Annotated in this window: 38 protein-coding genes and 2 pseudogenes (1 of these 40 running past the window's edge); 20 read left to right on the top strand and 20 right to left on the bottom strand. The window is 63.4% G+C overall.

The window, feature by feature from the left end:
* From F3J20_RS18055 to F3J20_RS18070, 4 genes are all read left to right on the top strand, one after another.
* Positions 1–723 carry the 3' portion of a GntP family permease gene (locus F3J20_RS18055; RefSeq protein ID WP_167284103.1) on the top strand. The gene continues 678 nt to the left of window position 1, outside the view, so 723 of the gene's 1,401 nt are visible here — the last part of the coding sequence; its start codon lies off the left edge, out of view; it ends in the stop codon at positions 721–723.
* A gap of 643 nt (positions 724–1,366) precedes the next feature.
* On the top strand, positions 1,367–1,618 hold the full coding sequence (locus tag F3J20_RS18060; RefSeq protein WP_008921056.1) for a hypothetical protein: 252 nt from the start codon (positions 1,367–1,369) through the stop codon (positions 1,616–1,618).
* Positions 1,619–1,973: 355 nt separating this feature from the next.
* Positions 1,974–2,966 (top strand): DedA family protein/thiosulfate sulfurtransferase GlpE, encoded by a 993-nt coding sequence (locus tag F3J20_RS18065; protein WP_167284104.1) that lies wholly within the window; start codon positions 1,974–1,976, stop codon positions 2,964–2,966.
* An 84-nt stretch (positions 2,967–3,050) separates the two neighbouring features.
* Positions 3,051–4,781 carry a cyclic nucleotide-binding domain-containing thioredoxin-disulfide reductase gene (locus tag F3J20_RS18070; protein WP_167284105.1) on the top strand — a complete coding sequence of 577 codons (1,731 nt, stop codon included), beginning with the start codon at positions 3,051–3,053 and terminating at the stop codon, positions 4,779–4,781.
* Positions 4,782–5,007: 226 nt separating this feature from the next.
* On the opposite strand, the gene F3J20_RS18075 is transcribed toward F3J20_RS18070, so the two are convergent.
* Positions 5,008–6,159 carry a branched-chain amino acid ABC transporter substrate-binding protein gene (locus F3J20_RS18075; RefSeq protein WP_205299330.1) on the bottom strand — a complete coding sequence of 384 codons (1,152 nt, stop codon included), beginning with the start codon at positions 6,157–6,159 and terminating at the stop codon, positions 5,008–5,010.
* A 419-nt stretch (positions 6,160–6,578) separates the two neighbouring features.
* Between F3J20_RS18075 and F3J20_RS18080 the strand changes: the two genes are divergently transcribed.
* Entirely contained in the window at positions 6,579–7,238 is a 660-nt protein-coding gene (locus F3J20_RS18080) for a GntR family transcriptional regulator (protein WP_167284107.1), read from the top strand.
* Positions 7,239–7,421: 183 nt separating this feature from the next.
* Here F3J20_RS18080 and F3J20_RS18085 read toward each other — a convergent pair whose 3' ends face one another.
* Together F3J20_RS18085 and F3J20_RS18090 are read right to left on the bottom strand one after the other, a co-directional pair.
* On the bottom strand, positions 7,422–7,679 hold the full coding sequence (locus F3J20_RS18085) for a hypothetical protein (RefSeq protein WP_167038975.1): 258 nt from the start codon (positions 7,677–7,679) through the stop codon (positions 7,422–7,424).
* Between the two features lie 212 nt (positions 7,680–7,891).
* Positions 7,892–8,794 carry an EamA family transporter gene (locus tag F3J20_RS18090; protein WP_167284108.1) on the bottom strand — a complete coding sequence of 301 codons (903 nt, stop codon included), beginning with the start codon at positions 8,792–8,794 and terminating at the stop codon, positions 7,892–7,894.
* Positions 8,795–9,006: 212 nt separating this feature from the next.
* Here F3J20_RS18090 and F3J20_RS18095 point away from each other — a divergent pair, with 212 nt between their 5' ends.
* Positions 9,007–9,924: an AraC family transcriptional regulator gene (locus F3J20_RS18095; protein WP_345889899.1), complete on the top strand. Its 918-nt coding sequence runs from the start codon at positions 9,007–9,009 to the stop codon at positions 9,922–9,924.
* 439 nt (positions 9,925–10,363) lie between these two features.
* Here the strand turns inward: F3J20_RS18095 and F3J20_RS18100 are convergent, their stop codons facing one another.
* From F3J20_RS18100 to F3J20_RS18115, 4 genes are all read right to left on the bottom strand, one after another.
* Entirely contained in the window at positions 10,364–11,701 is a 1,338-nt protein-coding gene (locus F3J20_RS18100; protein ID WP_167284110.1) for an MFS transporter, read from the bottom strand.
* An 80-nt stretch (positions 11,702–11,781) separates the two neighbouring features.
* A complete protein-coding gene (locus tag F3J20_RS18105; RefSeq protein WP_167284111.1) occupies positions 11,782–12,747 on the bottom strand; it encodes a hydroxymethylglutaryl-CoA lyase in 966 nt (321 codons plus the stop codon).
* Positions 12,744–13,937, bottom strand: coding sequence for a CaiB/BaiF CoA-transferase family protein (locus F3J20_RS18110; protein ID WP_167038965.1), 1,194 nt, complete (start codon positions 13,935–13,937; stop codon positions 12,744–12,746). The genes F3J20_RS18105 and F3J20_RS18110 overlap by 4 nt, the downstream gene beginning before the upstream one ends.
* Before the next feature lie 104 nt (positions 13,938–14,041).
* The gene (locus tag F3J20_RS18115) at positions 14,042–15,049 is read right to left on the bottom strand and encodes a LysR family transcriptional regulator (protein WP_240162829.1); all 1,008 of its coding nucleotides are present in this window, start codon (positions 15,047–15,049) and stop codon (positions 14,042–14,044) included.
* Between the two features lie 276 nt (positions 15,050–15,325).
* Between F3J20_RS18115 and F3J20_RS18120 the strand changes: the two genes are divergently transcribed.
* The 4 genes from F3J20_RS18120 to F3J20_RS18135 all read left to right on the top strand — a co-directional run bounded on the left by F3J20_RS18120 (position 15,326) and on the right by F3J20_RS18135 (position 21,018).
* The gene (locus tag F3J20_RS18120) at positions 15,326–16,288 is read left to right on the top strand and encodes a GlxA family transcriptional regulator (RefSeq protein WP_167284112.1); all 963 of its coding nucleotides are present in this window, start codon (positions 15,326–15,328) and stop codon (positions 16,286–16,288) included.
* Between the two features lie 53 nt (positions 16,289–16,341).
* Complete coding sequence (locus tag F3J20_RS18125; RefSeq protein WP_167038959.1) at positions 16,342–17,100, top strand: SDR family oxidoreductase; 759 nt, start codon at positions 16,342–16,344, stop codon at positions 17,098–17,100.
* 817 nt (positions 17,101–17,917) lie between these two features.
* Positions 17,918–18,286, top strand: coding sequence for a BON domain-containing protein (locus tag F3J20_RS18130; RefSeq protein ID WP_345889898.1), 369 nt, complete (start codon positions 17,918–17,920; stop codon positions 18,284–18,286).
* A 1,091-nt stretch (positions 18,287–19,377) separates the two neighbouring features.
* Positions 19,378–21,018: an NRAMP family divalent metal transporter gene (locus F3J20_RS18135; RefSeq protein WP_167284113.1), complete on the top strand. Its 1,641-nt coding sequence runs from the start codon at positions 19,378–19,380 to the stop codon at positions 21,016–21,018.
* Between the two features lie 95 nt (positions 21,019–21,113).
* Here F3J20_RS18135 and F3J20_RS18140 read toward each other — a convergent pair whose 3' ends face one another.
* Complete coding sequence (locus tag F3J20_RS18140) at positions 21,114–22,760, bottom strand: acyl-CoA dehydrogenase family protein (RefSeq protein ID WP_167284114.1); 1,647 nt, start codon at positions 22,758–22,760, stop codon at positions 21,114–21,116.
* A gap of 138 nt (positions 22,761–22,898) precedes the next feature.
* On the opposite strand from F3J20_RS18140, the gene F3J20_RS18145 reads away from it, so the two are divergent.
* Both F3J20_RS18145 and F3J20_RS18150 read left to right on the top strand, forming a co-directional pair.
* Positions 22,899–23,558 (top strand): TetR/AcrR family transcriptional regulator, encoded by a 660-nt coding sequence (locus tag F3J20_RS18145; RefSeq protein WP_167038949.1) that lies wholly within the window; start codon positions 22,899–22,901, stop codon positions 23,556–23,558.
* 702 nt (positions 23,559–24,260) lie between these two features.
* Positions 24,261–25,460, top strand: a complete 1,200-nt coding sequence (locus F3J20_RS18150; protein ID WP_167284115.1) for a succinylglutamate desuccinylase/aspartoacylase family protein — start codon at positions 24,261–24,263, stop codon at positions 25,458–25,460.
* A 310-nt stretch (positions 25,461–25,770) separates the two neighbouring features.
* Here the strand turns inward: F3J20_RS18150 and F3J20_RS18155 are convergent, their stop codons facing one another.
* From F3J20_RS18155 to F3J20_RS18165, 3 genes are all read right to left on the bottom strand, one after another.
* A complete protein-coding gene (locus F3J20_RS18155) occupies positions 25,771–26,289 on the bottom strand; it encodes a hypothetical protein (RefSeq protein ID WP_167038945.1) in 519 nt (172 codons plus the stop codon).
* A 244-nt stretch (positions 26,290–26,533) separates the two neighbouring features.
* Positions 26,534–27,013, bottom strand: coding sequence for a nuclear transport factor 2 family protein (locus F3J20_RS18160; RefSeq protein ID WP_167038943.1), 480 nt, complete (start codon positions 27,011–27,013; stop codon positions 26,534–26,536).
* Positions 27,014–27,026: 13 nt separating this feature from the next.
* A complete protein-coding gene (locus F3J20_RS18165; protein ID WP_167284116.1) occupies positions 27,027–27,761 on the bottom strand; it encodes a TetR/AcrR family transcriptional regulator in 735 nt (244 codons plus the stop codon).
* Positions 27,762–27,890: 129 nt separating this feature from the next.
* On the opposite strand from F3J20_RS18165, the gene F3J20_RS18170 reads away from it, so the two are divergent.
* A complete protein-coding gene (locus tag F3J20_RS18170; protein WP_167038939.1) occupies positions 27,891–28,541 on the top strand; it encodes a YceI family protein in 651 nt (216 codons plus the stop codon).
* A 40-nt stretch (positions 28,542–28,581) separates the two neighbouring features.
* Here the strand turns inward: F3J20_RS18170 and tdh are convergent, their stop codons facing one another.
* Positions 28,582–29,613: an L-threonine 3-dehydrogenase gene (gene tdh / locus F3J20_RS18175; RefSeq protein WP_167038937.1), complete on the bottom strand. Its 1,032-nt coding sequence runs from the start codon at positions 29,611–29,613 to the stop codon at positions 28,582–28,584.
* A 28-nt stretch (positions 29,614–29,641) separates the two neighbouring features.
* Positions 29,642–30,856: a glycine C-acetyltransferase gene (locus F3J20_RS18180; protein ID WP_167038935.1), complete on the bottom strand. Its 1,215-nt coding sequence runs from the start codon at positions 30,854–30,856 to the stop codon at positions 29,642–29,644.
* 201 nt (positions 30,857–31,057) lie between these two features.
* Here F3J20_RS18180 and F3J20_RS18185 point away from each other — a divergent pair, with 201 nt between their 5' ends.
* The 3 genes from F3J20_RS18185 (at position 31,058) to F3J20_RS18195 (ending at position 33,466) form a co-directional block, all read left to right on the top strand.
* Positions 31,058–31,708 (top strand): XRE family transcriptional regulator, encoded by a 651-nt coding sequence (locus F3J20_RS18185; RefSeq protein WP_205989001.1) that lies wholly within the window; start codon positions 31,058–31,060, stop codon positions 31,706–31,708.
* A gap of 142 nt (positions 31,709–31,850) precedes the next feature.
* The gene (locus F3J20_RS18190) at positions 31,851–32,264 is read left to right on the top strand and encodes a DUF2471 family protein (RefSeq protein ID WP_167038931.1); all 414 of its coding nucleotides are present in this window, start codon (positions 31,851–31,853) and stop codon (positions 32,262–32,264) included.
* Between the two features lie 119 nt (positions 32,265–32,383).
* Entirely contained in the window at positions 32,384–33,466 is a 1,083-nt protein-coding gene (locus tag F3J20_RS18195) for a tyrosine-type recombinase/integrase (protein WP_167284118.1), read from the top strand.
* A gap of 51 nt (positions 33,467–33,517) precedes the next feature.
* Here the strand turns inward: F3J20_RS18195 and F3J20_RS18200 are convergent, their stop codons facing one another.
* Positions 33,518–34,744 (bottom strand): DNA-binding protein, encoded by a 1,227-nt coding sequence (locus F3J20_RS18200; RefSeq protein ID WP_167284119.1) that lies wholly within the window; start codon positions 34,742–34,744, stop codon positions 33,518–33,520.
* A gap of 1,954 nt (positions 34,745–36,698) precedes the next feature.
* Between F3J20_RS18200 and F3J20_RS18205 the strand changes: the two genes are divergently transcribed.
* Positions 36,699–38,048 (top strand): replication initiation protein, encoded by a 1,350-nt coding sequence (locus tag F3J20_RS18205; protein WP_167038924.1) that lies wholly within the window; start codon positions 36,699–36,701, stop codon positions 38,046–38,048.
* Between the two features lie 76 nt (positions 38,049–38,124).
* Here the strand turns inward: F3J20_RS18205 and F3J20_RS18210 are convergent, their stop codons facing one another.
* Together F3J20_RS18210 and parA are read right to left on the bottom strand one after the other, a co-directional pair.
* Positions 38,125–39,180: a ParB/RepB/Spo0J family partition protein gene (locus F3J20_RS18210; protein ID WP_167038921.1), complete on the bottom strand. Its 1,056-nt coding sequence runs from the start codon at positions 39,178–39,180 to the stop codon at positions 38,125–38,127.
* A 24-nt stretch (positions 39,181–39,204) separates the two neighbouring features.
* A complete protein-coding gene (parA, locus tag F3J20_RS18215) occupies positions 39,205–39,867 on the bottom strand; it encodes a ParA family partition ATPase (protein ID WP_167038919.1) in 663 nt (220 codons plus the stop codon).
* Between the two features lie 759 nt (positions 39,868–40,626).
* Between parA and arsC the strand changes: the two genes are divergently transcribed.
* The gene (gene arsC / locus F3J20_RS18220) at positions 40,627–40,986 is read left to right on the top strand and encodes an arsenate reductase (glutaredoxin) (RefSeq protein ID WP_167039323.1); all 360 of its coding nucleotides are present in this window, start codon (positions 40,627–40,629) and stop codon (positions 40,984–40,986) included.
* Positions 40,987–41,043: 57 nt separating this feature from the next.
* Here the strand turns inward: arsC and F3J20_RS18225 are convergent, their stop codons facing one another.
* Positions 41,044–42,027 (bottom strand): sulfonate ABC transporter substrate-binding protein, encoded by a 984-nt coding sequence (locus F3J20_RS18225; RefSeq protein ID WP_167038917.1) that lies wholly within the window; start codon positions 42,025–42,027, stop codon positions 41,044–41,046.
* Positions 42,028–42,322: 295 nt separating this feature from the next.
* Between F3J20_RS18225 and F3J20_RS18230 the strand changes: the two genes are divergently transcribed.
* Both F3J20_RS18230 and F3J20_RS18235 read left to right on the top strand, forming a co-directional pair.
* Positions 42,323–43,699 carry a gluconate:H+ symporter gene (locus tag F3J20_RS18230; protein WP_167284120.1) on the top strand — a complete coding sequence of 459 codons (1,377 nt, stop codon included), beginning with the start codon at positions 42,323–42,325 and terminating at the stop codon, positions 43,697–43,699.
* Positions 43,700–43,881: 182 nt separating this feature from the next.
* Positions 43,882–44,164 (top strand): annotated as a pseudogene (locus F3J20_RS18235) (DUF1272 domain-containing protein).
* Positions 44,165–44,304: 140 nt separating this feature from the next.
* On the opposite strand, the gene F3J20_RS18240 reads toward F3J20_RS18235, so the two are convergent.
* From F3J20_RS18240 to F3J20_RS18250, 3 genes and pseudogenes are all read right to left on the bottom strand, one after another.
* Positions 44,305–44,511 (bottom strand): zf-HC2 domain-containing protein, encoded by a 207-nt coding sequence (locus F3J20_RS18240; RefSeq protein ID WP_167284121.1) that lies wholly within the window; start codon positions 44,509–44,511, stop codon positions 44,305–44,307.
* On the bottom strand, positions 44,498–45,106 hold the full coding sequence (locus F3J20_RS18245; RefSeq protein ID WP_167284122.1) for an RNA polymerase factor sigma-70: 609 nt from the start codon (positions 45,104–45,106) through the stop codon (positions 44,498–44,500). The genes F3J20_RS18240 and F3J20_RS18245 overlap by 14 nt, the downstream gene beginning before the upstream one ends.
* Positions 45,107–45,258: 152 nt before the next feature.
* A pseudogene (locus F3J20_RS18250) lies at positions 45,259–45,376 on the bottom strand (IS5/IS1182 family transposase); the annotation flags it as partial.

Below are 45,376 nucleotides of genomic sequence, written 5' to 3' on the forward strand. Positions count from 1 at the left end.
CAGCTGCCGCATCCGCTGCTCGCGGTTGCGCCGCTCGTCGTGGTCGGCGTCGCGAACTTCCTGCTGACGCGCTGGATTCCGACCTGGTACGGCCCGACCTACACGATCACGCCGGACATCCTGCCCGGCCTGCATGCGCCGGTCGAAACGACGGTCAAGGCCGTGGTCGCGATCTGGGCCGTGCAGGGCGCGCTGCTGCTCGGCATCGTGATGGTCGTCGTGACCGCGTTCGGCCGCGTGAGCCAGCGCTTCGCGGTCGGCACCAAGGCGGCGGTCGCGGGCGCGCTGCTCGCGTCGCTGAACACGGCGTCGGAATACGGCTTCGGCGGCGTGATCGCGGCGCTGCCGGGCTTCCTCGTGGTCGGCGATGCGCTGAAGAGCATCCCCAATCCGCTCGTCAATGCGGCCGTGTCGGTCAGCACGCTCGCGGGCATCACGGGCTCGGCGTCGGGCGGCATGAGCATCGCGCTCGCGGCGATGTCGGACGTGTTCATCAAGGGCGCCGAAGCCGCGCACATTCCGCTCGAAGTGCTGCATCGCGTGGTCGCGATGGCGAGCGGCGGCATGGACACGCTGCCGCACAACGGCGCGGTCATCACGCTGCTCGCGGTGACGGGGCTCACGCATCGCCAGTCGTATCGCGACATCTTCGCGGTCACGGTCATCAAGACGTTGGCCGTGTTCTTCGTCATCACCGTGTATTACGCAACGGGCCTGGTTTAACCCCGACCTAACTGCAGTTCAACCGCATCGGTTCGCACGGGGCGCGGGCGTTTTTACCGGCCCCGCCGCATTGATCTGATAGATCGGCATTACTCCCACCTCGACAAGCCGCCACTGAAGCAAGAGGATGGGAGTGTCAGCGCCCAATCGTTGCAAGGGCAGCCTGACCCGAGTAACAACGGCGTTTAACGGCCTGTCCGCTTATCCGGACGGGCCATTTTTTCATGGTCTTGCTGATCGTGGCGCAGGTGGACGAAATACGAGGCGTTGCGAGCCGCAGGACGAACAGCCAACGGTGAGTCAATACGGGAGCCGCCGCTACGCTGTCCTGACGATCCGTAAGCTCTCCTGCGCGCTGCACCCGTACCGCGATGCATTGCCTCATCTACCTTGCCCGCACGTCACCCGCATGACAACCGCGCACACATCGCGCGCCGCCGAGGAGCATGAAAAATGCAGTCGTCATAGCGGGGAGTCGCGTTAAACTGATTGAAACGCACCGGGGTCACCATACAGGCGGCGCCACACTCAAGCACAACCCGGGCGTGACAGAGAAGGACATGCACGGCGGGCAGGCGCGGCAGACGGTACGCGCGCCTGCCCGTACAATGATTCGATCAACAACGGAAGAAGGACAACTTCGATGCGCATCACCGGGTCCTCCGGGTCAATGGCCCTGCTCACCGAATACGACGACGCAACGGCGCGCGAACTCCGCTCGCTGCGCCTCGAATCGACCGAAGACGGCAAAGGCATCCTGCTGATCGAAGTCGATGAGCGCAAACCGGGCATACATCGCGAAGTGCGCTACGAAATCACGCCCGCCGAACTGATTGCCGCGATCCGCGCGCACGGCGCCGAGTTGCCGGGCGAGCAACACAATCATCGTCAGTAAAACCGGCATGCGGCACACGAGCGCCGCATGCGTTGCCCGCATCGCGCGCCCGCGGCCGATGCGGGTAGGCGGCATTGTTCGCGCCTGCCCTGTCCGCGAGCGCCAAACCGCGCATCGTTGTTCCGCCGCGGCGGCTAATAGAAGACACTTTTCCGCATGCCTGCGCGCGCGCGTTTTTACGATCGTTTCCGCACGCGAGCGCCAAGCCCCCGGCGCGCCATGACCGCGTTTCGACCTGTGCATGACGGGCACGCGTCCGGGTCGTTTGCACGCCTCGAAAATGCGTCCATAATCCTTGCATTCCCCTTTGCTCTCCTCACCGTGACGCGCCCGCAAGGGCCACGGACGTAAACCGATGCTACATGACCTCGTCGAGCAATACGGCCCCGCGCTCGTATTCGTCAACGTGCTGGCCGCCGCACTCGGGCTGCCGGTGCCGGCCATGCCGTCACTCGTGCTGTTCGGCGCGATGGCGGCGATGCACCCCGGCTCCGTCGGCACGCAACTGATGCCCGTTCTCGTGCTGTCGATCTTCGCCACCCTGATCGGCGACAGCGCGTGGTATCTCGCCGGCCGCATCTACGGCGGCAATACGCTGAAAACGATCTGCCGGCTGTCGCTTTCGCGGGACACCTGCGTGAAGAAAACCGAGCGCTTCTTCGGCCGCTGGGGCGTGCGCGTGCTGGCCATCGCGAAGTTCGTCCCGGGCCTGTCGATCGTGTCGATTCCGATGGCGGGCGCCATGGGCACGCGCTACCGCACCTTCCTCAGCTACGACGGCATCGGCGCGGCGCTGTGGTCGGGCACCGGGCTCATCATCGGTGCGCTGTTCTCGCGGCAGATCGACATGCTGTTCGCGGTCGCCGGCCGGCTCGGCCGCACCGCGGCGCTCATCGTCGTGGCGCTGCTGCTGTTGTACGCGGCATACCGGTGGATCCGGCGCCGCCAGTTGCTCGCGACGCTCGAGTCGGGACGCATCGAGGTCAACGAACTCGGCAAGCTGTTCGCGGCCGGCAACGCGCCGGTCGTGTTCGACATCCGTTCGGACGAGAAACGCAAGCTCGATCCGTTCGTGATTCCCGGCGCGCAATTCGCCGACGAGCGGCATCTCGAGAACATCGTCGCCAATTATCCGCACGACCAGAAGCTGGTGATCTACTGTTCCTGCCCGAACGAGATTTCCGCGGCGTGGATGGCGAAGCAACTGAGCGCGGCCGGTTTCTCCGACGTGCTGCCGCTGCGCGGCGGCATGGAAGCGTGGCGCGACTCGGGCGAGCCGGTGGATGCGTTGCCCGACGCGCCGAAGACGGAAGTCGCGGTCGAGGACATCGCGCCCAAAGCCGTCTAGCACGGCGCGCGCGGCTCTCGCGCGTGCCCGCGCGCCGCTTCGCCTTCCGTTCAATCGTTCAATGAACACCGAAGGAGCGGTTCAATGCTTTCGACTCAGGACGTTTCGACTCAAGAGGTGGGAGGACAGCAGGGAGTCGTCGCCGACGCGCCGTTTTCGTCGCTGTCGACACGCATGCACCAGATGTTCCCCGCGCTCACCTGCGCGGAAATCGACCGGCTGCGCCGCTTCGGCGAGACCGGTCACTGGCAGGCCGGCGAACTGCTGTTCGAGACCGGTCAGCCCGGCCCCGGCATGTTCGTGCTGCTCGAAGGGAGCGTGAAGCTGTATCAGCGCGACGGCATCGGCCGCGAGGTCGTGATCGGCGAGCATGGCGTGGGACATTTTCTGGCCGAAGTCGGACAACTGTCGGGCAAGCCGGCGCTCGTCAACGGCATGGCGCTCGGTTCGGTGCAGGCGCTGCTGATCCCGCCCGAGCGTCTGCGCGCGCTGCTCGTCGCCGAGGCGGAACTCGGCGAGCGCATCATGCGTGCGCTGATCCTGCGGCGCGTCTCGCTGATCGAAAAAGGCGCGGGCGGGCCGATCCTGATCGGCAACAGCAACGACGCGCGGCTCGTGATGCTGCAAGGCTTCCTGTCGCGCAACGGCCATCCGCATTCGGTGATCGACGAGCGCGACGAAGACGCGTTGCGTCTGATCGGGCAATTCGCCGCGCAGCGCGAGGACCTGCCGCTCGTGATCTGCCCGGACGGCTCGGTGCTGCGTCATCCGAGCATGCCGGAACTCGCGACCTGCCTCGGTCTCCTGCCCGATCTCGACGACTCGCACGTGTACGACGTGGCAATCGTCGGCGCCGGGCCGGCGGGCCTCGCCGCCGCGGTGTACGCGGCTTCCGAAGGGCTTTCGGTGATCGTGCTCGACAGCCGCGCGCCGGGCGGCCAGGCGGGCGCCAGCTCACGGATCGAAAACTACCTCGGCTTTCCGACCGGCATCTCGGGCCAGGCGCTCGCGGGCCGCGCCTTCGTGCAGGCGCAGAAGTTCGGCGCGCACGTCGCGATTCCGGTCAACGTGAAGGCACTCCAGTGCGGCCAGTCGCCGTACCGGCTCGAACTGAAGTGCGGCGGCCATATCAGCGCGCGGGCGATCGTGATCGCGAGCGGCGCGGTGTACCGGCGGCCCGCGCTCGAAGGGCTCGAACGCTTCGACGGACGCGGCGTTTATTACTGGGCCTCGCCGGTCGAGGCGAAGCTCTGCAAGCGCCAGGAAGTCGTGCTCGTGGGCGGCGGCAATTCGGCCGGCCAGGCGATCGTCTATCTGGCGACGCACGCGGCCAAGGTCCACGTGCTGATTCGCCGCAGCGGTTTCGAGGCGACGATGTCGCGCTACCTGATCGACCGTATCCGCTCGCTGCCGAACGTGTTCGTGCATCCGAATTCGGAAATCGGCCGGCTCGACGGCGATGAGGACGGACTCGTGTCGGTCGCGCTGAAAAGGCCGCTACCCGATGGCGTGAGCCGCCTCGACACGCGGCATCTGTTCCTCTTCACGGGCGCGGACCCGAACACCGAATGGCTGCGCACCTGCGGCGTGCAGCTCGACGAAAAGGGCTTCGTGCTGACCGGCGTCGGCACGGATGGCTCGGCCGCCGCCTGCGATCTCGCCACCACGGTCAAGGGCGTGTACGCGATCGGCGACGCGCGCGCGGGGTCGACGAAACGGGTGGCGGCGGCGGTGGGGGAAGGCGCGGCGGTGGTCGCGCAGATTCATCAACTGCTGGCGGCGGTCGGCGAGGAAGCGGTGGCGTTGGGCGCGTGAGATTTATCGCACGCGCTTCGCGCGCTGGGGTCTGGAGTCGACGCCGCGCCGCATGCGGGGCCATGCGGCACGGGTCGCGAACCGGTGGACGATCCTCAGGAAACCTTAAGCTTCCTTGCGCCGCGATTTTCACCGCCCAAGTCTCACCGCCGGATTCGACCGCCTCGTTACCGCCAACGCCGCGATACAGCGCCAGCGACACGATTAACGGATCGTTCCGCAGCGGTTATTTCGTGCCGACCGTTTGCAGCGCCGCCCATGCGCCGTTGTTCACCTTGTAGACGGTCACGCCGCCGTACTTCAGATCGCCGTGATCGTCATAGGCGAGTTCGTTGGTCGTCACGCCCTTCATCTGCGTTGCCTTCAGCACCGGCAGATACTTGTGCGGATCGACCGAGTCGGCCTTCTTCATCGCGTTGAGCACGGCCATCGTGCCGTCGTACGCGTACGGCGAATACAGCTGGACCTCGGTGCCGAAGCGTTTCTTGTAGCGGTCGACGTACGACTTGCCGCCCGGCATCTGGTCCAGCGGACTGCCGCCCGACGACGCCAGCACGCCTTCAGCCGCAGGACCGGCAATCTTGAGCAGTTCATCGGAGTGAATCATGTCTGGGCCGATCAGCGTGCTCCTGATCGCCAGCGAACGCATCTGCTTGAGGAGCGGCGCGGCTTGCGTGTCCGCGCCGCCGTAGAAAATCGCGTCCGCGTCCGCCTGCTTGATGTGGGTCAGGATGGCGCGAAAATCGACGGCTTTGTCGTTGGTAAACTCCTGCGCGACGATGGTGCCGCCCGCCGCCTTGACCGCCTTGGCGAATTCTTCCGCCACGCCCTGGCCGTACGCGGTACGATCGTCGACGATCGCGAAACGCTTGAACTTCAGGTCTTCCACCGCGTATTTGCCGAGCACGCCGCCTTGCTGCGCATCGGACGTGACGAGGCGGAAGGTGGTCGGCAGCCCTTGCGCGGTGTAAGCCGGCGCGGTGGCGGTCGCGAGTTCCGGAATGCCGGCCTTCGCGTAGATCGGCGCCGCCGGAATGCTGGTGCCGGAATTGAAGTGGCCGATCACGGCGGCAACGCCGTCGTCCACGAGCTTTTGTGCGACGGTCGTGCCGGTGCGCGGGTCGGCCTGGTCGTCGGCCGCATCGAGCACGAAGTGCACCGGCTTGCCGCCGATCACCGGCTTGGTGGCATTGAAGTCTTCGAGCGCCAGCGTCACGCCGCTGCGGAAATCCTCGCCGTAGTGCGCCTGCCCGCCGGTCAACGGCGCGGCGAAACCGATCTTCACGTCCTGCGCCTGCTGCGCAAACGCGCTCGCTCCGGTCAAACAGAGCACGCTGGCGGCCACGCCGGATGCGATGTGTTTCATGCTAATGCTCATCTGATGCTCCTCTTCGTCTTCGTTATGTCTTCGTTATGAAATGGCACGAGAAGGCTCACCGCGCGTAATCCGCGCGGCGCCCGTCAGCCGTTGGGCACTGCTTTGGGCTCATCTGAAACGCGGCGGCGTGAATAGCGCCGCGGACGTCGCCGGTTTTTCCGGCTCACAGAGGAAGGCGTCGTGCTCGGCGAGCACGCGGACAAGGCCCGCGCGCCCCGACGAGCCGGGTGAATACGCTAAGATGGGTTGCTTGTCTCCGGGTGCGTCGGGCATGGTTTTCCAAGCTTTGTAGTGACGACATATTGGATTCACATCTTGGTGATATTTATCCATAGATGCGCCGATTGGATACAATCATAGCAACCCACAATTTTGACGACAACTTTTTTCGTCGGTCGGCGCACGACCGGCTTTTACCCATGACGACAGTGCAGGCCAAGGCAGAGCAACGATCGCTGCCGCAGTCCATCCGGGATCAACTGCGCGATGAAATCCTGCGGGGACAGTTGCCGCCCGGTACGCAACTGCGCCAGGAAAATCTGGCGGAGCGCTTCGGCGCGAGCCGGATTCCGGTGCGGGAAGCGTTGCGGCAACTCGAAGCGGAAGGGTTGGTCAGTTATCAGCTGAATCGCGGCGCGGTGGTGATCGCGATGTCGACGAGCGAGATTTGCGAGCTGCTCGACATTCGCGCCGCGCTCGAAAGTTATGCGGCGAAGCTCGCGGTGCCCAACATGGTGTCCGCCGACATCGAGCTGATGAAGCGCATCCTCGCCTCGTACGACATCGCCACGACCCCGGCCGAATGGGCGGAGTGCAACCGGCAATTCCATCTGGCGCTGTGCGCGCCGTCGAATAACGAGCGGCTCAAGAAGATGATCGAGGAGTATTGCCTGAGCACGACGAATCGCTATCCGCATCTGCGGATGTCGCTGGATACGCAAAAGGACGACGTGCAGCACGACCACTACCGCATTCTCGACGCGTGCAAGCGGCGCGCCGTCGACGAGGTCGTGACGCTGCTCGAACAGCACATTCTCGAAACCAAGCGCGAAGTGCTGGCGGCCGCCCGCCTCGGGTAACGGGTCAGGCTACCCGGCGGTCAGGCCGCTGAGCAGACATGAAAAAAAGCGCACGGTGAATGACACCGTGCGCTTTTTTATCGTGGACAGCGCTCGTGAGGCGCCAAGGCAGATGGACGCTTCAACGATCCGCTTCAAAGGCCCGCTTCAAGGCCTCATCAACGGCCCATCCGGCAATCCGCCTTAGTGCTCGAGCTTCGCGCGCAACTCGCGCGCGGCTTCCAGCAGTCCTTCGTAACCCGAGCGAGCATGCTCCGGCAGATCGGGATCGCCGACCAGCGCGCCGAGCGTTTCGATCAGGCTATACACAATGCCCTTCGCCGCACCCGACGCGATGTTGCCCGACGATACCTGTTGATCGACATGGCTGAGCGCCGCGTCGAGCTGCTCCATCCCGGGACGATCGTCGGAAGGCGGCTTGGGAGAAACGTCTTGCGTCATGATGAAACATCGCTCCTGTTGATGCATCGGTGAACGAACCTGTCACGTTGTTATATACCGATCGTGCGCCGCCGTCCATTCGTGTCCCCGGCATTCGTCCGTTATCGGAGCCGGTAAAACCGGCTCCCGGAAACACTCACCTGGTGTCGATGCAGAGACTTTTTCCGTTCCCGAACATCCTCACCTTAAGCGGTGACGGTGAAGCCCCCCGCTCACGACCCCGTCACCGTACGCCGCACGAAAATGCGCCGCGTCAGATCGAATGCGACGAGGTTGCCGGCCACCACGAGCAGCAGTCCGACCACGGCGAGCGCGGACCAGCGATAGCCCTCGAAAATCGTCGACGCCGCCAGCGCGACAATCGGAAACAGCACCGTGCAGTACGCGGCGCGCTCCGGTCCCATGCGGCCGACCAGCATCAGGTAGGCCGTGAAGCCGATCACCGAGCCGAACACCGCGAGGTAGGCGAGCGCGCCGAGATAGCGCGGCGACAGATCGGGCGCGAACGAGTAGCCGGCGAATACGCTGCCGATCGTCAGGATGCCGGCGCCGATCAGCATCGCCCAGCTATTGGTCGCGAACGGATGCAGGCCCATCGATTGCATGCGGCTCGACAACAGGTTGCCGGCCGAGAAGCACAGCGTGCCGAGCAAGGCGACGCCGAGCCCGAGCCACGCGGTGTGGTCGCCGAGGTGCCCGGCCATCTGCTGCACGAACAGACAGACGATGCCGACGAGCCCGAGCAGCGCGCCCGCGATCGCCGTCGGCTGCAGCGGACGGCCCATGAACAGCCGGCCGTTGATCGAGTTCAGCAGCGGCGCGGTGGAAAACACGACTGCGACAAGACCGCTCGGCACGATCTGCTCGGCATAGTAGAAGCACAGGAAATTGAGGCAGAACAGCGCGAGGCCCTGCGCGACGAGATAGCGCCACGCGGCGCGCGGCGGCCAGATCGGCCGGCGCATGACGCGCAGCAGCGCGAACAGCAGCAGCGCCGCGATCCAGAAGCGCCACGCAATCGACACGGGCGGCGGCACCTCGCCGAGTTGCCATTTGATCGCGATCCAGGTGGTGCCCCAGATCAGCACGGTCGAAACATAGAGCAGCAGATTCATGATGGAGCCCGGGTCGGCAATCCGTGGTCGGCCATGGCACGCGGCAAGCCACGGTAAGCCGCGATGACGGAAACCCGACTATGCCGCCGCGCCGCCATCCGGACTTGTCTAGGATTGCGCACATTTTCGCGGCGCTGGGCGGCCTCGCGAGGCTCGCCGTATACTGGCCGCTCAGCCATCCACTACTCGCCGCCCATCGTCCGCTCGCCGCCGTGAACGCCAGCCCGTCCATCCCCGAGATCTCCGCTGCCGGCACGCCGTTCGGTCTGCAGTCGGTCTGTCATACGCTCGCCAGCGCCAACGCGAATCTGGACCGCTTCGCATGGCTCGGCGACGGACTCGCGATCGCGCTCTGGACACGCAACACAAAAGAGGCCGAAACCGTCTACGAGCGGCCGGGCCATCACACGCTGTCGTGCTATCTCGACGGCGGCTACCGCACCGAGCGCCAGAAAATGCCGGGCCACTACGGCGCGCCGTCGCGGCTGTGCGCGCTGCCCGGCGATCACGAATCGCGCTGGTGGGTGCGCGGCCACATGCATTTCATGCACCTGTACTTCCTGCCCGAGCACTTCACGCGGCGCGCGGTGCAGGAACTCGACCGCGAGCCGCGCGAACTGACGCTCGCCGATCGCACCTATTTCGAGGACCCGCATCTCTCGACGCTGTGCCAGTCGCTCGTCAACGAGGACTGGTCAAGCCCCGACGGCCTGCTGCGCACCAACGAAGCCGCGCATGAGGCGCTGAGCCTGCTGTTGCGCGGACAAGGCGTGCGGCGCACCGGCGTCTCGCCGAAGGGCGGGCTGTCGGTCGCGACGCGCCGGCGGCTGCGCGACTATATCGACAGCCATCTGGCGCAGCCGCTTACGCTCGGCGAGCTATCGGAAGTCGCAGCGCTCTCGGAATTCCACCTGGCGCGCATGTTCCGCGAGTCGTTCGGTCTGCCGCCCGCCGCGTGGATCGCGCAGCAGCGGCTCGAACGCGCGCGCACGCTATTGCACACGACCGCGCTGCCGCTCGCGCGAATCGCCGAGCAGTGCGGCTATGCGAACGCGAGCCACTTCAGCCATCGCTTCCGCGAGAGCGCGGGGGTGACGCCGAGCGTGTATCGGCAGGTGATGGGCGGGTAATTGAAGGATGAGCCCGGGCGGCGGCGGGAATTGAGGTGGGAAACGCGAAGCCCATACCCGATATTGAGGATCGCTGAGCTAAAGCCGATGTGGAAACTTGTCCACGTAAAATGTTGGCAAGGCTGTGGACAACCTTCTCATAGGCCATCCAAGTCATTGACGCAGCGGCATTATCCGCTTGCGGTTCACGCGTAGGCAGCCTGCGCCGCCGCCCGGCAAACCGCACGGCCCGACCGCTTTGCCAGGGACACCATACAACGCCCATCGTCCTCGACATGGAGTTGTCCACATATTTTGGGAACAAGCTTGTGGACAACCTGCGCATAGTCCTGCCAAGTGATTGACGCAGCAGGCGTATCTCTCTCAGGTTCGGCAGCAGGCAACGGGGCGGCGGGCCGGGGCGCATCGTCCGACGCAGCCCACCGTCCCGTCCGCGCCATCATCCCTGCGCGGTTTCGGTTTCCCGGCGCCGCAGCGACTCCGGCAGGCCATACTGCACGATCAGCGCGCACACGACGCTCAGCACACCGATCACGTACAAGGCCGGCGTCGTGCTGCCGGTCAGATCCTTCACGCGGCCGACCATCACCGGGCTCACGATCCCGCCCAACTGGCCGAGCGTGTTGATCAGCGCGATCCCGCCGGCGGCGCCGGCTCCCGCGAGCAGCTTCGGCGGCAGCGCCCAGAACGCCGGGATCGACGCCACCACGCCCGCGCCCATCACCGCGAGCGCGACGACCAGCAACGCGGTCTGCTTGTCGAAGTAGCCCGCCGCAAAGAAGCCGATTGCCGACATCAGCAGCAGCCCGAACACGAACTTGCGCCGCTCGCCGCTCGCATCGGACAGACGCCCCACCACGACCATGCAGATCGCACCGCACACATACGGCACCGCCGTCAGCAGGCCGACCACGGTCGGGTTCTTCGTGCCCGCCACGTGAATCAGGTGCGGCGCCCAGAAATTCAATCCGTACGAGGCGATCTGGATCAGGAAGTACACGAGCCCGAGCGTCAGAAAGCCCGGCGTTTTGAGCGCGCCCATCAGCGAATGGCCGCTTGCCGGATGACGGCTCTGCTGCGCGATCTGCGCGGAGAGCACGGTCTTTTCCGTGGCCGACAGCCAGCCCGCGTCCTCGATGCGATCCTTCAGCAGCAGCAGCACCAGCACGCCGAGCACGATGCACGGCATGCCGCCGAGCAGGAACAGCCAGTGCCAGCCCGGCATGCCGAGCGCGCCGTCCAGATGGCCGATCACGAGCCCCGCGAGCGGCGCGCCGACGAGCCCCGAAAACGCCGAGGCGAGAAACAGCATCGACGTGATGCGGCCGCGATAGGCGGTCGGAAACCACAGCGTCAGGTAGTACAGCACGCCGGGCGCGAAGCCCGCTTCCATCGCGCCGATCACGAAGCGCAATCCGTAGAACTGCCATTCGTTGTTGACGAACACCATCGCGGCGGTCGCGAGACCCCACGAAATCATGATCCGCGCGATCCAGCGCCGCGCGCCGACCTTGTAGAGGAACAGGTTGCTCGGGACTTCGAACAACACATAGCCGATCACGAACAGACTCGCGCCGAGGCCGTATGCGGTGTCGGACAGACCGAGATCGCTCTGCAACTGGAACTTCGCGAAGCTGATGTTGATGCGGTCGAAGAACGCGAACAGGTAGCAGATCATGATGAGCGGCATCAGCCGCCACGCGACTTTACGGATGATGGCCGCGAGATCGTCGCTGCCTGTGCGGCTACTGTCCGCCGCTACGCCCAGGTCACTCATGCTTGTCTCCAATGCCGGATTCGGCGCCGCCGTCCGGTCGCTTGATGGTTGATGGTCGATGATGGTTGCCGTGTGGCCGGTCAGATCTGCCGCACGTATTCGGGCACCGGATGCAGGTCGCAATTGCGGCCCGCCTTGGCGAGTTGCCCCGGCACGTCGTGGCCGAGCAGCGCCGGCAAGCCGCGCGACAGCACCAGCAGCTTCTCCAGATCGATCCCGGTCGGAATCCCCACTTCGTCGCACAGGTTGACGAGGTCTTCCGTGCAGATGTTGCCGGACGCGCCCGGCGCGAACGGACAGCCGCCGAGGCCGCCGAGCGCGGCGTCGAAACGGCGCGCGCCGGCTTCGTAGGCGGCCAGCACGTTGGTGAGGCCCAAGCCGCGCGTGTTGTGAAAATGCAGCGTGAGCGCCGAGGCCGGCACGCGTTCGAGCACGCGCGCGACGAGCCGCGCGACCTGGCGCGGATTCGCCATGCCGGTCGTGTCGGCGAGCGTGATGCCTTCGATGCCCATCTCGCGATACGTATCGACGATGCCGACCACGCGGTCTTCGTCGATGCGGCCTTCGAACGGACAGCCGAACGCGGTCGCCACCGTCGCGTTGAGCAGCACGCCCAAGCCCTTGACGTGGCGCACGATGTCGCCGAACGCGGCGAGCGACGACTCGCAGCTCATGCGCATGTTCGCGCGGTTGTGGGTCTGACTCGCCGACATGACGAGGTTCAGCTCGTCGGCGCGCGCGGACAGCGCGCGCTCGGCGCCCTTCAGGTTCGGAATCAGCGCGACGTAGATCACGCCGGGCTGTCGCTCGATCTGCTGGAATACGGCCTCGCCGTCGCGCAGCGCCGGAATCGCTTTCGGCGAGACGAACGAGCCTCCCTCAATGCGCGTGAAGCCGCATGTGGACAGCGCATTGATCAGCGCGATCTTGTCCGGCGTGTCGACCCAGGTGGGCTCGATCTGCAGACCGTCGCGCGGCGCGACTTCCTGCACGATCAGTTTGTCGAGCGAGGCAGTGTCGGCGGTGGAGTAGATGGCGGCGCTCATTGCACGGCTCCTTCGCGGCGCAGCCGCTCGATGTCGTCGTTTTCAAAGCCGAGGTCGCTCAGCACGCTGCCGGTATGCTCGCCGAGCGCGGGACCTTGCCAGCGCACTTCGCCCGGAGTGTCCGAGAGCTTCGGCACGATGCCCGGCATCTTTACCGACGCGCCGCCCGGCAATTGCGCCTGCAGCAGCATCTCGCGCGCCTGGTAGTGCGGATCGGCCACGATGTCGGCCACCGAATAGATGCGCCCCGACGGCACTTCGGCACGTTCGAGCGCGGCCAGCACGTCTTCGGTCGTGTGCTGCGAGGTCCATGCGGTAATCGCCTGATCGAGCATCGCGGCCTGCTTCGCGCGGCCGTCGTTGTAGGCGAGCGCGGGATCGTCGGCGAGATCGGCGCGGCCGATCAGATGCATGAGGCGCTTGAAGATCGGATCGCTGTTGCCCGCGATCACGACATAGCCGTCGTCTTGCGTGCGATACGTGTTCGACGGCGCGATGCCCGGCAGCGCGCCGCCGCTGCGCTCGCGCACGTGGCCGAGCAGGTCGTATTCGGGCACGAGGCTTTCCATCAGATTGAACACGCTCTCGACGAGCGACACGTCGACCACCTGGCCTTCGCCCTGTCCCGTCTTCACGCGCAGCAGCGACATCAGCGCGCCGATCACGCCGTGCAGCGACGCGAGCGAGTCGCCGAGACTCACGCCGACGCGCGCCGGCGCGCCGTCCACTTCGCCGGTCGTGTAGCGGATGCCGCCCATCGCCTCGCCGATCGCGCCGAAGCCCGGCCGGTCGCGATACGGGCCGGACTGGCCGTAGCCGGAGATGCGCACCATCGTCAGTTTCGGATTGAGCGCGTGCAGCACGTCCCAGCCGAGGCCGAGCTTTTCGAGCGCGCCGGGGCGCAGGTTTTCGATTACGACGTCGGCATCGGCGGCGAGGCGCTTGACGACCTCGATGCCATCGGCCGATTTCAGATTCACGCAGACGGATTTCTTGTTGCGCGACTGCAGATACCACCAGAGCGAGGTGCCTTCATGGAGCTTGCGCCATTTGCGAAGGGGATCGCCGGTTTGGGGCGCTTCGATCTTGATGACTTCGGCGCCGAACTCGGCCATGAGGCGCGCGGCAAACGGCGCGGCAATGAGCGTTCCGATCTCGACGACGCGAATACCCTGAAGGGGTCCAGCCATGGTGCAGTCTCCGGAGTTGGTTTGGTGTTGGGAGACAGCTTAGAAGCGGTGCGGCGGTGGGTCCAACCGCAATTCGCCAAGGACCGTTCGCGAACGACGAACGCTCAGCGGCGGTGTTTGGCGGGCGGGGTGGTGACGGTGGCGGCAGGCGTCGCGGATGCGCCCGATGCGCCGGCGGTCGCGGAATCGCCCGCCTCTTCCAACGCCTCGACTGTGCGCAGATGATCGAACAGCAGCCGGCCCACCGGCGAAAGCGCCTCGAGGTCGCGCGCCACGATCACGAGGCTGCGCTCGGCCCAGTCGTCTTCAAGCGGCACGCCGACGAGGCCGAGCGGCCGGCCCATCAGCTGACACACCTTGCGCGGCAGCACGCCGACGCCCATGCCGGCCTGCACCATCCGGCACACCGCGTCGAAACCCGGCACGTGGATGCGTAGCCGCAGCGGCTTGCCGGCCTGGTGCGCGGCGAGGTGCGTGCGCGCGTTGATCGAACTCGCGGAATGCAGACCGACGTGATCGCCGTCGAGCGTTTCGGCGAAGCCGATGCTCGCGCGCGAGGCGAGCGAATGATCGTCGCGCATCACGATCACGAGCGAATCGCGCCGGTAGTGCTCGACGTGCAGCTCGCGCGTGTCGGCGTCGCCGGAACAGATGCCGAGATCGGCGAGGCTGTCGTCGACGGCCTTGACGACGCCGCCGCTCGGCCGCTCCTCGAGATCGAGCTTGACGCGCTCGTGCTGCAACTGGAACGCGCGCAGATCCTCGGGCAGAAATTCGACGATCGCCGACAGGTTCGCCATCATCCGCACGTAGCCGCGCACGCCGCTCGCATGGCCGGCCAGTTCGATGCCGATGTTCTCGATGTCGCGCATCACGCGGCGCGCGTGATGCAGCAGCGTTTCGCCGGCCGGCGTCAACGTCATGCCGCGCGCGTTGCGCTGAAACAGCGTCGCGCCGACCGCCTGTTCGAGTTCGAGCAGACGCTTGCTCGCGGCCGACACGGCAATCGCCTCGCGCTCGGCGGCTCGCGTGAGCGTGCCTTCCTCGAAGACGGCAAGGAACAGCTGAAGCGTGGTGAGATCGAGCTTGCGGAGAAGGTTTTTGATGACCATGGCGCGGCGCGGGGAATGCGATTCGTCCCGCTCGAAGATGACGCCGTACAGTCTATCGAACTTTATCGCACTGCCGCGTTTGCGCCGTCCGCTTCGAAGCGCTCGTGCTCGCGACCACAGGGCAAGACGAGCTCCATGTCGTGCAACCTCGCGCCGATCGCCGACGGACGGCAGGAATGGGAATCAACGCGGCGCGCGGTGCAGCGTCAAGGCGCGTTTGCTATGCTGGCCTGCCGCCGCGCGCGGATTCCGCTCATCCACCCAGGAAGTCTTTCGATGCCCACCGTCGCGATCGCGATCTTCCCCGGCGTGCAGGCGCTCGACGTCGCCGGCCCCGTCGACGTGTTTTCCGAAGCGAACCGCTTCATCGCGCCACGCGAGCACTACGAAGTGAAGCTGCTGGCCGCCGATGCCGCGCCGCTGCGCGCGTCGAACGGCATGACGCTGAGCGCCGATGCAACGTTCGATGAGGCGCGCGAGCCGTTCGATCTCGCGCTGGTCGCGGGCGGTCCCGCGCTGCCCGACAACGACGTGGCCGACGCGCGGCTGCTCGACTGGCTCGCGAACGTCGCGACACGCTGCGGGCACTACGGCTCGATCTGCACCGGTGCCTTCGCGCTCGGTCACGCCGGGCTGCTCGACGCGCGCAACGTCACGACGCACTGGCAGCATGCGGCGCAACTGGCCGCGCGGTTTCCGCGCGCGCATGTCGACTTCGATCGCATCTATCTGCGCGACGGACCGCTCGTGACGTCGGCGGGCGTGACGGCCGGCATCGACCTGTCGCTCGCGCTGGTGGCCGAGGATCACGGTCCGCACACGGCGCTCGCGGTCGCCAAGCGGCTCGTCGTATTCGCGCAGCGCCAGGGCGGCCAGTCGCAATTCAGCCCCTACCTGACCGCGCCCGCCGACGACACCTCGCCCGCCGCGAAAGTCCAGGCGCACGTGATGGCGCGCATCCGCGAGAGCTTTACGGTCAGGCAGCTCGCCGACGTCGCCGGCATGAGCGCGCGCAACTTCGCGCGCGTGTTCGTGCAGGAAACCGGCGTGACGCCGCATGAATTCGTCGAACGCGCGCGCGTCGATGCCGCGCGCAAACTGCTCGAAAGCAGCGGCGCGGCACTCAAGGCGATCGCCTACGATTGCGGCTTCGGCACCGCCGACCGCATGCGCATCGTGTTTGCGAAGCGGCTTGGCGTAACCCCGATGCAGTATCGCGAGCGTTTCCGTTCGTCGTGAAGGCGACGTGAGAAAATCGGCGACTCTGCAAGCCAACGATCACAAGGAACGACATGACTTCCTCTTCTCCGATTCGCGCGATCGTCACCGGCCATACGCGCGGCCTCGGCGCGGCGCTCGCCGAACAACTGCTCGCGCGCGGCGTCGCGGTGCTGGGTCTGTCGCGCTCGCGGCACGCCGCGCTGAAAGCGCGATTCGCCGCGCAGCTCGAAGAGATCGAACTGCCGCTGGCCGACCCCGCGCGCGTCGCGCAATGGCTCGCCACCGACGCATTGCGCCGCTTCGCGAGCGGCGCGCAAACGGTGCTGCTCATCAATAACGCGGGCATGGTGCAGCCGATCGGTCCGATCGAAGGACAGGACCCGGCCAGCATTGCGGACGCGGTGAACCTCAACATCGCCACGCCGCTGATGCTCGCGAGCGCGCTCGCCGCCGCGGCCGTCGAGGCGAGCGACCGGCGCATCGTGCATATTTCGAGCGGCGCGGCGCGCAATGCGTATCCGGGCTGGAGCATCTACTGCGCGACGAAGGCCGCGCTCGATCATCACGCGCGCGCCGTTGCACTCGACGCGAATCGCGCGCTGCGCATCTGCAGTCTCGCGCCGGGCGTGATCGATACGGACATGCAGGCGCAGATTCGCGGCAGCGGCGAAGAACAGTTCCCGATGCGCGCGCGTTTCGAAGACCTTAAACGCAACGGCCAACTGTCGACGCCCGAGCAATGCGCGACGCAGTTGATCGACTACGCGCTCAGCGATGCATTCGGTCAAACGCCGGTCGCGGATATTCGCGAGATCGTGAAGCAGGCGTAGTCGGTGCAGCGGTTGCCATGGCCGCACTCGGCAGTAACGGGCAGCAATCGGCAGCATCGACGCTCCCGAAAATTCTCACCTTTAGCACGGAGCAGCAGCGGATCGACGCAAATAGTCCCCGCCGTTGCTCCCGAAAACGCTCACCTTGAGGGCCGTAGCGGGATAAATGCAGGCTCACGGCCAGTGCGCCACGCACGGCATACGCCATTCCCGAAAACCCTCACCTTTGATAAAGGCCGAGGCAATATCGCCTGGACATTCAACGGGTTACGTGACGCACGCGCCTTAGCACAGGCTGTTTTTCCCGAGCGGATTACGCATTTGCAAGGCATGCATAGCCGCTTCGTATCACTCGGCTCCTGAATATCCTCACCTTTGAGCGTGACAGCCGCGATACGTGTGCTGCCGGAATCATCTTGCCGTGCGGTTTATTCGTGTATTCGGCGGGTTCGAGCGCTGGCCGGGAACCATGCGCGGACGTTCCCCGAAAACCCTCACCTTCAGATTTGCAGTGCGCGTACAGGTGCGCCGATTCTCACCGCGCCAGCTCCCGAATCTTCTCACCTGTCGGTCATGCAGCGCGGATCGCGCCGCGAGCAGGGCAACCGGCACGGCCGCATAACCCCCCCGTCGATGCCTTATTCGCACAGTCGTCGCGGCATATAATCGGACGAGACGGTCGAACACTCGTCTCGAGGCGGCAGCGCGTGGCGCCGCCTCTTCCCCATTGACAGCATGCGGCTCGAACAGCAGTTCCTGACAAACCGGCAAAGGAGGAAGAATGAAAACAAACGGTGCGAGCAGAATACTCGGCGCGATGTTCGCGATGGCCTTCGCGACTTGCGTGACCTATGCGAACGCGCAAACGCCCGGCGGCACACCGGGCGACATGTCGGCGCAAAACATGCCGATGCAAAGCCGGCCGGGGGTGGCGGCTCCAGCTCCACGTCGAAACAGATCGGATACCCAGTTGGTCCGCGACGTTCGCCGCGCCTTCACGCGCACACCGGGATTGAATTCAGCGAGCATTCACGTCGAGTCGCGTCATGCCTTCGTGACATTGACCGGCTCGGTGCCGCAGCGCTCGCAGATCGAACGGGCCGGTAGCGCCGCAAGATCGGTTCAAGGCGTGAGAGCGGTGTCGAACCGACTGACCGTGCGAACGAGGCGCGGCTCGGGTCATTGAGTCGAACGAGACGGCATCGGTCGGATGAAACCGATGCCGCCTTCGTGAGCGCCGAATGTCTCCGCTTTACTTCCTCTGCCTGACTCCCTCTGCTTTGTCCCTTCCGCGTCAATCGCGCAGCCGCCTTCCTTCGCACCGGTCAACGCGGGCACGATCCGCTTCGCTGAAATCCTCCGGTTCTCATCCGGTCTTTCAATCCGAAAGCACTGCGTTGCTCGCAGCACACTTTTTTCTGCTCTGCTTAAGAAACCGATTGACCTTGCCCAAATACGCCCCCTAGAATTCAAGAATATTCACTAGTGAGGCTCGTGCCTTGGACACCTGCAGTAGTCGACTTTCGAACAGATTCGCTGCCTGAACGGCAGGACGTCCGCGCTTCCTTTCCTAGCCGCCGTCTTGCCAGCAGGCAGACGGTGCGCGTCGCAGCAACTCCCCGTGCACCCTGGTTAATGTTATATCCGCGCCATACGGATCGACGCGTCTGATCGCGTCCATACGCTGACGCGGCTTTGTATCGCGAGCATCAGGCTCGCGTGCGTGTTCGCACGCGTTTCGTCAGTTCGACGGAACGCGCACGGACGCGAGAATAAACACGCCTGTCGCGGGCGCGCGTCCCGAATGCGCGCCGCGATGGCAGAGAGAAACCAGCCAGCAAGGAGCCGCCATGACAGACAGTGACAGTTATCCCTTATGCCGCTTACCGCTTCTTTTAACTGAGGAAAGCGAGTAGACCGCCACCGCCGCGTCGATACGCGCGGCCTCCGTGTCTGCTGGCTTTCCGCCCAGCGCGTTGCATGCAACGCACGGAGAAATATCATGCAATTCGGCCTCCTTCTCTCGCGGCTCCCGCACGTACAGGAGTCGCGCGTCCATTACGACAGCCTGCTCATGCTGCACGTCCGCGAAACACATGCTTTCGTGCCATTCTGGCGCCGTCTGAAAGCACGCGTTCTTCATCTTTCGTAGCGTTTCGCGATTCTTCCGTCATACGCAAGCGGCTCAGCCAGCACTCGACTCGCACGCTGCCCATGTCCTTGCGTATGCCGGAGCACGCATGTCGCCGTCTATAAACACAACCAGGGAAGAACGTCATGTCCACGCCCACCAACCTTTCCTCCGCCCGCAGCGCCGTGCTCGATTCGGCGCACGTCGGCGACATCAAGGGCGCGCTCGGCACGATCGCGCATCATGACGTCGCGCCACGCACCAACTGGTGGGCGCGCGTGCGCACGCTGCTCGCGATCCTCGGTCCGGGGCTCATCGTGATGGTCGGCGACAACGATGCCGGCGCCTTCGGCACCTATACCCAGGCAGGTCAGAACTACGGCACGACGCTGCTGTGGACCATGCTGCTGCTCGTACCCGTGCTCTACGTCAATCAGGAGATGGTGCTACGCCTCGGCGCGGTCACCGGCGTCGGCCATGCGCGCCTCATCTTCGAGCGCTTCGGCAAGTTCTGGGGGGCGTTCAGCGTCGTCGATCTGTTCATTCTCAACGCGCTGACCATCGTGACCGAGTTTATCGGCATCACGTTCGTGCTCGACTTCTTCGGCGTCTCGAAGATCGCGGGCGTGTGCATCGCCGCGGCCCTCACGATGGCCGCCGTCAGCACGGGCGACTTCCGCCGCTTCGAACGCTTCGCGGTCGTGCTGTGCGTGTTGAGCCTGCTGCTCGTGCCGGTGCTCGTGTCGATTCATCCGCCCGTCAGCCAGATGGCGCGTGACTTCTTCATTCCGAACTGGCCCGCCCACTCGAAGCTCTCCGACGTGATGCTGCTCGTGATCGGCATCGTCGGCACGACGGTCGCGCCGTGGCAATTGTTCTTCCAGCAGAGTTACGTGATCGACAAACGCATCACGCCGCGCTTCATGAACTACGAAAAGGCCGACCTGTGGATCGGTATCGTGTTCGTGCTGATCGGCGCGGTGGCGATGATTTCGTTCAGCGCGGCGCTGTTCGACGGCCGGCCCGAATTCGGCAACTTCACCGACGCGGGCGGCGTCATCGCGGGACTCGAAAAATACGCGGGACGCACCTCGGCGGTGCTGTTTGCGATCGCGTTGTTCGACGCATGCGTGATCGGCGCGGCGGCCGTGTCGCTATCCACCGCCTATGCGATCGGCGACGTGTTCAAGATCCGTCACTCGCTGCATCGCAGCGTCTCGGACGCGAAGGGCTTCTATCTCGTGTACTTCGTTATCGTCGCGGCGGCCGCGGCGCTCGTGCTGATTCCGGGCAGCCCGCTCGGTCTTCTGACTGAAGCGGTGCAAACGCTGGCCGGCGTGCTGCTGCCGAGCGCGACCGTGTTCCTGCTGCTGCTTTGCAACGACCGCGCGGTGCTCGGTCCGTGGGCCAATTCGAAAAAGCTGAATCTGTTTACGGGCGCTGTCGTCTGGGTACTCGTGATGCTGTCGATCATCCTGACCGCGTCGGTGATCTATCCGGACATGGCCGGCAAAACGATTATCGAAATGCTCGTGGGCGGCACGCTGCTCGCCGTGACCGGTTATGGCGCGGCGCTCGGCATCCGCAAGCTGCGCGGCGAGCCCGTGGCCGAACCGTCGCCGGTCTATTCGAAAGAGGCGCGCAACGCCTGGCGCATGCCCGCGCTCGACGAATTGCCGCCGCCGAATCTGACGCTGGCGAAGCGCATGTGGATGGGCGTGCTGCGCGCTTATCTGCTGCTCGCGATCGGCCTCGTCATCGTGAAGGTCGTGCAGATGGCATTGTGAAGCCGCGCGAATGGTGAGTAGTTCCAGGAGATGCGCTAACGGTGAGGATTTACGGGAGCCGCGTTGCGCATCATCGCCAGCCTGTGGAAACGCAGTCACACAGGCCATGCCCGCTCGACGATCCGCGCCTGTTGCCCATGTTCCGGCAACGTGCCGAACACGCGGCCCCACTGCGCGTCGAAGCGGCTTGCGATGAACGCGTCCGCGACGTAGGTCGGCGCGTGCTCGCGCAGCAGGCACGCCTGCACGAGCAGAATCAGGCGCTGCGCTTCGCGGCGCGCGGCCGCTTCGTGCATCGCGGTCCCCGCACCGGCTGCGCCGGCCAGCGCCTCGATATGCGGGCGCAGGCGCGCCTCGCCGTGGCAGATCGGCCGGATATCGTCGATCAACGCGGCTAGCGCGGCGGGATCGCGGCTGATCGCGCGCAGCATGTCGAGCGCCATCACGCTGCCCGATCCTTCCCAGATCGAGATCACGGGCGCCTCGCGATAAAGCCGGCCCATCGGGCTTTCGTCCATGTAGCCGTTGCCGCCGAACACTTCCATCGCTTCGGCCGACAGTTCGATGCTGCGTTTGGCCACCCAGAATTTCGCGGCGGGCGTCACGATCCGTTCATAGGCGTGCTGCAGCGGATCATGGTCCGCGAGCGCAAACGCCTGCGTGAGGCGCATCATCAGCTGCGTCGCGGCTTCGCTTTCGAGCGCCATGTCGGCCAGCACGTTGCGCATCAGCGGCTGTTCCGCGAGGCGCTTGCCGAACGCGTGACGCTCGCGCGCATGGTGAATCGCCTGCACCACGGCCTGGCGGATCGTGCCCGCGCTGCCCATCACGCAGTTCAACCGCGTATAGGACGCCATTTCGATAATGGTCGGAATACCGCGCCCTTCCTCGCCGATCATGCGCCCCCACGCGCCGAGGAATTCCACTTCGCTGCTCGAATTGGAGCGGTTGCCGACCTTGTCCTTCAGACGCTGGATCTGCACGGCGTTCTTGCTGCCGTCCGGCCGGTAGCGCGGCACGAAGAAGCACGACAGGCCGTTTTCGGTGCGCGCGGTCACGAGATGCGCATCGCACATCGGCGCGGACATGAACCATTTATGACCGACGATCTCGTATTCGCCGCCTCGCCCCTCGCCACGCACCGGCACGGCGTGCGTAGTATTCGCGCGCACGTCGGAGCCACCCTGCTTCTCGGTCATGCCCATGCCGACCAGCATCGACGTCTTCTGTTCGAGTGGCAGATCGCGCGCGTCGTAGCTGCGCGAATAGAGTTTCGGCATCAACTGCTCGAACAACCCGGGCTCCTGGCGCAACACGGGGATGCTCGCGAAGGTCATCGAGGTCGGGCACTGCGAGCCGGCCTCGATCTGTCCGTGCATCGAAAAACCGGCCGCGTACGCAGCCCATGCGCCGGGCCGCGTATCGGAGAACGGTTGCGAGACGAGATTCTGTTCGCGCAGCATCTTCATCAGGCCATGCCACGCGGGATGAAACTCGACGCGATCGATGCGGTGTCCCTGGCGATCGAAGGTGTGAAGTTCGGGTTTGAAGTGATTCGCGTCCTCGGCCATGCGCAGCGTTTGCGCGCTGCCGAGCCGCTCGCCGTAGTCGCTCAGTTCGGATTCGTGCGCCTGCGCACCCGCGCGTTGCACCGCTTCGCGCAGCGCGAGGTCCGTGGTGTAGAGGTTATAATCGGCCAACTCCGGCACGACATTCGTCACCTCATGGGTGTTCCAGTTCATGAGCGGCTCCTTTTCAAGGTGCCCCGATCGGTCCAAGGTCGATCCGTCATCGACAAACCTGTACGCTTGCCGCGCGGGCTTTTTTCTGGTTACCCAGTATAGGGACGCGCTTCGGCGCGAGTGTTCGGATTCGCCGACATGAAGGAACCGCTCCCCGTCAAAACCACGCGCCGCAAGCCCGCGCAATCACGCGCGCTCGCCACGGCCGAGGCGATTCAGCAGGCCTTTGTTCAGCTTCTGGTCGAGCACGGCTACGACAAGGTATCGATCCGCCAGGTGACGACGGCGGCCGGCGTCGGTATCGGCAGCTTCTATGAATATTTCGCCAGCAAGGAAGCACTCGCGGCGGTGTGCATTCATCTGCGCATCAAGCGGATCGCCATCGAAATGAGCGAATGCATTCCGGCCACGCGCGACGAAGCATTGCCCGCGCGAGCCGATGCCCTGCTAAACGCGCAGATTCGCGCGCCGCTCGCGGAACCCGAACAGTGGTCGACGCTCTTTCAGCTCGAACGCCGGGTTTCCGGCATCGATGCCTACCGCAAGCTTTACGCGGAGTTCGTGCGGCTATGGGCCGGCCTGCTTGCCTCGGCACCCGACTGGCCCGCCGATGCGCCGACGGAAGATGCCGCGTTCGCGGTACACGCGACAATCTACGGTCTCGTCTCGCAGGCGCTGATGACGCGCCCGGCTCCTCACGACGTGGCAGCGCTGCGTCGTTTGCTGCGCACCGCCGTGCATGGGTATCTTTCGCTGATCGCGCCGCGCGCCTATCGGCTTTATCGCTTCGAGTTCTGACGGCTCCGCCCTGGCGTGCGCATCAATGCATCAGCGCCTGTCGCGTTCGTGCGCGAACTGCCGCACCCGTCTTCGAAACAGGATAGAACGCGCTGCGCCGCCGACGTCAAAGGACGATCGCCGTGCACCACCGTCGATACGGTCGTGTCGGGAAACGACTCCACGAGGCGCAATGTCGCAATCTTGTGACGCGCCATGTCGAGCCGGAAGGTCGGATCGACTTTCACTGGACTCCTGATCAATCGCGTACAAAACCACAAGACACTCGTGTACGTGACGTCGATCGACACCTGCGTGCTGCTGCCGCTGGCATTTCACACAATTCACAAATTTCCGTCGACCTAACTGATCACCAGTATCGTCGCATTGCTGGTCGGATTAATGACGCTCTCCAGTCCCGCCGCATTTGTTCTTATTTTGAGGGCCTTCAGCCCCGACGTACGTGCAACATCGCTCGGGGTCATCTATGCTATGGACGTGACGCTCTTCGGTGGTTTCGCATAACTCATCGTGCTCGGTCTATGGCGCTGATCGGGCAGCTTCTATGCGCCCGCATGGTACGTGATGGGCTGCAGCGCGATCAGTGTCGCCGGCGTCATGATCTTCCGCGAACACGAGGAAAAGAACGGCCAGCATCAGCGCGGTTGAATTCGTTGCGATCAGAACAGGCCACGCCTGCACACAGCATAAGGATCCTTCGCCATGCAGAACGAATCAAAAGACGGTGTCGATCGACGCAACTTCATGAAGACGGCCATTGCGCTGGTCGGCGCATCGTCCGCGCTCGTCGCGCAGGCCGGCACCGCGTACGCGCAGAACGCGAATGCGCCGGCCGCCGGGACGGGCGCGCACCGGGGCACGGTCTACACCGGCGACGTGATAGACGGCAAGAAGGTCATCAGTTCGCTCGACGTCAACGACCTGCCGAGCGGCGCGAAGCATATGTTCTATTTTCAGGGCGTGCAGATGCCGACGGGCCAGCACTGGTACGTGTCGGTAATCGTCGTGCGTGGTGCGAAACCGGGCAAGCGCGTGGTGCTCGTGAGCGGCGTGCATGGCGATGAGATCAGCCCCGTGCATACGATACAAAGCGTCGTGAGCCAGCTCGATCCGGCCCAGATGTCGGGCACGGTGCTCGCGGTGCTGGACGTGTCGCGCCCCGCGCTCGAAGCGATGGAACGCAGATGGCCGAACTCGGGGCGCGGTCTCGACCTCATCGACATCAACCGCGAATGGCCGGGCAACGAGAATGGCGCGAGTGCGCCGAGCCGGCACGCGGGACTGCTATTCAATCGGCTACTGCGGCCGAACGCCGACTACGCGATCGACTTTCACACCGGCACGACCGGCATGGACCTGACCTCGTTCAACCTCGCGCGGATGGAGTTGCCGGAAGCGCGCGCGATGGCCGAGCTGTTTCCGATCACGCAGATCTTCGACAACCCCGCGTATCCCACGCTGCTTGCGAACGCGCTGATCGACGTGGGCATTCCCGCGATCACGCCGGAGATCGGCGCCGCGCGCATCATCGACCTCAACATGATTCCGCAGTTTGTCGAAGGCACGATGAACGTGCTCAAGCGCTATGGCGTCGTGCCGGGCCCGATCGGGAAGACCGGCCGCGACGTCGGCATCTTCGTCGGCAATAGCGCGCACACGGTCCTCACGACGCACGGCGGCTTCGTCGAACTGCTGGTCAAGCTGAACGAGAAGGTCACGGCCGGGCAGAAGGTGGCGATCCAGCGCAACACGTTCGGCGAAGTGGTCGCGGAGTATACGAGCGGGGTCGCCGGCGAAGTGACGGGGTATCGTATGGATGCGACGGCGGAACCCGGCATTCCTCTCGTGATGGTGCTCTATCAGAGTGCGGGGCGGGAGAATCCCGAGGATTATTCCGAGTAACGCGAGTCGAAGTGGACCGGCGCGCCTGAGTCGCGAATGGTGAGGATTTCCAGGGGATGGGTGAACTCGCCGCTCAAGGTGAGTTCTTCCAGGATGGTGAGGAATTCCAGGAGATGGCGATACCAAACCGAGCACATTTTTCAGAATGGTGAGGATTTCCAGGAGTTGCATCCACACCGGAAAGCAGGTTGTCGGGCCATTGACCCCTTGGCTCGCCGTCCAGCTTACGTCACGCTCCCGAAAAACCTCACCTTTGCCAATGGCTGGCTGCGCCCGCGGATAACCGGAACACGTTCCGGTTATCTCCCGCTCAAAACTTGAACTTCACCTGAAATCCAATCGTAAACGGTAGATGGTCCGAAGGGATCGGCGGCACCACGATGAAGTTCGCGCCGACGCGCTTGTATTCGACCATCACGATCGGCGCGACCACCGGCCCGATCGTGTGATTGCGGCCGAGCCCCCAGTTGCCGTAGTTGTAGCCCGAGATGATCCCGCCGATCGCCGCGAGCCGCACGATGCCCCAGTGCGCGAACTCGGGCGCCCAGACGCCGCCGCCATAGTAGGACGGCCGGCGCAGCGAGTTGCGAAAGCCGCCTATCGTCAGCGCCCACTGGTTGTTCAGCCAGCATTCGACGCCGAGGCCGGGGTTGAACTGTTCGAAATCGGTGCCGGGATCGGGATCGATGTGATACGAGCCGAGCATCGCGTCGGCCCATATGCCCCCCTCGCACCAGCTGCTCGCATGCGCGGCGGTGGCCGCCGCCAGGCTCGTCACGAGTGCCACGGCGATACGCCGGATATTTTTGTTCATCTGCCGAAAGTGCATGTCTTCTCCGCCACCGGTCGAGCGCCGGGGTCATCGATGTTCCGACGGTCTGTTTGCCGCCCGTCGCGCACTGTACCTCAACCCGCGCGGGCGATGTTGAGGACCTGTTTGAGGACCTGCTCGACTGCCGGGCACAGCACGCGCCCGCAGCCAAAACCGCAACGATAACGGAGAACCGATGGCAAAGCGGTGAATCCGCGGCGCGTGGCGAACGCGCCGTCGGCGATGAACGCTGGCGAGACGCTTACAGACCGAGGTCCGACAGGCCCGGATGATCGTCGGGACGGCGCCCGAGCGGCCAGCGATACAGGCGATCGGCCTCGCGAATCGGCAGATCGTTGATGCTCGCATGGCGACGCGCCATCAGGCCATGCTCGTTGAACGCCCAGTTCTCGTTGCCGTACGAGCGAAACCAGTTGTTCGAATCGTCGTGCCATTCATACGCGAAGCGCACCGCAATGCGATTGTCGGTGAACGCCCACAGCTCCTTGATCAGGCGATAGTCGAGTTCGCGCTCCCACTTGCGGCGCAGAAAGCCGACGATCTCCGCGCGCCCATGAACGAATTCGGCGCGATTGCGCCAGATGCTATCCGTCGTATAGGCCAGCGAGACGCGTTCGGGCTCGCGGGTGTTCCAGGCATCTTCCGCGGCGCGCACTTTCTGGATCGCGGTGTCGCGCGTGAACGGCGGCAGCGGCGGGCGGGTTTCGGTCGTATCGGCCATGAGGGTTCCTCATTCAGGTAGCGGTGCGCCGGGATGGCGGTCGTTGGGTTGGGGGAGCGTGTGCTGATTTCGCGGCCGGCTTTGCTGGCGGCTTTGCTTCCGATTTCACTGCTGTGTTCGCCGCCGGCTTCGCGGCAAAACCCGCTTGCGCATCGAGCAAGGTTTTCGCGGCCGTCTGCGCATCGAGCGCGGCGTCTGCCTCGCCGCTCACGAGCGCGACCGCGATCGCGCCGTCGAGCAGAACGAGCCACTGCCTCGCGAGACGCGCAACGCGGCGCGTATCCATAGCCGATTCCGCCGAGAACGACGCGCACTCGGTCCGCACGAAATCGAGCAGACGCTCCTTGTGTTGGCGCGCGACGATCCGGATCGGGTCGTCGGCGGAAGCGATCTCGCCGGCCGCGTTCAGAAACGCGCAGCCATGAAAATCTGCCGAAGCAAACCATTCGCGCAGCACGTCGAACATGCCGAGCAGGCGTTTGCGCGCAGTCTTGCCGCGCCGCTGCGTGCCGGCGATAAACCAGTTCATCCAGCGTTCGTCGCGCCGTTCGAGCGCAGCCGCCACGAGCGCATCTTTCGATTCGAAATGCGTGTAGAAGCTTTTGCGCGCGGTGCCGGATTGCCGCACGATCGCGTCGACGCCGGTTGCGTGGATGCCGCCGGCGTAAATCAGCGCTTCGGCCGCATCGAGCAGACGCTCGCGCGCCTGGCCGGTCGGTGTCGGGTCGCTAAGGGTTTCGCGTGTCATGGACGAAAGGTAGAACGATCATTCTCCTTCGTCAAGTTTTTCCGACCCTGTGTGATCGTTATGGAGTTTCCGCGCGCAGGCTGCGCTTGCTGCTATCGTGACGAAGATCGCTCAACCGGAACGGCTTCGATGAACTCCTCTTCTGTTCGCACCGCATGGATGCGGGCGCTGCTCGGCGTCACGCTGCTCACTGCGATGGCCTGCACGCCGGTGCAGGTGCTCACGCATTCGGTCAGCCGGAACGAAGCGCGCGTGCCGGTCGGCCGCTACGACATCGACCCGGATCACACGAGCATCACGTTCGACGTCGATCACTTCAAATACTCGCGCTTTACGATGCGCTTCGATCGCAAGCAGGGGCAACTCGACTGGAACGAGGGCGGCCTCGAACGCAGCACGGCATCGGTCACGATCGACGCCGCGAGCATCGACACGAACGTGCCGCTGCTCGACAGGATGGTGAAGAGCGACAGCATGCTCGACGTATCGCGCTATCCGGAGATTCGCTTCGCGAGCACGCGTTTCGAGCGCACAGGGGACGCGCGCGGCACGCTGAGCGGCAATCTGACGATACGCGGCGTCACGCAGCCGGTAACGCTCGACGTCACGTTCAACGGCTTCGCACCCGATCCGCTGACGAAGAAAGACACGCTCGGCTTTTCCGCCGACGGCCATTTCAGCCGCGCGAAGTTCGGTTTGGCGACGTGGTATCCGGCCGTCGGCGACGACATTCACGTGCGCATTCAGGCCGAATTCGTGAAAACGCCCGCAGGCGCGTAAGCGCCGCGGGCGTCGGTCAATCGAACTGCGCCGTGCTCGCTCAGGCGGCGGTCCAGTCGAGAATCACCTTGCCGCTCTCGCCGGAGAGCATCGTCGCGAAGGCCTGCTGATAATCGTCGACCTTGAAATGGTGCGTGAGGATCGGCGACAGATCGAGGCCGCTTTGCAGCATCGCGACCATCTTGTACCAGGTCTCGAACATCTCGCGCCCATAAATGCCCTTGATTTCGAGGCCCTTGAAGATCACCTGGGTCCAGTCGATCGCAGTTTGCGCGGGCGGAATGCCGAGCAACGCGATCTTGCCGCCGTGGTTCATCGCTTCGAGCATGCCCGTGAAGGCGCTCGGCACGCCCGACATTTCGAGGCCGACGTCGAAGCCTTCTGTCATATGCAGATCGTGCATCACGTCGCGCAGCGATTCGCGCGACACGTTCACCGCGCGCGTCGCTCCCATCTTGCGCGCAAGTTCGAGGCGATAGTCGTTGACGTCGGTAATCACGACGTTGCGCGCGCCGACGTGCCTCGCAATCGCGACCGCCATGATGCCGATCGGCCCCGCGCCGGTAATCAGCACGTCTTCGCCGACGAGATTGAACGACAGCGCCGTGTGCGTCGCATTGCCGAACGGATCGAAGATCGCGGCGAGATCGTCGGAAATTTCCGGCGGAATCTTGAATGCGTTGAAGGCCGGAATCACCAGATACTCGGCGAACGCGCCCTCACGATTCACGCCGACACCGACCGTATTGCGGCACAAGTGACGGCGCCCCGCGCGACAGTTGCGGCAGAAGCCGCACGTAATGTGCCCTTCTCCCGACACGCGATCGCCGATCGCAAAGCCGCGCACTTCCTGCCCCATCTCGACGATTTCGCCCACGTACTCATGGCCGACGTGCATCGGCACGGGAATCGTCTTTTGCGCCCAGTCGTCCCACTTCCAGATATGAATGTCGGTGCCGCAAATCGCGGTGCGCGTGATGCGAATCATCACGTCGTTATGGCCGACTTCCGGCTTCTTCACGTCCGTGAGCGTGAGGCCCGGTGCGCGTTCGAGTTTTGCCAATGCTTTCATTTGCGTCTCCGTTCGAATCGCGCGGCGACTAGGCCGGGATCACGCCAAGTTCGCGGCCGACGCGCGCGAACGCCTCGACGGCGCGATCGATCTGTTCGGGCGTATGCGCGGCGCTCATCTGCGTGCGAATGCGCGCGCGGCCGCGCGGCACGACCGGAAACGAAAAGCCGATCACGTAGACGCCTTCCTTCAGCAGCGCGTCGGCCATCTTCCCCGCGAGTTGCGCGTCGCCGAGCATCACCGGAATGATCGGATGTTCGCCCGGTACGAGCGTGAAGCCGAGCGCGCTCATCTTGCCGCGGAAATGCGCGCCGTTTTCGCGCACGCGTGCGCGCAATCGCGCGCCTTCGTCGCTCGCGAGCAGTTCGAGCACTTTCAGCGAAGCGGCAGCGATGCTCGGCGTTAGCGTGTTCGAGAACAGGTAGGGACGCGAGCGCTGCCGCAGCAATTCGACGATCTCCTTGCGCGCGGCGACGTAGCCGCCCGATGCGCCGCCGAGCGCCTTGCCGAGTGTGCCGGTGATGATGTCGACGCGCGCCATCACTCCGCCATGCTCGGGCGTGCCGCGCCCGTGTTCGCCAATGAAGCCGACCGCGTGCGAGTCGTCGACCATCACGAGCGCGCCGTATTGGTCCGCGAGATCGCAGATGCCCGCGAGATTCGCGATGATGCCGTCCATCGAGAACACGCCGTCGGTCGCGATCAGCTTGAAGCGCGCGCCAGCGGCGTCGGCTTCCTTCAGGCGCGCTTCGAGATCGGCGAGATCGTTGTTCCTGTAGCGAAAGCGCTTCGCCTTCGACAGCCGCACGCCGTCGATGATGCTCGCGTGATTCAGCTCGTCGCTGATGATCGCGTCGTTTTCGTCGAGCAGCGTTTCGAACAGGCCGCCGTTCGCGTCGAAACAGCTCGAATAGAGAATGCAGTCGTCGGTTTGCAGGAACGCGGCGAGCGCTTCCTCGAGTTGCTTGTGCACGGTCTGCGTGCCGCAGATGAAACGCACCGACGCCATGCCAAAGCCGTCCTTGTCGAGCCCTGCTTTCGCGGCGTCGATGAGCCGCGCGTCGCCGGCGAGGCCGAGGTAATTGTTCGCGCAAAAATTCAGCACGTCCGTGCCATCGGCAAGACGCACGTCGGCCGATTGCGGACTCGCGATCACGCGTTCGCTCTTGTAAAAGCCATCGGCGCGGATCTGCGCGAGGGTGCCGCGCAGATGGGCAAGGTACTGGTCACATTGGTCACGCATGAACGAGACTCCGGAGAGATGAAGGAGACGACCTGACTCGCTGCGCTGAGTCGCTGCACTGAGCGTCAGCGCTTGACATCAGCATAGTCCGCATCGACGGCGTGTGCAGCAGCGAGGCGGCCTGTTATAGTCGGCTGTCAGCTTTATCGGATATTTTCGTTTTTTCGAACTAAAATCCGGTATATCGAACAACTCTAAACGATAGGTCAGGAAATGGCAAGTTCGGGTATCCGCCGCACCGCGCGCAAGGCAACGGCCCAAACAGCGTCCGCCGCGGGCACGACGGCGGCGCCGGTCAATGCTGCACCGCCGCGCGTCGGCGAGCAGATTCAGCGGCTGCGCGCCGAGCGGCGCATGACGCTCGACGATCTGTCGCGCGCGGCGGGCGTGTCGAAATCGATGCTGTCGGAAATCGAGCGCGACAAGGCCAATCCGACGATCGCGGTCGCGTGGCGGCTCACCAATGCGCTTGGCGTGAACCTCGATTCATTGTTTGCGCCGCCGAAGGCACCGGAAGCGATCGCGGTCTCCGGCGCGCACGACATTCCGACCTTGAGCGGCCATGACGCGAAATATCAATTGCGGGTGTGGGGGCCGATCGAGCTGGCCGGCAAGTTCGAGTGGTACGAGTTGACGCTACAGCCGGGCGGAGCGCTCGTGTCGAACGCCCACGAACCCGGCACGCGCGAGCATCTGACCGTGCTGAACGGATCGATCGAAGTCGAGGCGGCCGGTACGACGAAGCGGCTCAAGGCAGCGGACACCGCGCGCTATGTCGCGGACGAACCGCATGCGATTCGCAATGCCGGCAAGGGTGAGGCGAAAGCGTTGCTGGTCGTGATTCACGGTTGAGCGGCGGGGCGCGCCCGGTGCGCGGCAGATCGGGCGACCGGTGACAAGCGGATGACGGGCCGTTGGTGAAATAGGCCATTCGGCCGAGGTTGCGCTCAATACTGTATGTTTGTACAGTATTACCTGTCGACTGGAGCCGATAATGAACAACCTGAAAGCGAACCCTACCGATCAAGCTCTGGCCGCGCTGCGTTATCAAACCGCCGCGCGCGATCTCGAACATATCGTGCGCAATATCGCGGCCCGCTACATCGTCAAACAGGTGCCGCTCACGTGGCGTCTGCTGCATGCCATCGAAGCCGAGGCGTTGGCCGATCTCGGCTTCGCAAGCCGGCACGATGCCGTGATGCTGGGCCTGTTCGAGCGGCCATCCGATCTGCCCTATCCCGAAACCGATGACACCGTGGATTTCGGCTCGTCCAATGCGCTGCCCGCAGTGTTTGCGTTTGCCGTTAACGCCTACGAAGACGCGGCGCGGGAAGCAGCACGTCTCGCCGCCACGCAACCGGTGCCGCGCGATATGACACTGAAACGCGCGCATGCCTGGGGCGGGTGATACGGCAGCAAGTTGATTTTCTTCGGCTTTTCGCTCCGGTTTTTGTTTTGCGTTCCGATCCGGTGTCCATTGCCGCCTACAATAGGCACAGCAAAAGACGCAACTAACGGAAAAAACCGATGTCACCTCCTCATCTGTCCGACCCTGTCCCACGTCCCGCGCCTTCGACCGATCTCTTCGATCAGCAGCGCGAAGACTGGCGTCGCGATCCTCAGATCGCTTTCGACGCATGGCTAGCGAAGCAGCATTTCAGACGTTCTTCCGCGTTGGTCTATCAGGCGCAGTGGGGACAGTTTCTCGACTGGCTCGGTACGCAGCAAAAAAGCCTGGCCACGGTCGACTCGCACGCGATCGCCGAATTTGTCGCTGGACTCGAAATACGGAAAACGCAACGAGTCCGCTATTTAAGGCTGATCGAGCGCGTACTCGATCACGTTCGCGAGATCGAATCCGCCTCGACCAACCCGGCTCGCTTTATTGCTCAGGACGGCGAAGCTGCGTGGCGCAATGCACGCGATAACGACCCGACCGGCTTTCTCACACATGCCGAGCGAACCGCCTTGATCGCGCAACTGTTTGCACCATTGCCGGATTTATCGGCGGCGCAACGCTGGAGAGAACGGCGTGATCGTGCCTTGATTGCCGTGTTTCTCGGCGGAGGACTGAAGACCGGCGAGGCAGCGTCCCTCACGGTTAGTTGCGTCAATGCGGGTTCGCCGTGGGTCACGATCGAGTCGGCCAATCCAATGCTGACGCGACGTACACGGCTTGCGCCATTCGCAACGGCCATTCTCGACGCGTGGCTCGCCGAACGACGTCTGACGGAACTGGCCGGCAATCTCGTGTTTCCCGCAGCGCCGTCCGGGCGGCCGATGCACAAAGCCACGATGCTGCGCGCCGTCGATGCGCTGGTCGATGCTGCGGGAATCGCCGGATCGAGAACGTCGCGCGCGAGTCCACAGACTTTGCGCAACACATTTGCGGCGGACCTGTTCGAAAGCGGGGTCGAGGCCGAACAGGTCGGTCAGTGGCTCGGCTTCGTGCAGGCGGTGTCCGCCAACCGGCTGTATCGCGCGTGGCAAACGTGGATGGATCAGCAGGATTCGCCGGCCGCCAATGTGCCGGATCCAGCAGCGGCGCCTTTGTCGACACCTCGGCGTGACGGGCGTTTGACGAATACAACGGGAGAAAACCCGCCCTGAAAGTCCTCACCTCTTGACTCCCGGATTTCCTCACCTTTAGCGCTTTATCCGCTATCGCACGATATCGACAGCTCGCGTGGACTGTGCGGCCGCAGCGTCTGACAGAAACTGGCTAACCGCCGCCAGCCTTGATTCGCCGAGGCCCGAGGAATGCTCACACTCTGGGCAAAGCAGCTCGAAACGGTGATCGACCTGCGACAACTCCGGCTCACCTTCCTCGCATTTCGGGCAGCGCGCAGGCAACGTCACGTAACCGTCCGCCGCAGTGCCGATCATGCTCAACTCTTCGTTCGTGAGCCGGCCGGCGTTGACCAGCGAGCAAAGCAGGGCGGCGATCGCCGGGTCGATACCTTGCTGGCCGCGCAGCATCGCGACTTCCCTGGTCAACGTGTCCACCTCATCCGACTGTTCGCGCAATTGCGCGTCGAGCCGGTCCCCACGAGCCTTGGCCGCGGCAATCTGCTGAATGAACTCGAATTCTTTGCGGCTCGCGTCGCGCACACCGGATTGATAGGTCGCGGCCATGCTGCGCAGCGAATCGAGCTCGACCAGCATCGGCTTGACGCGTCGCTCGGCCTCGGCAACCGCGTCCTTGATCTGCTGCGCATAGTGTTCGGTGCTTTGCCGCAATTCGACGTGTAGTGCGTCGATCCGGTCGCGCAGCGTTGCGTTCGTCGCTTGCTCGGTTTCGAGACGCTGGCGGAGCGTCTCGTTTTCCTGGTCGAGTCGCCGCGTGGTCGCTTGCAATCCCTCGAGATGGATATTGCCGTGCGTGGTCGCGCTCGATAGCTCGGTTTCTAGCACCCGGACACGTTCCCAAGCGGCTTCGGCTCGCATTTCGCTGCGTTTGACGGCCTCATCGGCTGCGTCACGGCGAATTTCCGCGTCGCGGGTACGCAGATCGGCAGCGCCGATTTGCGCATGGATTTCTTCGCGTTCGCTATCGAGTGCCGCTTTTGCCTCGGCCACGGCTTCTTCAAACAGCACGCCGAGCAGTTCGCCGGCACGTTCTTCGAGCGCTTTCGGGATCGCACCGGCGCCGACCTTGACGCGCGAGACATTGCGGATGCGTTCCCAGAAGTGATCGATGTCTTTTGGAATGTCGCTAGCGCTGCCGGTTTGTGTCAGATCGCGAACCGCAGCCATCGACGGGCGAATGCCCAGATCGAAAAAGAGCCGCTTGCAGGCGTGCAGTGAAAGATCCTGCCGGCGCATGCCTTGGGCACGCATGGCTTCAAGCTCGTCCCGAATGGTTTGCCGTTCCTGATCCAGATTCATATCAACCTCGATGTTGCTCGAATTGGATGAATCATAACAATTTACGTAGCGTTTGCTACCAATTTATCCGTGACGAGGGGATTGAGGTAAACAGATGTGCTTTTGAGGGAGCAAAGCACTGCTGAACCTGCGTGACAGTTTTATTTCCGTGAAACAAAACGAAGAATAGCTAATAAGCTCTTGTAAAGAAAGAGTTTTTATTGATTTTTCAATGATCGAGCACTGTTTCACGAGCGTTGGCGGATTGAGAGGGTTGAGGACGTGGTGTTTCGGAAGCTCGCGGGGTGGAAAAGCTTGAGAGTAATAAAAGTAAACACCTTTGAACCCTTGTTAAAAACGTTAACGCCTCGGCAAACCCTTATCTGGCGGGGGTTTCAAGCCGACAAGGTGAAGCTTTGCGGGAGACGTGGTGAGATTCTGCGGGAACCTCGAGTGATGGGGTTCGGGGAGCCTGGTGAGAAGGTCCGGGACAGAACGTGAGCGAGTTCAGGAAACGCCGTATACGGGCGGTTTGGCGAAAGGTGAGGTTTTGCGGGAGCCTGGCGCCGTGAATCGCCCGGCCACACGCGAAAAGCTTTTCCTGGGCCGGCAGGCCCAACGGTGAGTGCTTTCGGGAGTCTTGCGAGCACTGATTTTCTGGGTTGTTTTTGGGCTGTTAACCCCATTGGTGAGATGAGTCGGGAGAAAATGCAGATTGAAGGTGAGGTTTTACGGGGCCAGCAGGTCGTTTTTGCCTCAATTTTGAGCATTCGGAGCCCTAAGGTGAGCTTTTACAGGACAGGAGCGGATTTTGTGATCCAGATTTGTCCGCGGCGTTGACTGGCTGGTGGCCACGAGGATCGGAAAGGTGAGCGGATTCGGGACGTGAGCGTTTGGCTCGATCTGCGAGGCTGCTCAGGCGGACAATTTCGCTAAAGGTGAGGCTTTTCGGGAAGTGCTACGAGGGTTTTCGGACGTTAAGGTGAGGAAATACGGGAGAAAAATCGGGTTCATCGGCTGGAGATGCCCGTCTGATGGACGTTACGATCCACCGGCTCCATGGGAGACTGGATTTCACGGGTGAGGTTTTTCAGGAGGATTGGAGCCGATAAGCGGGGAGACCTTCGGGGTCCCAAAGTGATTTGAGGTGAGAATTTTCGGGAGATCGAGACGATTGGTAACGTTTGTGGATTACTCTAACCTACTGAAATCATTGATAATTATTTGGACCGTCGGCAAAGGTGAGGTTTTTCGGGACTTTCCGTGGCAACCTCGCGTCGCTCTCGGGAATACCTAAAGGTGAGACTTTTCGGGAGAGTTTTTCGGCGCAGGTCGGTGCTGGCGCGGCTTGAGCGTGCATCACCTCACGTGATTCAGTGGCGTCGAGGTGAGCTTTTTCGGGGATATCGCGGGAGAGAGGCTGAGTTAACGGCAGGAAACCTACGGTTGACGATGGACTTTGGCCATTGTTTTGAGCCGTTTGGGTGAAAGGAGAAGTTGCGAGCGCAACGCCGAACAAACGGGAAGCGACTGCTTGAGCAGAGCATTGGAGAGGGGGCTGAGCGCATTTCTTTGCATCGGTGCCATTGAAGCGTCGGGTCTGCGCCGCTGGACGCGATCCTGCCGGTGACAAAGCTGCGGAGGGGCGACTTCGCCACCCGGTCGTTACGCCACCGAGTCCCTCTTGTTTACGCGCAGCCTCAAAAAAATCCGCAATTTTTTGAGGTGAGGAAGTTCGGGATCAAAAACTCCCCGTTCCCGTGGACTGCGAATCTGTCCGGATCGGCAAACGCCGCGACCTGCAAGGACACCCCGAACCTGGCGGCAGACGGCTGAGGTGAGGGTTTTCGGGAGTGGTTCGAGGTGAGCCGCGCTTCGTAAACTCACTTCACCGGCAATGGTGAGAGGGACGCTATAGACGCGTATCACCCCAGCCGGTATGCTCACGCGAAATTCCCCCTTCTCACCCCGACGCATGGCCACGAAGCGCGCGAAAAAGACCGATGTAGTCAGCCCGAGTTCGGCTGAGTTGCGCAAAGCCGTCGAGGCGATCGCGATCCAGCCCAAGAGCGGCAAGATCACGCTGCTGACCCGCAAGCTCTTCAACGTGCTGCTCGCGGTGGCCCAGCAGGCCGACGAGTCGGGCGACACGTACCGCGCGCTGCTGTCGGACATCGTCGCGAATTCGGCATTCGATTCGAACGATACGGCGCTCGTCAAGGAACACTTGCGCCGCATGGTGTCGGTGCAGGTCGAATGGAGCACCGGCACGTCCAGTCAGAAGCCTGGCCGTAAATGGGGTATTTCGACGCTGATCGCGGACGCGGAAATTCTCGAAGATCCGACCACCCGACGTGTCTGGGTCGAGTTTTCGTTCGCGCCGAAGATCAAGAAGAAGCTGCTCGATCCGGTTCAGTACGCGCGTCTGAGCCTGCAATTCCAGAGCCAGTTGCGCAGTAGCGCCGGCCTCGCGCTGTACGAGATCTGCGTGCGCTATCTGACCAACCCGAGTCATCTGACGATGCGCGAGACGTGGGAATGGTGGCGTCCGATTCTGTCGGGCACACCGGACACGGAAGCCGGCGACGAAGCGAAGCGCGAGTACAAGTATTTCAAGCGCGATTATCTGCGCCCGGCCATCGCCGAGGTCAATGCGGTCACGAACATCTTCGTCGAGCTGATCGAGCATCGCGAGGGACGGCGCGTCGCCGAAATCCAGTTTCGCGTGACCGAGCGCAAGCAGCCGATGCTCGCGCTCGACGAACATCCGAACGTGTTTGATAGCACGCTCGTCGATCGCATGGTGAAGATCGGCATTCCACTCAAGGAAGCGCAGACGCTCTATGCGGACAGCGAGGAAAATCGTATCCGCGCGGCTTTGCAGATGACCGAGCAGCGCATGCGCAGTACTTCGCTGCCGCCGGTGCGCAGCGCGCCCGCGCTGTTCAAGGATGCGTTGAAAAAAGGCTATGCACCGCCTGTCGAGGCGCTGCCGACCGCTGTCGGCGTGGGTAAAGCCGTCGCGACGCCGGCCGACGACCTCAAGGCGCGTCTGCTGGGCGAATATTCGGCGTATCGCCGCAAGCAGGCCTACGAGCTATACAACGAACAGGGTGACGCGGAACGGGATATGGCGCGGCAGTCGTTCGAGGAGGAGGAACTGCCGGGGCTCGGTTCGCACCTGCGCGACGATTGGCGCCGCCGTGGGCTGGATTCGAAGATCGTCGAAACGGCGTTCTTCGACTGGCTTTCGCGCAAAACCTGGGGCGAGCCGACCGATGGCGATCTGCTTGCCTTTACGCTGAGCCAGTCGCGCGCGGCCTGAGCGGGGTCTGCCGCGCGATAACCGGCCGTCGAGAATGGCGGGTGGCGCTGCGCATTTGCGTGGCCACCTCGTCCGCTTACTTCAGCATCTTTTCAATCTGCCGCAGAATGTCGTCGCGTTTCTCGCGCGTGAGGCCTTTCAGGCGCAGCTCGAGCCGGTCGTCCCCGTAGGACTTGAGATCGCCGACCGATACCCCTTCCAGTTTGATTTCCAGACGTTGCGCGTAGCGCTGCCGACCGGCGGGCTTGGCGCTTTCCTGCGCGGTCGCCCTGCCCTGGACGATGTCGGCGACCTGGCGCGTGCTCAGGTCGTCGGCAAGGATTCGGTTGATCAAGCGCAGTGTGGCTTCCGCGCCGCGCGCCGTGTGATAGCGGCCCACCTGGTAAGCCATGTTCGAGCCGAAGCGGTCGGGGCGCGCGACCATCTCGTGCATCACGGCTTCCGGCAACTTGGCGACGGACAGCGCGACCGCGACCGTCGATTCATCGAGCCCAAGGTGTTCGGCAAGCTCCTTCTGGCTCTGGAAATGCCGTTCATCGAGAAATCGCTTCCAGACGACCGCATTGTCGAACACGGTCTGCGAGTCGCGCTGGACATTGAGGTCGTAGCCGAGCTTGTAGCTCTGCAGGCCGATCGGCAGATCGATGACGATCGCCTTCACCGATTCCTTGTTCGCTTCCTTCAAGGCGCGTACGCGCCGGCCGCCGTCGCTGACGAAGTAGGTGCCGGGATTGTCGTAGTCGGGAATGACGTGAATGGCTTGCTGCTGCCCTTGCTTAGCCAGATTGACGGCGAGCTCGGCGATCGACGACTTCAGATAGAAGTGCCTTGGATTGAACGGGCTCGGCTTGATCGTCTTGAGCGCAAGCTCGATGACCTGGCCCGGACGATAGCCGTGCTCGAGCCGCCATGCACGATACGCCGCCGATTCGTTGGCGGTGTCGACGGCATCGATTTCCTGCATGCCTGGCGGTACGACGGCAGGTATCGCGCGTCCGGCTGCTGCGGGATTTTGCGGCGCGTTTTTGACCAGACCGTCGATCGCGTTCAGACGGTCGAGCGCGGTGCGCTTTTCGCTGCTGGTCGTGTCAGGACGTGCTTGAAAGCCTTTGGCGAATTGGGACGGTTTCATTCAGGCTCCTTTATGCGCATAAATTCAGGGGAGCAGGGCGGCGATCTCATTCGCGCACGCCCTGACTTCGATAGCGGCGAGCTTGGCGCCGCGGTCGGTCATCTGCAGCACCGTCTGCCCTAGCGCCATGGCCTGTTTGTAGGCTTCGCGCGTTGGAATCTGGGTCTTCAACAAAGGGAAGCCGAGTTCTTCGAGCGCGCGTTTCAGTTCGCGCGTCAGCATCCGCTTCTCTTCCGTCTTGTTGAGCAGGAAGACGGCGCGCAGGTCTTCGTTCATGACTTGGGCTTGCTGAACCAGCTTGACGAGGCCGATGCTCGACCAGTAATCGGCGGGCGATGACGACGTCGGGATGACTGCCACGCTCGCCGCAAGCAGTACGACGCCGGAGACTTTTTCGGTGATGGAAGGCGGGCAGTCGACGACGATGATGTCGTAGTCAGCCACGAATTTCTTGATCTCGCGGTGGATCTGACTGCCCGCCTCAGAGAGATTGACGACAGGGAATGGGATGCCGACGTCGCCGTCAGAGGAAGCGCTGGCCCAGTGGATCAGCGTGTTTTGGCCATCTGCGTCGACGACGAGAACGCGTTTACCTTTCTCGTGAAACGCAGCGCCGAGATGCATCGCGATTGTGCTTTTCCCGACGCCACCCTTCTGCTGTGTTACCGCGATGATTTCTGCAGCCAAATTTCACCTCCTCTTTTTAGACGCAGTTGGATTTTACCTGGTTGATTTCCTATTTCAAATGACTTGAGTAAATAGAAATGAAAATTAGCCGTTCGGCAGACGTTTATGCGCATAAAGATGACAGGAGCGCTCGCGAGAGGTGATGCGATGACCGGCTCGCAGTGATGGAGAGAAGGCGCGAGAGGTTTTCTCGTCGTGGGCGCAATCGGGGAATGAAGTATCGAGAGAGGCGAGCTGCTTTGAGTGTGTGGTCTTGGGACAAAGAGGTTTGGCTTTGCGTCGGCAGCTACTGAGACATGTGCCGTTGATTTCCGCCAGCGGCGTGCGACGCGCCTGCGGGACTTTATGCGCATAAAGTCCGGGTCATCCCGGCAAGGGATTGATGTCTATCGAAGAGGGCAACGCTACGAGGCTCGATGGCGCATCAGGCGGCGGGGCAAACGGCTTTGGGGTTTGGCGGAAGGTTGCCTACGTCGATCTTCGCGAGAGCCCTTTACCTGAATCACTAGCCCCGCGTGAATTTCTCCAGGGCAACCAGAATTCAATTCTCGACCTCGCCGCTAGCCGAAGCGAGGGCCGGTTTATGCGCATAAACTCGGGAGCCGATAAACCACGTGCCCCGCAGCCGTCATCCAACCACGGCTCAACAGGCGACCCCGCCAAGCTCAACACCCAACCGCCCCCCACCCGCTAAAATCCCTTTTACTCCCTCGTCGCCAGACCCTGGAACGCAAACCCAAACCGAACCGCTCAATCTCAATGATCACCATCTACCACAACCCCCGTTGCTCCAAATCGCGCGCCACCTGTGAACTGATCACGAGTACCTACAACAGCGCGAACGAAGCAACCGAGATCGTCGAATACTTGAAACAACCGCGTACCGTTGCCGAACTCAAACAGATCAATGCACAACTCGGCTGTCCGGTCCGCGAAATGATCCGTGACACCGAAGCCGAATACAAAGAACTCAATCTCGCCGATCCGTCGCTGAGCGACGCGCAGTTGTATGACGCATTGGCGCAGCATCCGATCCTGCTGCAACGTCCGATCGTCGTGCGAAACGGGCGTGCCGTGATCGGCCGCCCGCCTGAAAACGTCGCCGCACTCTTCGCCTGAGCAAATGGGCGAGTACTGACGTCAAGGATGCGCGTGGCGCAAGCTCACGCGCCGACGCTAGGCGTTGCTTGCCAGCGCTGCGTCTCTGGTGACGATCTTCGTCGGGATCAGGCGCAGTTCGCTGAACGTATCTGCAATACGTTGTTGTTCCGCAAGCACGTTGGGATCGACAGGTTTGTAGATATGCGCGTAGTGGCGCAGGCCTGATTCGATCACGCTCGCGTCGAGCCCCTGAATCGGCGCGAGTTGCGCCGCGGCCTTGCTATAGTGCCCTCGCACCCACTCCCCTTCCTTGCCGACTTCGTCCATCGCGATGGCGAGCACGTCGCCGTTCTGTTGCGCAAACGGCCGAGCGCTCAAGAAAAACTGATGGTGGCTCACGATGCCTTCGGCATCCGCGAGCAGGCGCGCATTCGACTGTCGCTTCGCGGCTTCGAGGAACGGGTCCCAGATCGCCCATGCATCCACCGCGCCACGTTCGAAGGCCGCGCGCGCATCAGCGGGTGGCAGATAGACGGGCTGAATCTCGTTGAATTTCACGCCGTTCTTCTGCAATGCGGCCACCAGGAACCAGTGCACATCGGAGCCTTTGTTCAGCGCGATTTTCTTTCCCTTCAGGTCGGCCAATGTTTTGATCGGCGCATCGGGATGCACGAGGATGCCTTCGGCGTGCGGCGTTGGAATTTCATACGCGGTGTAGACGAAGTTCGCGCCCGCTGCCTGCGCGAAGATGGGCGGTGCCTCGCCCACGTAGCCGAAGTCGATCGCGCCGACATTGAGTCCTTCGAGCAACTGCGGGCCGGCCGGAAACTCGGTCCATTTGACGCCGATGCCGAGCGGCGCAAGCCGTTTTTCGAGCGTACCGTGCGCCTTGAGCAGCACGAGGGTGCTCGCTGCTTTCTGATAGCCGATGCGAAATTCCTTTACGTGCGCATCGGCGGCAAACACGGACGTGGAGACGATAGGCAACGCGGCGGCGGCCAGTGAAGCCCCTACGCTGGTCAGAAACGCGCGGCGCGTGAGCGGCGAATGACGGGACATGAACATGCTCGTAAAAAAGACGGACGCAAAATGGCCCGATTGGCTCCGACGATAATTCGTCTGTCCGCCTGGACGAACCGATAAATTCGCATAAGCAAATCACGCGGTCGCAGCGAAGCATTGCCATGTGTACCCGTCACATCGCACGACGCAAGCCCAAGCCCACCACACTGCAGCCTGTCGTTCCCCGCCGCTACAATCGACCAGTCGCAAACGTCTGAAAGCGTGAACCCCCAACGCCGCCGGGCAATCACGCAAAACCACGTCCGCATCAACCAATCGAAAAAGGACCTCCGTGCATCCGATAACAACACTCACCCCGTGGGCTGCCCACGATACGCAGCTCATCCTGTCGTGCGTGCTCGGGCTCGCATTGATCATCGTCTTCATCAGCGTGCTCAAGCTCGCGCCGTTCCTGTCGATCCTCGTCGGCACGTTCGCGGCGGGCTTTGCGGCCGGTCTGCCGCTCGAAGCGGTGGCGAGCGCCTTCAGCAAAGGCGCGGGTGCGTTGCTCGGCGACGTCGGCATCATCATCGCGCTCGGGGCGATGCTCGGCGCGCTGATGGCCGAATCGGGCGCGGCCGACCGACTCGTGTCGACCATCCTCAAACATTCGACGCCACGCACGCTTCCGTGGATGATGGCCGTCGTCGCATTGCTGATCGGCTTGCCGCTCTTCTTCGAAGTCGGCCTCGTGATGATGGTGCCGATCATCTTCGTGATGGCGCGCCGCTCGCAGCAGCCGATCCTGCGCATCGCGATTCCCGCGCTCGCCGGCATGACGACGCTGCACGCGTTGCTGCCGCCGCATCCGGGTCCGCTGATCGCGGTGAGCGCGCTGCACGCCGACCTCGGCCTCACGCTCGGGCTTGGTTTGATCGTCGCGATTCCGGCCGTGATTCTCGCGGGGCCGCTCTATGGCGTCTGGTTATCCAAGCGGATACAGGTCGGCGAGCCTGAAGAAATGGGCAAGCTCTTCACGGCGCAAGAAAACGGCACCGAGCCGCCGAGCTTCGCGATTTCGCTGATTACGATCCTGCTGCCCGTCGTGTTGATGCTCGGGCGCACGGTCGCGAAGCTGCTGCTGCAGCCCGAAACATTCCTCTTCGATGCGCTGAATTTTCTCGGCGAACCGTTGGTCGCGCTTGGCCTCACCGTATTGTTCGCGGTGGTCGCGCTCGGCTGGTCGCGTGGCATGGCGCGCGAGCGCGTCGGCGGCATTCTGCGCAAAAGCCTGCCGCCGATCGCCGCGCTGCTGCTGACCATCGGCGCGGGCGGCGGCTTGAAGCAGGCGCTCGTCGTCGCGGGTATCAGCACGACGATCGGCAAGATCGCGCTCGGCTCGCATATGCCGCTGCTTCTGCTCGCCTGGCTCATCGCGGTCGCGCTGCGTCAGGCCACCGGTTCGGCAACGGTCGCCACGACGACCACGGCCGGCATCGTCGCGCCGGTCGTGGCCGGCCTCAGCGCGACACACAATTCGCTGATGGCGCTCGCGATCGGTGCGGGCTCGGTATTTTTCTGCCACGTCAACGACGCGGGATTCTGGATGATCCGCGAATACTTCGGATTGCAATTGAAACAGACGGTGCTGGTCTGGTCGGTGTTGCAGACGATCGTATCGGTCGTCGGACTCGCGTTGACGCTCGTGTTGTGGAACGTGCTGACGTAACGATGCCACGCAACGGGAGCGAGGCGTATCGTCATTGCCGGCGATCGACGTATGCACGCACGGTAGGCCGGCGCTCCCGCACCGCTCCTTCCGCCGCGAGCGGCCGGCCGCTTACACTGACCGGAGAGCGAGACGCCCCCCGCGCCTCGCGTTCCTGAAGCGGAGCCGCCGATAGGCTCGAGCTGAGACCGTCCTGCGAAGGTTGCGGCAAGTCGCTGCCGCCGAACGCGCCCGCTGCGATGATCTGCACGTACGAATGCACGTTCTGCGAGGTCTGTGCGCTGACGCGACTGCGCAACGTCTGCCGCGAATTGCGGCGGCAATTTCGCGCCTCGGCCGATTCGCACCCGTGCGCAGCTCGCGAAACATCTGGCACGGACCGAAGCCAATCCCGTCCTTATCGATGAAGCGTCGCATGCGCGTTTTTTCGAACGCTATCGCGACACGCCACCGGCCGAGCGTTGATCGCTGGCGCCGCCAACACCGAAGCAAGCGAACAGCGGACAGCGAATGGCACATCGAGGCACAGGCGCCGTGCCAGGCGTCCAAGCCTTGCTATGCCCTCAGCGCTCCATCCAGAGCCTCTGCATCCCATCGCTTGAATTTCACCGCTCGCCATTCCCCGCCGCATCCGCCGACTCGATTCCGCTGACCGTGTGCGCGGCCGCTCGCAACAACCGTATCTGCTTGCGATAGTTACGGCAGCCGCTGCACGTCGGCAGATGCAGGCGGATCGCGAGCCACTCGCCGCTTGTCAGCGACCGGTCGAGCGCGTCGGATAGCAGCCGCGTGATGTTCTTACACTTCCCCATTGGCATCCTCGCTCGATAAGCCCTTTTCGCTCAGACACGTGCGCAGCCGTAAGCGCGCCCGATAGATCAGCACGCTGCAATGATTCGCGTTGATCTGCAATTCGGTGCAGATGGCCGCGATATCGAGGTCGAGAAACTCGCGCATCATGAATACGCGCCCAATGTGCTCAGGCAGATGATCGAGGCACATCTCGAAGAGGGTCCAGAACTGCTGCTGGCGCAACGCGGTTTCGGGCGTCGGCCACGGGCGCGGTTTCGTCTCGCTCGACCAGTGGCCGTTGTCCTTGAACAGCTCGCGATCGAGCAGCGCCTCGCCGTCGAGTTCGGTTTCGAGCGCCGACAGATTGATCGTGCGCCGCCGCGCGCGCAGCGTGTCGACGAGCTTGTGGCGCAGGATGCCGAACACCCACGTCTTGTGTTCCGATTGCGCGGCGAAGCGCTCAGCCTGGGTCCATGCGGCGGTCAGGGCTTCCTGCACGGCGTCTTCGGCGGCCGCGGCGTCGCGCAATTGCAGGCGCGCGAAGCGCACGAGATCGCGCCGCAGCTGTGCGAGATAGATGGGATCGTCGAGCGCCGCGCCACGTGGCTGCGTCATGTCGCGCTCCTTCGATGCACGGACTGCCGCGCCTGTTCTTCTGAGACTTCGCGATTCATGAGCGGATGATCGTCCTTGCGCTGTCTGCGGATGCGTGCGCCATTCTCCCTCACGCTCCTGCGCAAGCGAATCGGTATTGAACATAGAGCGTGTTAGGCACTTTGGATAATGGGCACGGCATGAACAAGCATGAGCATAGCGAAGACGACGAAATGCAAGCCTGCCAGGGTTTCGGGCAGGCGTTCGTAGTCGCGTGCCAGCCGCCGGAAG

This window comes from Paraburkholderia sp. Cy-641 (genome assembly GCF_011752945.1).
GTDB lineage: Bacteria > Pseudomonadota > Gammaproteobacteria > Burkholderiales > Burkholderiaceae > Paraburkholderia.

Excerpts from the sequence above, each read along its gene's own strand:
- F3J20_RS18125 (WP_167038959.1), top strand. The coding sequence starts at position 16,342 with ATGACTTCCTCTTCTCCGATTCGCGCGATCGTCACCGGCCATACGCGC.
- F3J20_RS18210 (WP_167038921.1), bottom strand. The coding sequence starts at position 39,180 with ATGAAACCGTCCCAATTCGCCAAAGGCTTTCAAGCACGTCCTGACACG.
- F3J20_RS18205 (WP_167038924.1), top strand. The coding sequence starts at position 36,699 with ATGGCCACGAAGCGCGCGAAAAAGACCGATGTAGTCAGCCCGAGTTCG.
- F3J20_RS18120 (WP_167284112.1), top strand. The coding sequence starts at position 15,326 with ATGCCCACCGTCGCGATCGCGATCTTCCCCGGCGTGCAGGCGCTCGAC.
- arsC (WP_167039323.1), top strand. The coding sequence starts at position 40,627 with ATGATCACCATCTACCACAACCCCCGTTGCTCCAAATCGCGCGCCACC.
- tdh (WP_167038937.1), bottom strand. The coding sequence starts at position 29,613 with ATGAAAGCATTGGCAAAACTCGAACGCGCACCGGGCCTCACGCTCACG.
- F3J20_RS18090 (WP_167284108.1), bottom strand. The coding sequence starts at position 8,794 with ATGAATCTGCTGCTCTATGTTTCGACCGTGCTGATCTGGGGCACCACC.
- F3J20_RS18105 (WP_167284111.1), bottom strand. The coding sequence starts at position 12,747 with ATGAGCGCCGCCATCTACTCCACCGCCGACACTGCCTCGCTCGACAAA.
- F3J20_RS18080 (WP_167284107.1), top strand. The coding sequence starts at position 6,579 with ATGACGACAGTGCAGGCCAAGGCAGAGCAACGATCGCTGCCGCAGTCC.
- F3J20_RS18135 (WP_167284113.1), top strand. The coding sequence starts at position 19,378 with ATGTCCACGCCCACCAACCTTTCCTCCGCCCGCAGCGCCGTGCTCGAT.
- F3J20_RS18150 (WP_167284115.1), top strand. The coding sequence starts at position 24,261 with ATGCAGAACGAATCAAAAGACGGTGTCGATCGACGCAACTTCATGAAG.
- F3J20_RS18140 (WP_167284114.1), bottom strand. The coding sequence starts at position 22,760 with ATGAACTGGAACACCCATGAGGTGACGAATGTCGTGCCGGAGTTGGCC.
- F3J20_RS18200 (WP_167284119.1), bottom strand. The coding sequence starts at position 34,744 with ATGAATCTGGATCAGGAACGGCAAACCATTCGGGACGAGCTTGAAGCC.
- F3J20_RS18165 (WP_167284116.1), bottom strand. The coding sequence starts at position 27,761 with ATGACACGCGAAACCCTTAGCGACCCGACACCGACCGGCCAGGCGCGC.
- F3J20_RS18170 (WP_167038939.1), top strand. The coding sequence starts at position 27,891 with ATGAACTCCTCTTCTGTTCGCACCGCATGGATGCGGGCGCTGCTCGGC.
- F3J20_RS18065 (WP_167284104.1), top strand. The coding sequence starts at position 1,974 with ATGCTACATGACCTCGTCGAGCAATACGGCCCCGCGCTCGTATTCGTC.
- F3J20_RS18070 (WP_167284105.1), top strand. The coding sequence starts at position 3,051 with ATGCTTTCGACTCAGGACGTTTCGACTCAAGAGGTGGGAGGACAGCAG.
- F3J20_RS18245 (WP_167284122.1), bottom strand. The coding sequence starts at position 45,106 with ATGACGCAGCCACGTGGCGCGGCGCTCGACGATCCCATCTATCTCGCA.
- F3J20_RS18155 (WP_167038945.1), bottom strand. The coding sequence starts at position 26,289 with ATGCACTTTCGGCAGATGAACAAAAATATCCGGCGTATCGCCGTGGCA.
- F3J20_RS18085 (WP_167038975.1), bottom strand. The coding sequence starts at position 7,679 with ATGACGCAAGACGTTTCTCCCAAGCCGCCTTCCGACGATCGTCCCGGG.
- F3J20_RS18075 (WP_205299330.1), bottom strand. The coding sequence starts at position 6,159 with ATGAGCATTAGCATGAAACACATCGCATCCGGCGTGGCCGCCAGCGTG.
- F3J20_RS18130 (WP_345889898.1), top strand. The coding sequence starts at position 17,918 with ATGTTCGCGATGGCCTTCGCGACTTGCGTGACCTATGCGAACGCGCAA.
- F3J20_RS18180 (WP_167038935.1), bottom strand. The coding sequence starts at position 30,856 with ATGCGTGACCAATGTGACCAGTACCTTGCCCATCTGCGCGGCACCCTC.
- F3J20_RS18195 (WP_167284118.1), top strand. The coding sequence starts at position 32,384 with ATGTCACCTCCTCATCTGTCCGACCCTGTCCCACGTCCCGCGCCTTCG.
- F3J20_RS18240 (WP_167284121.1), bottom strand. The coding sequence starts at position 44,511 with ATGGGGAAGTGTAAGAACATCACGCGGCTGCTATCCGACGCGCTCGAC.
- F3J20_RS18100 (WP_167284110.1), bottom strand. The coding sequence starts at position 11,701 with ATGAGTGACCTGGGCGTAGCGGCGGACAGTAGCCGCACAGGCAGCGAC.
- F3J20_RS18160 (WP_167038943.1), bottom strand. The coding sequence starts at position 27,013 with ATGGCCGATACGACCGAAACCCGCCCGCCGCTGCCGCCGTTCACGCGC.
- F3J20_RS18060 (WP_008921056.1), top strand. The coding sequence starts at position 1,367 with ATGCGCATCACCGGGTCCTCCGGGTCAATGGCCCTGCTCACCGAATAC.
- F3J20_RS18145 (WP_167038949.1), top strand. The coding sequence starts at position 22,899 with ATGAAGGAACCGCTCCCCGTCAAAACCACGCGCCGCAAGCCCGCGCAA.
- F3J20_RS18225 (WP_167038917.1), bottom strand. The coding sequence starts at position 42,027 with ATGTCCCGTCATTCGCCGCTCACGCGCCGCGCGTTTCTGACCAGCGTA.
- F3J20_RS18115 (WP_240162829.1), bottom strand. The coding sequence starts at position 15,049 with ATGGTCATCAAAAACCTTCTCCGCAAGCTCGATCTCACCACGCTTCAG.
- F3J20_RS18190 (WP_167038931.1), top strand. The coding sequence starts at position 31,851 with ATGAACAACCTGAAAGCGAACCCTACCGATCAAGCTCTGGCCGCGCTG.
- F3J20_RS18110 (WP_167038965.1), bottom strand. The coding sequence starts at position 13,937 with ATGGCTGGACCCCTTCAGGGTATTCGCGTCGTCGAGATCGGAACGCTC.